Genomic DNA, 57,218 nt, shown 5'->3' on the forward strand with positions numbered 1-57,218 from the left:
TGAATATTTTTTTCTCGTAGCCATTTTTCTCTCCAGTTAAGTAATTATCTCTTAACTGGTGTGTCCAGATCCATTAGACCACGTCAGCATATTTCGCTGGCCTTCCTTGGCGAAAAACGCTGCCGCCTTTTTTAAGATTTCTCGCTCTTCTTCCAGCTCCGCTACACGCGCTTTCAATCGCTTTAATTCTAAGTCTTTTTCATTTAATTGAGATTGATTTGGGAATACTTTCTCTTGTTTGAGAAGGTATTGTTTGCGCCAGTTATATAGGTTATTTTCTGCTACAACAAGCTCTCTGGCTACTTGTCTTAAGGGCTTATTACTTGATTCCAGTAGTTCAATAGCTTTAATTTTGAACTCTTTTGTATAAACTTGTCTTACCATGATTACTCCTTGTTGATGAGATTATATCTCTTAAACAAGGTGTCCGGCTATTCGAGAGAAGATCACTTTCACTCTTAGTGATCATAACATTCACTCAGAAGTACAAGCATATTAAAAATAAATCAGGGGCTTCTAAAATATCAATATGATGTGGGAAGTTATTTAGAAGTCCTTAAAAATAAGTTCATAAAATAATTTAAATTTTTTAATATTATTTGTATATCGTATTAGATATCACATGGAAAATAAAAAGAACTTATTGGCCTTCGCATAATTAATTCTGCAACAGTTAATAAATAAAAATCTCTCAAATACATCAATAAATATAAGAAAAGTAAGGTAATTGAGTTTCTTGTTCTTTTCTGATGATGTTTTCTTTGAGATTTGTTGATTTCTAGATCAATAAGGAAGAAAGGATAATTTCTCTTTATAAGGAAATTCTTATGAGCAATACAAATCATGCAATCATTGAACGCATTGGCAATGAAAAAAAATAAATGTCAATTTTCTAAATAAAAACCAAGACGTCGATGAAAAAAGCAAATATATGTATACTGCACTGGAAGAAGAGGAGTATGATGTAATCCGCTCAAGGTGTTGCCCTGTTAGCTACAGGGCCAATAGACTACGCTTTTTCTACTTTGATATCACGAGTACTTTTTTTAGCCTCTTCTTTTTTCGGCAACTCAATGCAAAGTGTTCCTTTTTTAAAAGTTGCCTTAGCCTTATCAACATCTATTGTTGAAGGCAATGAAATAGAACGCTCATACTTCCCATAGCTAATTTCTCGAGAAAGATATTTTTTGTCTTCATTCTTTTTAGAAGTCGACTTTTCACCAGAAATGGTCAATATATTATCCGCTAAAGAAACCTTGATATCTTTTTCATCCATACCGGGCATCTCAAGCTCAATACTGTAATGATCTTTATCTTCCACAACATCCATTGATGGGGCAAGATTTAGATTATCAAATTCCCAATTGAATCGAGAGGGCGAAAAAAAATCATTAAAATCATGAAATACACGATCTATTTCATTTTGAAGTCTTAAGAACGGATTATGTGTATGCTCAATGGCAATCGGGGTTTCTTTTTTCCATTTTATTAATTTACTCATCGTTTCACTCCTTAAATTGATACGTTTGTCATTTCTGACTGATTATAAAGTTGGACTCACAACCTCATTTTGTCAAGTCAATTACATTACAAAACAATCATCTGCAAAATCGATATGTGGCGTTACAACGCTTAAAATCTCAATCCCTTAGAGTATTGAAGATGTCGAAAGTGATTTTTTAAATGTCACAATTAAATTTGAATCTTTCACTTTTGAGCTCATAGAATTGGGATCATAGCCCTGTGGTAATTGGAATGTTTGACTGTAATTACTCTGAGAATAGCTTACACTTTTACTATTATCCTGTTCACGAGTGATTTTTTGCGTTATATTTGAACTAACCACTAATTGTCCCTCTTTAACAGAAACATCAACTTTACTATCCCCACCTTTAGGTAATTTTATTTTATAAACAAGCTCATTTTTACTTTCTTTAATTTCAACATTATTTGTATTACCAAAGAGCATTTGATTGGGTTGTTTTAGAAGGTTAGTGTGCATTTGTGAGAATTGACTCTTCATAAACTGGTCCATAGCCTGTTGCATTTTTTCCATTTGCTTCAAAACATCATAAGGTGATTGAAAAAAGGGATCGTTATCAAATGGATCTAAGGCTAATAAATCTTTACTCTTTTGTACTTGATTATTTTGTTTCGCTTCAAGTGCTATGGCTCCTGCTGACATCATAGTGATAAGAGGAACAGAGATTAAAATAGGAAGTAGTTTCTTTTTCATCTAAATCTCCTTTCAAGATTGGCTTATCAAAAACTCTAGTCACCGTTTTACACAAAGTTTCATAGCTCTAATTTTATTACTTAATAGCCAATATCGGGGCAAATTACGCAGTTTTCAAGGCGCTTCGCTCAGAGCCAAATGCGTTGGCAGGGGTAAAGAAGCATTGGAGTTCTAATCATCATAAGACCGTAAATTATTATTCATCTCTCAGCGCAATAAAATCCTTCTTTAGAATTCATTACAAAATGACATTATAAAACTGTTCATACAAAGGATGCTTTTTAATTGCTTCATTGAACTCATCAGGATCAATAAACCCACATAATCCGATGTTTACGAGCCGTCTTATTTTTTCATGACAACATTAGCTTGTGACTTGCAAACGCCCTATAGAATCATAACCAGTCCAGGTATAAGATGCAAAGTCATCACCAAAGTCTATTTTACATATGGAGCAGCGCCCTTGATTTTTTGCATGGAGTTTATCGATTTGCTTTTGTGGTTTCTTTTGAGTCTTCATTATAGAGCGATTAAGGATAGATAGATGAATGATTATATCAGGATAATTTATTAAGAGGTTGGCCTTTGTAAATGCTTTATGCTGTAAGTAAAAAAGAGTTGGACTGCGAACAAAAGAGAAGCCTGAAGGACTTGTTGCTCAAAGATAACTCCTGGTATCACTATTTCCAGAAGTATAAAGACACGCTACGCCATGAGGTTTTGGAAACAATCTCGAACATTTTAAGTTGCGGGAGCACCTTGCGAGGATTTTCCTGTTATGACTGCCCCAACCCTAAATGCACTCATAGCAAAAAAGTTGCGTTTACCTGCCATAATCGGTTTTGCTCGAAGTGTGGGAAGAAAGCCACCGAGAATTGGATAAGCAAACAAATTCATCTGTTACCCAGTTGTGACTGGCAGCATATTACGTTTACGATGCCACGGGAATTATGGAGGTTTTTCAAAGAAAACTGGATTTTGTTAGGTTGGCTGCTGCCAGTAGCAGCTTCTATTTTGCTGCGGTTAGCGAGTCATAAAGGAGTCTTACCCGGAATGTTTGCAGCGCTTCATAGCTTTGGCTGAGATTTAAAGTTCAATCCGCACGTGCATATCTCGACTACCCAAGGAGGGATAAATGATAAAGAGACACGTTTTGTCACGTTCTACTTCAAAAAGAAAGTGATTATGGAGATGTGGCGTTATCGTGTGATACAGATGTTGAAAAAAGCCTATAGAGAAGGAGTTCTTGTTCTTCCTGAAGTATTAAATGCCCTATGCCCGACACAGGGTCATTTTAGCGCTTGGCTCAATCGTAGACTCAACAAACCGTGGATAGTTCATGTGGCCAAACCACAAAAAAACCCACAGGCGTCAATTAATTATCTTGGGCGTTATATTCGTAGGCCACCGATTGGCCACAGCAGGTTACGGCATTACAATGGCCAAAATGTAACCTTTAACTTCCTGAATCATAAGACGAATCAACACGAAGATTTTCACTGCTCTACGGAGGAGTTTATCCGTAGACTGGTACAACATATCCCTAAAAAGCATTTCAGGATGTTGCGCTATTATGGATTTCTTGTAAATAGAGTACGGAGAGAGAAATTACCATTAGTTCGTGCTTTATTGGGGTAAGAACCTGAGCCCAAAACCTACAATCTCAAATACCCATAGTTGATGCAAAAGACCTTTGGGATTAATCCTAAGGAATGCATTCTATGTCATAGCGAAATGGAACTTGCTTATCGCAAAATTGGTGCTAACGCTGCGTTTTTTATGAAAATCACGAGAAACTGGCACAAAGAAAAAGGCTGGTTGCATAGGCGTTCCCAGGATAGATCTATCTAAAATTTGGAATTATTTTATAACTTTAAGCGTATTGACTTAATTTAATCCGACATAGTGTGTCTCGAAATAGCATCCAGTGTCACCTTAGCACCTTGGTTGTTTATATTTTACCAACACTCCTGTCCCGATTTAACATTGAGATTCCTAAGTATGAACAACAATTTGATTTTGTCTTATTCAATACAGTATTGTGTTTTTTGAATTTACCTTTAGTAGCACTTCTTGAAGCAAAACGGGTTTTAAAGCCCAATGGTAAGCTTATTATTGGTATGATTGATAAACATTCGATGATTGGACAGCAATATGAGGCCACCAAGCAAGATAATCTGTTTTATCGATACGCTCATTTTTATTCGGTACAGGAGGTCTTTGAATTGCTTCATGAAATTAATTTTAAAGAAGAAGCAATTTATCAAACTTTATTCTCTCCTGTTGATACTATATTAACGCCAGAGGAGAGTAAACCAGGCTATGGGGAAGGAGGGTTTGTTGTTCTTTCTGCTTATGTTAAACCCAATCGATTTTCCTATTTAGATTTTATTTGATAGACGTTCTAGTTAAATCAAGTAAGCCGATAATTGAGCAAACTATTTAAAATTTAATTACTCTGTATATTAAGATTGATTTTCTTAACAGTTACACTAGGAAAACTCTAATTTGCAGTGGCGTTGAGATAAATTACCTATTTTTTAAATTGCCTGATTGCTTGATGAGTTCTCCCGACTTGCTATCAATTTTTCTTGGATTCAAGATGTGCTTTATGAGTTTCACCCAGAATTTCAAATGTTTCTTTTATTACATACAGAGCACCTTTCTATCTGCTCCGATAGCAGCTTGATAGCATTCGCAACCCATGTCATTTCCTTTTAAGTGGTTGCTTAGAATCCTTATCAGTCTCTCTGGTATTGGTGCAAGGTTATTTTATGAGTTCATGACAGAATAACGGCGTAACATTAAAGGTTTGGAGTAGATTAAGTTTTAATCAAAGGCATAAAACTTGTCGTAACCCATCATCCAAGGCATTTAAATCTTTATCTGAAAGGTTTCCTGCCACTTTTTTTAAACGACTTTTATCAATCGTTCTTATTTGATCACAAACTGCGGTAACTTGTTTGCCAAGACAAGAAACAGTGATGGTAATTGGTGGTCTGGCTGTAGCAGAGCTTGAAAGAGGAACGACGACAACAGTGCGTCTTGCTTGATTAATCGGTGTTGCTCCAACTAAAACGCAAGGTCTGAGTTTGTTGATTTCAGAGCCTGTAGTAGGGTCGAGGTTTACCCAATATACATCACCACGATTCATCAGTTAATCCATCTTGAACCGTTATATCCCAATCGTTCATTTCATTTTGTAAACCATGATCATTTTCAACAGCTAAAGCGCATTCATAGAGCGCTTTTTCACGTCGTTCAATTTCTTTTTCAATAAGATGAGCAATCACCTTGCTGCGTTGTCGCTGAGGTATTGCTGCTCTCATTCTAGAAGCGATTTGATCGGGTATTGATATTAAAACTTTATTCATCATTATCTCCATCTATATATAATATAATATATCCTATATCTAAAGACAAATTATTCTGATTGTGGAAAATAATTATTCTCTTTTTTTATAATTGGAAGGTGGTACTCGTTAAAAAATAAGCAGCATTTGCTGAGAGTCCTGAGATTGGGATTGAATGGTTGAGTTTTGATTCAGCAATGATCGAACTTGCTTTTTCCGAGGTCTCTTTTTCATAGGTGCTGGATCCTCCATAAAGCAGGCCCATGGTAGTATTTGTTGGTATAGAACATCATGGGTTTGATAAGAGATCAGATAATAACCGCGTTGGTTTCGTTCTTTCACCATGACGCAAAAGTGCTTCAAGGCATCAGAAAAACTTGCAAAGGCAATAATATGGCTTTGCCCAAATCTGGACTTGATACGTCCATTGGATGCGCAGAGTGTCCAGTCACCCAATAAATCCTGTTCCAGGCGAATGACGTAATAGCGCGTTGCCTTTTCAAAACGGACGGCATGATAACATTCCTTGGGTTTAAAATTAAGGTAATGAACCCATGGCAGGGTGGTGAACCAGGGGAATCATCACCAAGATTTACCGGTTGCAGGTTCCGTGATACTCATTTCTGTAAATCCATTGCGACAGCCGGCAATCGATTCGGCTTCATGCATTAAGTCATAGATAGTTTCATCCAGATCCTTATCACTGGTATAGGGAATTTTAAGACTGTATTCCCATCCATCCTTGTCTTTTTTCACCATATCAAAGGCTGAAAAGCAGTATTGCTCGATTTGCCGCCTGGATTCATTTTTTCCACGCACAAACTTATTGTTGTTTTCTACGCGCAGCCAAACTTCAACCACGGCAATTTTTTGAGTTCCCTGGCTGCCTGGAATTGATTTTTCTGGATTATCCTGTCGTTGGGTTTTAAGAATACGATAAACACTGGCAATACCCATATTAAGTTTTTTAGCAATAGCGGTGCGTGTGTATCCCTGATTGATTAACTCCATGACCTCATTAGTTTTTGAGCGTGCTGTGGGTTTTCTCCCTTTGTATTTGCCTTCGCGTTTTGCGCGCTCAATACCTTCCAGTTGCCGCTCACGGCGAAGGTTGGTTTCAAACTCAGCAAAGACACCCAGCATATCCAAAAAGAATTTACCTGAGGCATTAGAGGTATCCACAGGTTGCTCCAATGCTTTTAGGTGGATCTCTTTCTCTTTTAAATAATGCAGTAAAGTCTGTAAATCCAGAATACTGCGGGTTAAGCGGTCAATTCGTGTAACTACCAAGGTATCGCCTTCACGAATATACTCCATGCATTCATCCAGTGCGGTTCGGTTTTTTTTTGAAGTACCACTTTTTTTCTCGGAAAAGATCTTTTTACATCCAGCGCATTTTAAAGCATCAAGTTGAATGTCCAAATTTTGGTCAATTGTAGATACGCGGGCATAACCAACAAGCGCCATGAATTTTCCTATCAATAATATTTAAAATTAGTGATAGTACATTATCATAAATAAAAATCAGATTCTATTGATATGAAAAACAAGGGATTTAAAGGCAAGGCAAAATTTATCACAAGGGTGTACTTTATTGATAGCCCATATAAAATAGAAAAATTGAAAATGTAATGCATTTGTTATACAATTAAAATATCAGTATTTTGGGAGTTACTAAGATGAATAAGGCGGCAACAATTAATGCTCGTATTGAGCCTGCTCTTAAAATGCAGGCAGAAGCGATTTTGCATAAGGTAGGCTTATCTACAGCCGAGGCGATTCGACTGTTCTATAGCCAGGTCTGTCTCCAAAATGGCCTGCCTTTTGAGGTAAAAATACCGAACAAAGAGACAAGAGAGGCCATGGCAGAGCTGGAATCAGGAAAAGGCGAGCGATTTAAAACAATGAAGGATGTATGGGATTCTGTAGATAATGCTTGAATTAGAGTTGGCGACACAGTTTAAGCGTGATTTGAAAAAGATTACGAAGCAAGGGAAAAGAAGGACGCTCTTAGACTCTATTGTAGAGCAATTGCAAAAGGAAGAACCCCTGGATCCAAAGCATAAGGATCACAGTCTTTCCGTAAATTGGGATGGTTATCGTGAATGTCACATTACCCCCGATTGGTTATTAATTTATAAGACCATTAAAGATGATCGCATACAATTGCTGCGATTATCACGAACAGGATCACATAGTGATTTGTTTGGGTGAGTTCTAAAGGTGTTACTCTCTGTCGCAATACCGATCTCTATGGAATACGAATTAATCGAGATGATCTTTATTTTGAGATAAGCCGATACTTGTTCAACCAATTCAAAGGTTAGTAAAATAATCCCAACAAGTATTCTATCGAAATGCTGATTTTTATCTTTTTACCTAGTATGTAGTGCTCAGGTTTTTTTTGTTTTAAAAGCAGTTGTATAGTTGGCGATAATATCATTAGCCTCTAACTTGTATTGTGCCAGATGTTGTTTGACAGCTTGACTGTCTTCAAACTTATTTTCAGTGGCTATAGATCGTATAAATTTACGGGCGTTATTAACTAGCTTTTCTAATAAGCTCTTATTTATTATTTTTATATTGTTACTTGGAGGACACGCATACTCAAAACAAGTAGATAAATGAATCATAATAGGTACACATTTAGCACCATTGCCATAATTATTATTAAACCAAATTTCAGAACCATTCAGCTGATTACAATCGTGTTTGCAAATAAAATCGGTGGTTGCACCATTTTTACATTCAATAACTAAAAATTTTAAATCATCCAACAGCCAGAGATTATCTGGTCCTTTTCCATAATCATTTTCGGGGCGTTGGCCTATAAAGCCAAGAAGGTATGCTAACTCGTTAAAAGCATCCTCAAATATATTTGCAGTACCTTCACTAAATATAAGTTTTGAAAATACTCCCTCTGTATAGATAATAAGTTTGTTTCCATCTTTAAATTTGTCTTTTAAATAGGTAGAACATCGTATTGCTTGTGATCCTGTATGGGTTTTTAATGGTTTATAACTGATGCCTTCGATTGGTTTAAGAACTCTCAAATTATCAGAAATAGCGGATAGTTGGGTTTTTTGCGATTCCACCTTATCGTACTTGTTTATATACTCCGACATGTATTGTTTTAATACGCCTTTTAATAAAAGATCATCGGTTGAGTTATTGATTTCATGTAAAATTCTGTTTGCTGCTTCTTGTGGTTTCCCTGAGCGATCTAAATCGTAAGCTTCTCTTAAAGCGATTTTTATTGAGTCAGATGTATTTTTATTGGAGTAATTTAGGTTAGCCATAATACCTCTACTTAACTCAACCCATTGCGGGTCTCTTTTTAGACAGTAGTTTATTACGGATCTAATTTCCTCAACTCCTTTATCTTTTATTTGATCTGCTACCCTTTCTGACAATTCTAGTTGAGCCTTTGTCGCCGGTGAAAATAGTTCTAAAGTTTCGCCCGTATAAAGCTGAGAAGTAAGATCTTTTCCCATAAGAAAAATGACGCAATAATCATCATTAGATCTAACACCTCTCCCCATCCCCTGTTCTACTTTATGAACGATTTGATTTACTTTGTTCGAACTACCCGCAAGCTCGCTCTGGCGAATTTTATCAATATTATTTCGAGCGGCTGGTAATCCATCTATAACTAACAATCGACAAGCATTTTCGGGCAAATCAATCCCATCATATTTGTTAACTAAAATTGTTAAGCCAATATGAGTTGTTTTAAGTTGTTCAACTCCTTGAAGGATAGTGTCTTTTTTTAAAATGAGATCAGCTGCATCCTCCCAAAACTCCAATCGTTTGTTAGATGGGACAATAACTACCACGTTATATTCTTTGGATAATTTCAAACATAATTCTTTAACATCACTATCAAACATATTTGTGTTGAGAGCTTGTGGTAATAGGATTAATCGATCACCTACATCTCCCGCTGAATCTGGAGTGATAGGGTTATTAAGATATTGAGAGCTAACACCAAAATGGGTCGTTAAGACGCTATCGTCTGATAATGTCGCGGTCATAAATATTTTTCTTGATGCATTACTAATAGAAGGAATCACATCAATTGGAATACAATTACTAGTAATTTCAATGGAATGCTTACTAATAACGCAACTGCATCGCTCTAAATTTTCTTTTATTAATGGCCATTTAAATTTTATGTCTTCATGATTTTTGTTTTCAATTAAAACCTGCATTACCTTACTTAGATTTTCTTGCCAGTTCCAATATGGGATCAGAATGTAAGCAAAGGGGTCTCCCGCTTCAATCTCCAAATATTTTGCTTCCGACTGCCTTTTCATTGCTTCTTCAAAAAGACTAAATAATTTTTTATATGCTGGGTTAGATGATGACACGTTCAAAGTGAATTGTTCTTCGACTGTGTTTACGCACGCATGAGCATCATCAATAAGGAGTGTCTTAATGGGTATTTTTGCTCCCTCATCGCCAACACCAAATACTGATTTCCCGTTAATTAATTTATATATATTAGTTACTAGAATTGCTTTTCCTTTTAAAAAACTCTCATTTTCAGGGTTATCAACGGCATTTAATCCAAGATCTTTGGCTTCGGATAACACTTGTTCTACTAAAAAATTATCTGGAACTATATAAACTACAGGCCCTTTCTTCTCATTCAAGCAACTTTTTAAAATTAAAAGGCCAACCACTGTTTTACCGCCACCAGTATTCATTTTTATAACCAGGTTGCGTTCTTCTTTGCGGTCAAACCATTTGCTCCATACTTGAGATTGCACATCGCGGGGGTAATGGAATTTGTTTGGTTTTTTATTTGGTAAGGCGCTAAAAATTTCTCTTGGCTTTAAGACTGTATCAACAGTTTGTCCTGTACTCAGTTTGGAAAAATCTAATGCCATTTTATATCCTTTAAAAAGTACTGTTATTTGATGTTGGCCAAATGTTTATTAGGCTTGTAATTGCAATTTTAAGTGCATGTTGAGCGCATCAGCGACCTTTACCAACGTTTCTAATGAGGGAATAAAGGAGCTATTGCCGCTTTCAAGACGAGAAATAACCGATTGCTTGGTTCCAATTTTATTGGCCAACTCGGATTGAGTCATATGCCGCTTTTTACGGGCATTCACAATCATGACGGCAATGTTATTAATGATTTGCTCACGCTCATAGTGCTTGGCAAATTCTTCGTCCTTATTGATTTTGTCGTCAATAAACTCATTTAAGGTAAGTGCTTTCATGGTCGTATACCTCCATCATTCGTTTTTCAGCCAGTTCAATTTCTTGCTTTGGCGCTTTTTGTGACTGCTTTTTGTAAGCATGTAAAAGAACAATGATTTCCTTTTGAATACACACATAAAAAAAACGATAACCACTGCGTGATGTTTTAATCTTAATTTCCCAAAGCGAGCCTTTTATTTGCCTGAATTGTACCCTTGGGCTATCAAAACCAAGCTCTTCAACATTCTTTAAACAACCGGCAAGTCGCGCGATTTCATCGGATGGCAAATCATTTAGGAATTCCGCCACAGGGTTTTTGCCTGATTGTTTTTGGTAAAATTTTATTCTCATAGTAATTTATAGCATAAATGTGATATTTTGGAAAGTCTTTAACTAAAGTCTGTCATGGAATTTAGTTTGCTGCTTAACATTTCGGAGTTATTCAAAGACCCTAATTTATCGAGTAATTCCTTGATTGGCCTATTATTTTTTAGTGAAGGAGTCGCCCACAAAAACAAGATATCGTTATCAGATAATATTTTTTGCACAATATCTGGTTTTTCTTCCAGTAAAATCTCTATGGCACAAGATACTAACCATTTGGAGGTTGATAAATCACCTTTTGCGATTTCTTCAATGGTTTTCGGAGAAATACTTTTATCTTTATTAAAAAGGACTATGGATTTTTGGTGCAGTTTTTCTGATTTATTATGAATGGACAATAATTCAGAGAATACCGCTTGTATTTTTAAGGAAACATCCGATTTTACATTTTCAGATAGTCCGAGTTGATTAAGGAGCATCAGGGCTTGCTGCTTTTTGTCATCAGGAAGGCTTGCTGTCTTGATTTTAAGCTGCCCAATGGCTGCACTAATCATGGCATCATAAACATTTAAGTTGATGTCTTCCTCAGAGCATAGCTTGCTTATTTCATCTATAGTACCTATAAAACTGTTGGGTAATTTGATTCTAAAATCTTTTTGTTCGGACAGAGCCTTTGTAGAAAAGTAATGCTCAATAGCCGACATATTGTTCATATAATGCTTTAATTCAATGGTTTCTTCTGGGCTTAATTTATTCCAGGCATCAAATTCATCACAGTTATTGGCTTGAAATGAACCATAGGTTGTTTTTTTATCTGCTGATTGCACATGAACTCTAGGGGGTTTATTCATGTTTGCCTTAACGGCAAATGATAATTTTTTCATTAAATCACCTCAAATGATTTCTAGCCCCCAGCGATTGGAGGCTGGATAAGGTTTAATATTTATAGTTTGGTATTCTTTCGATTATATTATCAATGAACTCAACGAGTTGATCGCAATAAACCCCTTCTATCGCCTCATATGCAGAAACAGGATGCTTAAGCATCTCTGGAACTGTTTTATTTGAATAAAAAGTAATGTTATACAAATCATGTGCCTCATCCAATGTGATGCATACAAACCCATTGAGGCGGTGTGCATGAACTCGTATTGCAAGCATTGTATTGGATACTTTATACCATTTGGACACACCCCACGACCAGACGATCGCTTTATTTGTGTGCAGTAATTGGCGTTGGATAATTTCTGGAATAGTCATGCTGTTCTCCTATGTTTTTACTATTGGTCACTAAGACAAGAACAGTATAACAAGTGCATCTTAAAATATCAACATTTGTAATAAATAAAGTTTATAAAGAAAATTTATAAATAATTTTGACCTTGGGTCGGTTTTTTGCGATACTGTATTTGTTCCTTGAGAACAATAGTAAAAACATAGGAGAACAACATGTTACCAGTATTATCAAAAGATAAATTATTCAAATTAGCGCCATCCATATTCACACAAGCCAGCTCTTATAAAACGAGTACCAAGTACTCGCCCATTTCAACCGAGCAAATCATTGATAAATTAATGTCAGAAGGTTTTTTCCCCACTTGGGCAACCCAGACCAAAAGCCAGAACCAAGAAGCGAAAGTATTTGCAAAACACATGCTCCGTTTTCAACGCCATGATGTCCTGCAAAATAATCAGGGGCTTTATCCCGAATTGGTTCTTATTAACTCTCATGATGGTTTGTCTTCTTATCGCTTAATGGCGGGTCTTTTTCGGGTTGTGTGCAGTAATGGAATGATCGCTGGACAAGCGTATAACGAAATTAGAATTAAACATCAGGGGGATGTTCTTGGGAATGTCATTGAAGGCACCTACAAAGTGATTGAGACAGCAAATAACATGCTTGATGTATCCGATGATATGGCTTCCATTCACTTGAATGACGATGAAAAAATGATTTTTGCAGAAGCTGCTCACTCACTAAAATTCTCTGATACAGAGGGGGGTATTATCGTTAATCCTAAGAGTTTATTGCAACCAAGGCGTTATGTAGATCAAAAAGATAATGATTTGTTTACCGTGTTTAATGTCCTGCAAGAAAACTTAATTAAAGGTGGGATCCGTGGCCATCGTTTAAATAAATACGGTTACACCACTCGAACCAAAACCAGAGAAGTAAAAGCCATTGATCAAAATGTGAAATTAAATCGTGCGTTATGGACTCTTACTGAAAAAATGATGGAAATAAAAAGATAAGCAGGCATTGATGAGCAAAGGAGTATTCCTTTGTTCATCATTCTACGGATGACAAGCAAATCAATCAATTTTAAAGGACAATTATGAAATTAAGATTATATCATGGACGCAATACCCCAGAACAAGAAATGGATGATTGGGGATTTGAAGGCGCAACCCTTAATGATGTTGATGTGATTATATGGACTTATGGAGTACCAAGGATCTTTTTTGTTACTGAGAGCGCATTGAAGGAGGCCATGGATTTAACGGGGTGGGATGAATTAGGGAATGGTTTAGAAATGTGCGTTTATGAGGATTTAATCAAAACCAAAGAGGGATACTTTGGAGATTGGGAATTACTTTGAATTGCAAGAGGTGTTTTTTGCTAGTCTTTATGCCTCATCTTGTTAGTTTTATACCTTGAATATGCTTTGATAATTAATAGAATGTTGATTGATAAGATCACCAAATAATAAAAAATTTGGTGATCTAAAATAAGAACATCCAATTTGTTAATGATTACAGTTAAAGAGCTCTTTATGTAAGAAAAAATAGCTTTACTATTTATCAGAAAAACAATGAATAAAAGAAACGCCAACTTCCGTTTAATTAAAGAAAAACATAAGACTATAGAATGTGCTTTTATTTGAAGAGATCGAATATTCATTTTTAGGATAATACCCTACCTGACACAAGTGCGACTGCTTCTAAAGGTATGATTTTCGACTCATCATCAGCACACTTTATCTCGCTAATTTTTGCGACTATTTTCCCTGATTTATAATCAGTTTTTAAAATGGAATCAGAGATTGCGGTGCACGAAATGGGGTTGATATTTATTTTAAACTGTAATTGATTAGGACTATCAGAATCATGAAAGGGAGCGATGACAAATGCACTAAAAATTTTGCCCATAGGTATGGATTTTGATTCCTTAATCTCCGGTGTTGAAAATTTAAATTTTTTGATGACTACAACTTCCCCCATCTTGCTTGATGGCACATAAATTTTTTTTGATTCTGAGGTAATTTCTTTTTTATGTTCAGACAGTAATTTGAGATATTCATTCTTATTAATAAAAGCGACAGGGATGAGCCAATCCATAATAGCAATTACTGCCTTATCCAGAAAAGTTGGCTCAACACCTCGATTTTTCGCGGCAAGTTCGGATAACTCTTTTATAGTAATATAGGTTTGTTTTTCTTTCTGCTCTAGTTTTGATTGGACTGAATAAGAGTGAAAAACAAATATGCTAATAATAGCTATGGGTACTATGTATTTACACGTTTTTTTAATACTGTTTTTCACTTGAATATCCTTTTTTAAATTGATTATGCTAAAGTTAATTTTTTCTCTTTTCTGTATTGCTTCCATTCTTTGTCTTTAGAGAAAATCATCGTAGATGATTCTTCAAAAAAATGGCTAATGTTATCAATACCAGCCCATAAGCAGTATTCTTTTATTTCTGAGTAAATATCTTTACTGATTTCGATCTTAATTTTTTCAGTTTCAGGTGCTTTTCTTGCGCTGATTAAAGCCATAATAAATCCTCAATTTAATATAAAAATTAGTGTCTTTTAATAACGATTGTTAAATGGATCATAATTGCTGCTATTGTACGTTGAATAATGATGATAATCATTATTCCAATAATTGTCTCTATCGGATGCACTGGAACCAAAAGAATTTCCCATGCTGTCTAAAGCTCCAATCATTGGTAATCCTGTAGCAGGATTAATTTCTGTATTATTTGATTTGGAGCAAGAACGAAAAGAATTCTGTTTAGCATACTTTGCTTTTTCATTTTCAGTCCATTCGCTATATGGTCGAAAATGAATGATTTTAGCAATTTTTTTCAGAATTTTTTTTAATATGCCCATGATATAAATATCCCTGTTCAGTGACACGATTATAGATAAGAGAATCCGTGAATCACAAGTACGCAATTATTATGCGCTTCCCAAAATATTAATTTAAATAAACTATACTAAAATGGCCAGTGAAACACACACAAAAAAAGCAAAACCAAATAAAAAAGAACACACCCCTCGCAATGTTTATTGCTTAAAACATTTTATTATTATTCAGTAGCTTACGTGCGGATTGGCATTTTAAGATCTGCTAACACCCCTATTTTATATAGGTGTGCATCCACTCTTTAATAATAATCAATAAGTTATAAAATATCAACACCTAATCCACACCTATTGAATGAGTAAAAAATATCTATTGAACGAATATACACACCTATTCGACACCCATTATTAAATGATACAATTATTCTAAACCAGGTAAAAACAATGCACAGAACCTGCATTATAAATTTAAAAGAGGATTGTATGCCCAAGGCTTATTGTTATCTAAATCAAAGAATCATTGATCAGCTCGAAACAATTAAAAAAGATGAAGGACATGATTCATCATCCCAAACCATGAAAGAAATGATCGAATTAGGAATTAAGGTATACCTACACAATAAAGATAATCCAGTAATCAGCGAAGATGAAAAAAGACGCTTAGAAAAAGAGGAGGAATTGAATCGTCAACACACGACTCATCTTTTAAGATTACTGGGAATAAGTGCTGATATTTTTCGCTGTGTTTATGATAAAAATAAACTTTCAGGTGAATCAAATAATGCCGAAGAACATATCGCAGAACTTAAGAAGAAAGTAGATAATTTCATTGAAGGATATATCAATAATTAAGTTAGTATTAATGGTATTTACCAGTTAAATTTAAAAATAATATGGCTTATTTTAAGCTTCAAATTTTACTCTGAATAAGTCATTAATTGTTTCATCTGGAAATATGTTGTCAATCCAATTAAAGCAAATGCCACTAATGAAATAGCCAAACTACCATAATAAAATAGTTCATTCCCTTTAGGAAAATGAACTATTCGATCAATGTATATGATAAACATAAAATACAAGAACCAGATTAAAAATAAACATAAAGTCAATCCATTTTTTACATTAAAATAATAGCAATGAATACGACTTAATATTGCTAAAACCATAAAAATTGGAAACGATATAAAGTAAAAAATCATTTGCATTCCAGATGGCTCATAAGCAACCTGAAGCAGGTTATTCACTTTGGTGGAGCACGCTATTGAAACATAGAGATAAATGAGGTAGACCGATGATCCATTTATCAATAAAAGAGAAATTACTCCAAACATTTTTTTCATATAAAATTCCTAGATGCACTGCGTTCAAGTAATTAATATATTTCCATTTCTCCTCGCTGCAGGGTTTTCAGTTTCTCAATTGGATTATTTTTATTTTCAGGAAGTTCGAGATTCATTTGTCGAGAAATGCTCTCAAGACACTTCTTAATTTGATCTTGATTCATATCTATTTTATTAGGGCAGCCAATAAATTTATCGACATTCGTTGCTTTATTTAATATATCTACCACTCCTTGAACCCCACTGCTTTTATTCACATCATTAAAGTCTTTTTGATGTAACGGAATGGCAATTTCTACAGTTTTTCCATGCTGTTTTAATCGTTCAATGGTTTGAATGATTACCTTATCTTCTTTAATTGATTTGCCATCATTATCCATACAAATGACTATTTTATCTGTAAGTAATGCCATATCGATATTTACAAAATTTTCTTTCCCAAGAGTCGCTATAACCCGTTCATTTTGAACTGCATCTCTAACGCTTAATCCGGTTTCCACCCCTTCTGTAATGTAGGTGACACTTTCATGTCCTTTACCCTCGCTTAAAACGACGCCAACGCCTGCTTTTGAGCCATAAGATTTCTTGGGTTTTATCTTCATTATTGCTTTATTTGCTGTTTCATTATCCAGGTATACCACTTCAACGCAGGCCACTTTATTGTCTTTGTCTCGTGCAATATTTAACAGTGCTGGCCTGTAGCGTACTTCCTCAGTATCTTTGGTATAGACATTAGGATGAAATCGAATATTTTCCCCAGATACATTATGTATCTTTCTAATTTCTTTTAAATACCTTTCTGCTATAGTGCCTGATATAGGTTTGGATTCTCGCACCAATTGCAAACCATAATCTGATGTTTTTCTTTTCTTATCAGTGTCTTTCACTTGAAAATTATTGGGGTTTTTGTTTGCTATTTTAATACGTTCCTTTAGGTCATCACCTGTTAATTTGGCGGCATATTCAAGGCTTTCTTTAAAATTTAGATTCAATGTTTTTTGGATCAAATGAAGCATGTTTCCTTTTTCTTGTGTTTCAAAGTTATGCCAAACTCCTCTTTTTTCTCCGCTTAAACAGAGGCTTAAGCTGCCGTGAGTACCATATCGATATTCTGTTTTGGAAGAAAGCGCTTGATTAGGCTGCCCTAGCAATGATTCTATTACCAGCTCTGCCTGCTCGGATAAGTGTTGTGACAGCATATTCGCATCATAACGAGGCTCCTGGTTCTTCATTATGGGCATTCTTTGCGCTGCTTTGAGTGATGTTGATGGTGCATTGGGTATTGGGGGCTTTGTTTGGACATTCAGATGGTTAAGTGATTCCAATGCAGAAGTTTTCTCAGGAGTAACGCGAAGTTGTTTTTGCAGCTTTTTATGATCGTCTGTATAAATCATTGCCTGCAAGGAGCCTCGCGTTACCATAATATAAAACGACCGCAGGTGATTTACTTGCGCATTTTTAGTCTCAGCAACCCCAATAACAAATGGGGATGAAGCTCCTTGAATTGAATAGCTGGTAGCCGTATAACTATAATCCCAATGGGAGTCGCTCATCAATTTTTTTTGCAGCACGTGTTCCACACCACTACTGTCTTTTACGGTAAATGACTCATTATTTACCGCCGTCACCTGTACCCTTTCATTAGCGAATCGACCTAGAGTCTTATCGGATTTTTTAAAATGAATTTTTTCACCAACTGAAACCCTTCCTGGCATCGATTGAAACAATTCAATTTTCCAGTCTTTATTTTCTTTTTCAGGAACAAAGAGGCATTTATTTCCTTTCGCATCGTTTAATACTACCACTTTCGCTGATTCATCTACTGAAACCACTTTGAAATAGTGCTCCGCTTTCTTTAAAAAATACTCCTCTTGCTTTTTTAAGCAATCCCGATATGTTTCGCAATAATAAAGCTCTGCAGTAGTGTAATTAGTGCTTAACAGTCTCGGAAATTCTTTGTTTTCGGAGCCTAAAGTAGATTCTTTCATAAGGGCATCTCTTATCAAACCATTTGCAACTTCCCGTTTTTTATTTTCATGAATGATAACAATCGTGTTATCACGGCATGATGGTGTACGAGATAAATAATCTCCTACAGCCATTTCGATGGGGTTCTTTTGCTTTAATTCTTCCTGGAATGGATCTATTGATTGCTGTTGTGTGTTTTCCAGTTGCAGGTAGTCTTTGGTCGAATCGCCTGTTTCAATAATTGAAGAGGTAATGCTATGGTAAGGACTATCCGCTTTAGTGCGGGTGATTGAGTCTAAGGGTTGATTGGCTAACTGAGCTAAGGCCTTGTCAATATCACCGGCGATTAATGTTTCGATTGCTTTTTTGTATTCGATAACTTGTTGTCTTACCAAATCATCCATACAGGCCACCCTGATGCTTCCCTCTTGAATTAATATCTTACTTGGCTTACCGCTTTCAATACTTTGATGTTGGCTAATATCGCCAAGCATTGCACAACGAGCGCCAGAATGATGAATTTTTTGCATGAGGTTTGCGCAATCTCGATTAGAGACCATGGATGATTCATCGATAAGAACAAGTGTTTTTTTGCTTAATGTCGATTCCTGTTCTTGTTCAATAAGGAAACTCTTTAATGTTTGGGCTTCAATTCCCAGAGCCCTCATTTCTTTTACAGCCTGGTGAGTGGGCGCAACCGCAATTAGTTCAACCTCTTCATGAGTCATTGATTGGGCATGCTTGATGGTATCAATAGCACTGCGAGTCATGGTTGTTTTTCCAGTTCCTGCATACCCCTGAATCATAATAAACTGATCGGATGTAGTCGTGATTAACTCACAAGCTTCTTTTTGGCCTTTGGTAAGATCTGTCAGTTCTAGTTGTTTTTGCGCTTCATCACTGCTCATCAATGGCTTAAGAATGTTAATACCCGCTTTAACATTCTTTATAATCGATTCTTCAAATGCCACCGCTTCTTTGGTGGTCAAAAACTCGTTCCCTCCAGATATTAAGTCGCCACTGTTTATGGCATTACCCAGGACGTTATCTATTTCATTAAGACCTGCTTTTCCAATAGCCTGATGAACGGCCACTTCAAGTAAATCTGATCGAGTAAAGGCTGCCTCTCGTTCTGAAAGGTGAGCAATTGCAAAGTGCAGCGCTTTTTCCGCATCACTTTTTTGGGGTTTTTTAGCGGTTAATAGGGTTAAGGCCTGCTCTAGTGAACTGAGTAGATCACTCGTGGTTCTATGGTCAATAATCTGTGCACCATGATTTGTTTTGGCGGCATCCAAAGTCAGCGATATCGCGGAGGATTTTGTCGCACTTTTCATGGCAAATCGATTTGCCTTGTCCACATTATCCGTAATAATCATTACGTTTTCTTTACTGGATTCGCATAAAAGCGACATGGTATTTTGTTTGAGCGCATAGGCTGGCAGTGTCATAATGGTTTGTTTCACGGGTTTAAGATCATCGGAATACATGGTTTTGGCATAGGCATGGCTCAATGGGAAATGCTTTTCGTTACTCGTGATAAGATGAATGCTTCTTTTCCCATCTCTTATTTTTATTCCATGTCGGGTAAATGCAGTAACCTCATATTGGTTTCCTATTTTTAATCCTTCAAAGGATAAACTGGCAGTGGCCACTAATTGATCCCCGATTCCTACCGATAAAGGTGTTTGTTCATAAATCTGCATGGAATCTGTAATATTTTTAGCAGCAAGTAGTGATCTTGCCCCATTGGAATTACGAACAATCAATTGATTGTCTTTTTCATTAATACCGAGTACCGTGAATTTTTTTGATTCCGTACGGGTGTTATGGATTAATATCCAATTGGACTGATAACTTTTAGCCAGTTTTTTTTCACTGAGGGTCAAGGGAATACGGGTTAATGTATTTATAGTCTTTTCATCTGATGAAATCTCTCCCTGCTCTTTTAACTGAGTACGGATTGCTTCATTGACTTCTTTAGCTTCGAGCTTTGAGACAGTAAAGACTTTTGTATTTTGCCTCTGGATTACTGGCAAGTTACAGTACATTTGCGCTGTTTTAAGAATACGTCCCTCAACGGTTTGGGCTTCTATAAGATTGATGCTGGTGGCCGGCACCTTTCTGTCATCAACCTCAAATGATTTTATACAGGCTTTATCAAGCAAGTCGGGAATATCGGATTTAAAGCCAGACAGAGATTGTGATTTTTCCAGAAAAATGACCTTGGCACATCGCTTATCGGCAATAGATAATAAAGTATTCATCTCGTCAGGAGCCAGGCGCTGTGCTTCATCCACAATCAGTACTTCGCGCTCCTTTTTACTATGAAAAAAGGGCAATTTATGTTCTGAACCATGACGATAATTAAAGCCTGCTACTGTTTCACACAAATCCTGTTTCCCAATAGATAAAATCCATTGCCACAGTGTAGGCGCTGATTTGGCCATATCCTTATTGATTGTATTGGCAGAAAAAGCAGAGGGACAAAGGATACGAATTATTTTGGAATCCTGTGAATAATCAATTAAAGTACTTAAAAGCTCACGCGAGGTAGCGCTTTGCTGCTTGATGCGTACAACTCCATCTTTATTAAATAAGGCTTGAGTTACTGCCTTTTGAATGGACTCATTATCGGTGAGTTTGCACACTTTATCCATATTTCGTTCGATGCCTTTTTTTTGGTGTGTGAAGTTCACGATTTTTTTTATGAGCTCTTGTTCTTTGTTAATGAGCTTACTCGTTGTAAAAGAGGAGTTTTCTGCATTAAGAGCAATCAGATTTTGTGCATCAATTTCTTGATCAATCCGTGACATCAGCGCTTCAAAGCCCTGTTCACCTAAGGAAAAATAGAGACTTGTCTGTAACACTTCCTGATAGGTAAATGTAAGTTTTTTCTCTTCTAAATGCGCAATTGCATCAAGAACACTTCTATCGAGTTCTTGATTATTGGACATGGCTTCTTTAGGCGTATGCGATTCTTTGGTTTTATCCTTTAAAGTGGCCAGATAGGTGGCAGGATTTACTCCCAGCGCTTCACTTTCTGCTTTCCATCGCATGCGTAATTCCTCTGGGGAAACCACTTCCTTTGACTTTCTTGAATCCAGAGTTGCTCTGTCATATGCTTTTAACGAATTTGAGTGCATCCCTTTAATGTGTTCTTCAACCTGGGTACGGCGTTTAGACATTCGTTCCAGCAATGTCTTATCAAAATGTTTGATTTCAAATAAACCATGGGCATCGCCTGTATGTTCTATTTCGAGCCCCATTTCTTTTAAACCAAGAGCAATTTCAGACCGGTACACAAGCCCTAAAAAGATTTGGTTGTCCATAATCCATTCCATAGTGCCGTGATTACGACTGATATCAGAGGCTAAAGCACGCCACTTGCCATCAAGACGTTCAGTAAAATTCATCAAAAGTGCATGCACATGGAGCTGAGGATCAAGCTCTCGGGAGGTGTCATGGAGGATGGTCGCAAAACACAGATTGCCAGTCTTTTCATACTCCATACCCTCTTTTCCTGATTTGCGTGCTTCGGCAGCTTCCTTCTCAATGAGTTTTAATACCGTTTTTACGGCATTTAAATGCAAATCAATAAACTCTTTATGGCCACAAACCAAACCAAGATAGGACACCGATTTAGGCGCGGAGAAGGTCAGATCATATCCGCCACGATGCTTGATTTCGCCGGATTGGGTTTTGAGGCCAATGACATCGCCGCTCGGTAATGCACCACGAACAACGGCCTCAAGGGATAGTACGTTAACCTCTCCAGAAAGGTTTTGTCGCTCAGCACTTAACCCCACCCATTCGGTGGTCAATTGATTTGAAAAGTAATAATTTTCCTTATCAAAATAATAACCTGGCATTTTAATCGGTTTAACTCGCAGACTTAACATAATTTATTCCTCTATCAAAAAATAGATTCAATCTCGTATTCACCTTGGAAACGCTTGGAATTAGTCGACTCTTGCGCATTAAAGCGACTGTCTGAGGACTCATTAACAACAGGCACATGTTTAATGCTGGTATTAGAAACAGGAAGAGACGGTATGGCACGAGGTAGAAAACCTGAAGCCTTCGCGCTTCTTTTTTGATAATGAAGCTCCAATTTTGTTATAGGATATTGACCTGGCAATCGCAGATAACAAGTAAGCGGATCAAGCCCCATAATTTCAGGATAAGTCACCAAGGGTCGTGTAATACGGTTTTTTCCTAAGGAAATCCCATCACGAATGGAGTTAGCTCCATAAGAATAATTTTCTCGGGTATCATCAATTTCCTCATCCCCAAGTTCCTTACTGACAAGTTGCGCCATTTCATGACTTGGACTTGCAAAAAAGGCTCGGGTATTCAGCAAGTCAAAAATTTCAGCCGCCCCACTACGCCCATATACCTTCTCCAATTGACTAAAGCTCTGCATTCCCAGCAGAAAACAGCCGCCAAATTTCCTGACTTCAGCAATGGTTTCACCCAATAAGGGTAATTTGTGCAGGCTTGGTAATTCATCACAAATAAACCAAATTCGCCTGTTCGCATCTTCTGGCAAGCTCAAAAGTGTCAGGGATGCCATGGCAATCCACATCGAAATCAATGGTTTTAAAGATTTATGCTGTTCCCCATTGCTTGATATAAAAAGCCAGCCCTCCAAATCTTTATTTAACAGATAATCACGAATGGAAAAGGAAGGCTTACCAGATTCATCAAGCCCACTTAACGACTGCATTGATTTAAGGTAGGTTGTGATGACGGAGCGAATGGAGATGGCTGTTTTTTCTATTTTATTACTGACCAAAGTCGCTGCAGCCGTGCCGTTGAGATAAGGTTCCAACTCACTAAACTCGCCCGTTACCAGTAACCCTAACAGCTTGGATAGGGAACGTTCCTTATCCTCACGCATTTGACTTGCAAGACAGGCAAACACGGTGCGTGCTGCATTAACCCAAAATGGATCGTTTTCTCCATGCATGGGGATGAGGCTTTCTGCCATGTTTTCCAGTAATTCATCTTTTGGGGCTTCCAGCCATAAATCCCAATTAGCACAGCGTGCATCAAAAGGATTAAGTAAAACATCATGATCTTCCTGAAAATAAGCCTGAGTAAACGTGCATCCCTTGTCATAGACAATGACTCGGTCGCCTCGTGCACGTAAACAATCCATCAATTTCATAATGAACTGACTTTTCCCCATCCCAACCGTGCCATGAACCAATAAATGCTGCACCTCTGCACCTTGCAACAGGGGAAATCCATCAAGATGTAAATCAGATGCTTTTCTTTGCTTTATGATCTGTTTTTTAAGTGTTTCTGATGGGACTAAACTAGCCCCTCGTATAAATTGGTTTTGTGTTTGTACCTTTCCTCGATAAATGAAATATCGGCTCACCAAAAGTGCCACAATCAACGATAGGGGAAAACTCCATAGAGTTGACTGTAACAGGAGTGTCAGTAAACGATCGGAGGTAGCAGAAAAATAGTGATTGTGGAGAAGCTGTTCGACAGTTTGTGATGCATACCCCCCTTTAACAGGGATAGAAAATACATGTGGCACCCCTGCCAGGTGATAAAAATGAGCCGCATGATAGGACACAGTCTGTCTTATCATTCCATGTGGCGCAAAGATACAGGTCATTACAATGCTTAACCCTGCCCAAATGAATAAGTAAACATGAAAGAGCGCTTTGTTAATCTGAAACCACATCCGCAGATTATGGAATGAGATCTGGCCGCCCCGTGTATAATGTTTGTAATTGGATTCATGGCGCATTATATCTTCCTCCAGCTTGTTTTGGGCAAAGCAGCGGCTTCCACTGCTTGTATTTGTGGTTAAAAATTATTCTTTTTGATGTGTTTTGTTTATTTTAAGGGTATTGCCGCACTGGCATTTTTGTCCTTATCAAAATAATTCTTTATGAGAGTAAACAGCACGCTGATGCCTATCCTATTGAGCTCCATTTCAACAAGGATGCTCGTTAAAATCCCGCTGATGAAAAACGCGCCAAAGGATATGAAGAAGGCAGCACTGGGAAACAAGAACAGTGAAGGAATCAAAACAATCCCCGCAAATATTCGATAGGCTATAGTTCCAGCCCTTCTTATTTGTTTTACAATCAATGAGCCTGTTCTTAGTTTGTGTTTCAATTGATAGTCAATCAAAATGTATTGATTTAATGTGCTGTAAATGAATAGAAAAACAAAAAGGCATAGTCCTAGAGCCATTAATGGCAGCCAGAAAAACATGTAGATGAGCTCGTGCGTTGAAATCTCCACCATCAATACGTTCCAATAAAAAGGGAGTGGAAGTAAAAATCCTAGAAGTATTGTTCCATATAGTTTAAAAAAAACATGCAAAAACAAACGCCTGTTCGCCTGGTAATACTCCTTGGCCGGCATAATATCCACGTCCAATGTTTTTAATGTTTCTATATCCAAGGCGATGGCCTCTTTTAATTCTTGTGAATTCATTTCTTCATTATTCATGGATAAGCTCCTTCTTTGGGGCTGATTTATCATGATGATCAACCCATTTAGTAAAATAGGCGAGGTATAACTGCGTTGACGTTACTTTGCCCCAGTTTTTTCCCCTCGCCTACATCGTTGTTCGTTGTTTCAACCGCTTGCTGGTATTGACTCTTTAAACGCCCTCCTCCACTGCTTGTTTTATTTACCGCCGCATCGACCTGATTATTAATTTTTTGCTGCATGCTTTCGGCTCTTGATGCATCCATGCCAACTCCCAGAGTCCTTCCAGAATCCTCCAATGCATTACTGTTTTTGTGGTAGTCCGCTCTCATTTGTGACTCTTTGGTACTTAATGGATTTGCTGCATCCTGATAAAAGGAGTCAATCCGAGCATTTTTAGAAGCATTGCCGTATCGTGCGATTAAACCTTCTCGTTGTTCACTGATAAACTCATTAGCTAGCATTTGTAATTGTTTTAATGAAGCCAGATCTGAAGGATTAGAATACAATTCATCTCGTGCCTTTTCTCCAATGCGGTGTGCCACAAAGCCAGGAAATGCCTGATTAAGATCGGTTGTAATCTGATCGGAGTTTGATTCCACATAACTCCTGGCCGTGCTAATGCGAGCGGCTTTAGACATCGAGGCATCGTAGTTTTGACTTGCCGTTTGTGCTTCCCGCAAGTCAGTACCCATTTGATTCGAAAGGCTTGCCCCTTCCGAATGGCTGTTATCAAAATGATGGTTTTGTGCAAACTGGCTCACGTAATTAAGCGCCTGATTAAAGTCTTCTGCTTCCTTCGCTGACATGCTGCTGTCCGTACCCTCATGGTAACGATCACTACTCGTTGATGACCTATCGAACTTGGCATGACTATCAGCACCTCCTGTTGCTCCAAAAGCAAATCGCCCAATACTTCCCAGCATACTTTTTTCACTTGCGACTCCGACGTGGGCATTTAATCCAGCTGAGGTCATATGAGCCAGCGCATCCTCTTGGCTTATCCCTTCGCGCTTAGCTACATCCGAGGCAATATGCGTCATGGTCGATAAGGCCTGGCTGTATTGACCGGATTCGCTTTCAGATACTCCATCGCCTAAACGCATATCATGTCCCTGCATTTTCGATAATTGTACGGCACTGTGCGCAAAACTGGATAAGGACGTTTGATAATGCTGGCTTTCATTGGCTGCAGCCTGCCTGGATTCCTCAAAAGCCTGATTTAAAGAGCCACTTAAGGCCTTTGTATCTGAAATGTGTACGGGTCCTCGTGACATCCCAGGACTTACATCAAAAACAGCATCTCCATGGCCTGTGGTCGTCTTAAGCACTCCACTTCCCAATTGTTCCGTGTGCATCCCATGCATGTTCGTCCAATTGGTATCGTGCTTGTTAGCCGAAACATTATTGGCGCTGGTATTTTCATAGTTCATATTCCAACCGCTGTAACTTGCCATTGAGATGTTACCTGCAGCTGCAGATTGTGCTTCACTGACTGACAAAGATTGTGCCATACCACCAAAATGCTGGGAGGAGGTACTTAAAATCTGTCCCAATCCTTTCGTGATGTACAGGGCAATAACAGGAACACTTGCCGCCAATGCGCCTGCCGTATAGGCGAAATTACTGTGCATGCTCGCTAATGAATCGATATTAGAGAAGGTCACACCTCCGGTTTTTTGACCAAACAAAGTAATGGTAGTACTTGAGGCCATAGAAACAAACCAATGAAAAATAATAAACATCGGCGGCCATGACCAAAGGTAGATTTGAGATTGTACCCACAAGAAATAAGCGTTACTCAGGGTCGGGAAAAATGAAATTAAAACAACTAATGGAAAAATACACAGCGTTAGCATCCACATCACGGTCATATAGTAAGGCAGGCGAAATCCTGCAAGCCAAAAGCTATTGGCTTCGGCAATGTGCATTTTTTGAGTGCTGTCCGTATTGGTGTAATTCATGAGTGCCGCATCAGCTCCTGAAAAAGCAAAAGCATCGGCAGCAGCATCTCGGGTCGCATTAATTAAGATATTCTGCGTAAGTGTTTCAGCCGCATCTTCGGTAATGTTCATGTAATATTTGTGAGCAGCTTGCAGCCGGTCACCAAAAGTCTTTTCGCCTGGTAAAGAACTGCTGTCCGTGTTGCGTGATCCTAAAGCACCTGTGGTTACCAGATGATTAAGACGCTCCAACTCTAATTTGGCTGCAACGGGCAATCGAGTTTTTAAATTGGCTGCTGCATCAGCACAACTTAAATTGTCTCCATTGTGCAGAATCACCCGATAAATAGGCGATGGGCTCTCAAAATAGGTTTTAGATAGATGAGCACTTTGGGTAAGCTCCTGAGGGCTTAATTGGTGACTTGCCAAAAGTTTTGCCGTAAACACGCATTGACGGATATAGGACGATAGGTCTTGTGCCAAATCAGGCGACATGGAGAGCCTTGTCTGGGTTGCCGCAAGCCAGGTTCTTGCACCAAAAATCATTCCGGTTTTGTTGTACTCCAGGCTATCTGGCATGTGAAATACATCACTAAAAGCAGTTGTTATTCCGTACCCCATGCCACTAATGACTGCTGCAGGTAATGCAACACCTAAAGGCACATGATCAACTGTTAAGGCCTCTCCTGCTCCTTCGGCTGTCTGCATGTCAATTATAGCCACAGGCACTTTAATGCCTAGCACGCAATACATGACTAAAAAGGTGGTCAGCACAAAGCGAGTTAATGATTCGAGCTTTTTCCCCATCACGTACTGATAACCGACCATACCAACGGATAGAATCATGATAATGTCACACGCCGTACTAAAGGTAGATTCAGTAAGCAAAGCGGCCATACCATCAAGCAACTCTTTTAAATAAATCCCATTTTGTGGGGTGTAGATTAATAATGGGCTCATTGTGCCCCTCCGGTATATGATTTTCTTAAGATGGGATTAAGGGCATTAAGCGCCTGCTTCACGTTGTTTTGAACCAATTGATTGGTGGTCAGTGCGGCATTAAAACGTGCTCGTGATTCGCTATTAAAATTATCTACAAATTGTTGGGCTACCTGCAGGTTTTTAAATAATTTCTCTTCATGATCACTACCTAAATCACGCCCTGCAAGGGATGCTCGAATCACTTCAAGTGAATTTGCAAGATACTGGGCAAGCAAATCCGTTGCTACACTCTGAGCAAGTTCATAACTGCTTTGTATGCCGATATTCTGTTGTGCACTGGCTGAAATGAGCTGAAATACAGACGGCTGGGTTAGTTCAATTAACCCTTTTTGTTGTGGCGTTAAGGCCGTCCCTGATTTGATATTCTCATAAACTCCCTGCAGGATGGCTTGTACCTGAGAAACCAGAGCATCTTTGCTGCTGATCTCCTGGCTTCCTTTCACATTGATGGCAACACATTTTATGGGTTTGTTTGAATCAGTGCACTTATAGCTGGGTAATTTGCCTCCATAGAGCAAGGCTTTTACAAAATCCTGATTAGTCGCTAAAGAGGGATACGTTTGCATCCCTCCTTTGGCATCAAATACCAGTGTTCCTGAAATCGACATATAGACTTCTGAAATTTCTGTATCTGATTTGATGAATTCATTCAGTTGTAATGCATCCCAAACTACGTTGGTATTCAAAAGAGCCCTGTCTTTATATTCTGAATCGTTTTTTGCCTGTTCCAATCGCTTTTCAATCTCCCCTCCTGTCGAACATTTATGTCGGGCTTCTGCCCAATCGGTGTATACATTACGATTACGCCCGATGTCCTCACACAAACGCTGATGTGCCGCTCTATTTTTGGGATAAAGCGCTGCAGTCAGGTTTTCTCCCATCTCACACGAATTAAAATTTGTCCCATTAATGTCATTTGCCAGCTTTTGCATGTATTGCATGGCATGAGCAATTTCAGGCAGCTCGGTCTCCAGTGCAAGGTTCATTGCATAGCCTGCCCCGTTACTTAAAATATTCTGCATGAAGGAAACAATCTGCTCTGATTTAATAAAGGAAAAACCACCTGCAAAAATATCAATTCCGCCACATCCTGAGCGAAACCCAGGTACATCAACGTGAGCTATCTGAATGGAACGCACCTGATTTCTGGCATAGACAGAGCCTAATGATGCAAATCCTGCTGCCTGTGATTCATAGGAATGGCTACCCGTGACATTCGCAGAATAACCAAGATTATTAAAAAAATGATTTAAATCGGCACTGGCTGATGCATGAACACCATTTCCTGTCACGCAAGTAAAAGACGCAACAACGGTTAGCACAAGAGCTCTAATCATTAAATTTCTCCTCAATGTGTTGCTTTAATTCATGTACTCTTTGTGCCAGCTGATAAGGAGTTGCTTCTCCAAACAAGACAGCGTAGGCCTCCAGGGTATGTCGATTGACTAAAAACAAGGCGGGAACCGTAGGCTTATACCCTCCTGATACATAGAATGTTTGAAAAAGCTCAGGTGTTAATGGTGTGGTATCGAGTCCATCCAGGGACTCTCCATCCAGGCTAAAAGCACGAACCTTAATATGGAATGTTTCTGAAAAATCCTTTAAAACAGGGGAGAATTTTTTACAATGTGGGCAGGTGCTTCGATAAATAAATGCAAAATAATAATTTTGGGATAAATCTTTAGCTTCAGCTGATTCCTTCTGTGCAAAAGCTTTAGGGGCTTGCTTTTTCAATAACAGTGCATTGAGTTCTTCAACTGCCACATTGGCGTGCAATGGATTAATTACAGAACAAAGCAGTAAAAAAATGATGCGGACAATCATGCTTCAAACCCCTCATAGCTGTATCGTTTGTAATGAGTCGCCACATCCAGCAGGCGTTCTTTTAACTCGGTTGTGGAGACGAAACCATAAGATAAAGGCGACATTTTTTGTGTTTTTAAATCAACAAGAAACAGTGCGGGCATGTAGCGTGACTGTAAATTCATTGTTTTTTGTATTTCATGAAGAGGTATGTTTTTAGGATTAGGCAAACCTTCAATGGGTTGTCCATCTGTTGTGACCGAAATCATTGAAAAGTGGGTCTGATTGACGAATGGCACAAGATGAGTGATGAATTTTTGCGAAATGGAACTGTTCCCTTTGTAAAAAAGGATTAATCCATAACGTTTAGCCCCTTCTCGGACTACCCTCTCCATTAAAAGATTCATTGAATCATTGCGAATGGCCACAGCCGTATTGTCAGTTGGAAAATTTAAGGAATGATCCAGCTCAGGATGAGACAACAGCACCTGTTGCCAGTACTGGACAAATTTCTGATTGTTTTTGGCATACACCTGCTGGGCTTTCATGTACTCATAGGTTGCATCAAATGATGGGGCAATTAATGCCGTTGCGAGCTTATTCATGGTGGCTTTGCGGACTTCCATGAGCTCTTCATATGGAGTCAGCGCAGGCTTTGACACCTTTGGAATTTGAACAGGTTTCATCTGAGGTTCTTTGTTTTCTGTACTGTACCAATGAAACCCATGAGCAGGTGGACTTACTAAATCAGCCATGGCCGGCATGGAAAGTAACATTAAAATAATAGTAAATAATCTCATTTTTGTTCTGCCTTTTTCTGGACTCGCCGTTTGATTTCATCCATTGCTTTTGAAGCGTCGGGGCTATTTAAAACGACATCGCCTACAATTCCTGCTTCTTTTGTTGGTTGTCCTTGGGGAAATGGATAGACAGGGTTTAAAAAATCGATGCGCCCCATGTCAAGGCTTTGTAATTCATTCACACTGAGCCCCGCGCAGCGTGTATGCTCCGCATCTCCTAAAGCATTGGGATTTAATTGTCTTAAACGTCCTTCGGCCTGGATAATGCGCGCCATTTTGCTGTCAAAGACACAATAGGTGCGTTTGTGCTCCAGACAGGTGCCAAAAATGGGATCTTTCTGACTGCAGAATTCGCCTACGTAATGAGCCAGATAATTGAGTTTGGCTTTGCCTAAAGCCTTATCTTCTTCACGACACAAATCGATATGGAGTTTGTCAGCCCAGCCTTCATTCGAACAACAATCAATAATGTCCCAAACCCAGATTTTGCACTGAACGGGATGGCCTGAAAATAAGGTGGCCTGCGTTTTACCAAACTCAGCGCCAGCAGCTCCTGCAACGGCCATGGGTGCCATGGCCTCTCCAAAACCATCATTCTGAGTCGCAGCATGTTCCGTGCAGTCTCCATCGGCACAAAAGAGATCACGCACACAAGCCACAGGCTGTGGGCAGACTGTCTCATCGCAACGATATACCTGCTCATAGAGTGAACAGGCATTATTGTTCATTAATGTACAGCGCGAGCTTGCCTGTAAGCATCCTTTTTCACGTTGCGTTTTACATTCATCAGCTGCAGCGGATGCGCATTGATATCGTGCATTAAGCTCCCAGCAATCGCGGGTGACGGGCAGGCCATTAATGACACGGGTTGGATTGGAATCAGTACACTGCTCTTGTGTTTTTTGACATAGGTTGTTTGTCTCAAGAGCAGCGCATTCATTATCCCAGTGCTCTTCTTCCACATAGGATTTAGAATGAGCATTAATCGTCAATGCCACTTGAATTGGGTAATAGCGACTGAACTTATCTGAAATATACAGGGTGATTACTCCTCCATTCTGGCAGGTTGGAAGTCCCACAACACGCACCCAATGAGCAGAACCACCATTATTTAGAATGGAGTGTACTGTGGCTTTCATCTCCTCGCAGGGATGATTTAATTTAACAGGATTGGTTAAATGTCCTCCTGCGCTATTGGTCATCGCACCCGTTATAAGATTAACCGCTATGAGTCCAGTCCATTTTTTATGAACCCATACCTCAAAGTCAGCTCTTTGACTCCATCGTTCTGTGTTCACGGTTACTTTGCGTTTTTTTAAACACTGTTGTTCTGGTAATTGCCTTGATGTATGACAGATTTCCTCATGCGACTTAATCTCACAAGCCTGTGGCTTTTCATCGCATTTAATCCGCTCATTAGATTGTCCATGGGTAATCGCATAACTTTCTTCTTCAATTAATTTGGCGTTTTTAATCGCTTCATTTTTAGTATTGATTTCAAACTGGCGCTGACCAAAATGCTCGGTCACAGTATGTCCACCGGCATCATTTTTTAAGGCATTCGCAGCCAAGGTACTTAAATCCGTTTTTTCAGTTTCAACCCCCTGATAATGAAGCGATTGCGAGGGATTTTCCGTATAGTCTTTGAAGGTATTCTGGGGCTTAAATTCATTCATGGCGCTCAGTGGCTGATTCCCCAAAGATTTTGCGTATTCTTTTAATTTCTGAAAGTCCTGCGCTGTTGTATTGGCAGCTGAGAACGTGCCAAATCCAAAAATACAGACGATGGCCAACATGCATCTAAACATGGCCTTTCTCCAATATGGTGGCCGCTAATGTGGCTCCTGCATCTCCTTTCTGGGCGATGAGCTCCAGTCCTTTTTTTATGCTTGCATTGCCATAGACTACATCAAAGGGTTGATTGGCACAGAACTGCCCTGAACCGCAAGACTTGGAGGGCTCTGTGACTACAAGCGCTGGAACCGTTGTAATGTGGAATTGACTAAACCAGACCGGATCAATAGAAATTCCCTTAAAGTTTAAATGCTGCTTTTGAGCTTCGCTATTAAGGCGTTTAAATGTTTCTATGGTTTGTTTAAAATCACCATCCACTAAGCCATTAATGACCACGGGAATATGAAACCGTGCTGCTTCATCGCTCAATGCAAATAGAAGTGAGTCGGGCATGGAAAAGGATACAAATAAAATGGCACCTTCTACTCTCTGCGGTTTTTGATTGCTTTGTAAACCGTCCGCGCTGCGTTGCATGAGTGTATCAATCAATGATTGGTGCTCTGATTGATTCCGTGAGGACGTACGATTTAGCATTTCGATTGTCTTACTCGAAATGGTTGATACTTGGTGAGCCCCCTCCTCTTGATACTGCCTTAATTCATCATTAGTGTTTGCAAAACATCCGCCAATCCCGGTCAGAAACAGGATAATGATTTTAATGTAGTGCGCCATTAAAGGCCTCCTTATAAAAAACAACAATTTCTCTTGCGCCAAATCATGAAGCCAAAATTATCCCCATCTCCAGGGTAGGTATGTCCGGCCTCCCAGGTAATGACTGAACGGCCAAAGGGCTGGCAGCGTTTCGCATCAGGTAATGTATTGACTAACTGGTAGCGATACCGGCTTTTAGGCAAAATGGAAGAGTGATAGGTGCGACAAAGTGCAGGCCAATCTTTACCGACCGAATCTTTAATTGCTCCAAGGCGATGAAGCTTAAAGTCGGTGCGTTCTGCCAGGAGCGTTGCGGCACTGATGGGACTTGCCTGATTTGCCACAAAACCATTGAGCGGATAGGTAGATCCTTGAGCGCCCTGGCACCAGAATAGAGAATCCATGGCCGTTCCTGCCAATGCTTTGGTTGCATCTGCTGCACAAGACGCCCGTACTGGCGATGTGGTAAATAAGGTGGCCTCTGGATTAAGAACAAAAGCAAACTCAGAGTCATTCCATGTTGGATCAAGTTCACTCAAATACATCACATCAAAATCTTCTGTCTCCATACAGCCGATGGATGTAAGTACCTGCAGCCAATACATCAGAGGGTATTTGTACCAATGCACGTAATAAAATGCGCCTCGCCCATCCGTATCGGGCATTTGTGAACCACCAAGACCCTGGTCTTTAATATGTAGTTGCACCCCAAGATTCACCATGCAATATGGCTTTCGTGTCACATCGACTAACGCAAAGGGTTCCCAATAACCTATAGTAACTCCTAAAAGTTGTAATTTGTTTGGGCAGGAACAGATAGGGTTCCCAGGATTTTTAGTATCAGGATACTGGCTTTTTACTACTTCGGAGGAACCAATGGTTAAAGGGAACAAACAATCCCAGCAAATGTCGGTAATAGGATTGACAAAATGCCCTTTACACTGCGATGCGTGCAATGAACAGATGAAGAATAAGCCTGCAGCAATTGAACAGAAAAGTCGTTTATTCATCATTCACTCCAATTTCTTTAATTTGCCAATCAAGACCTACCTGACTGACTATGCTTGGAACGTGTTGAAGCTGCAGCCGAGATGAAATGATGCCGTTCACATCAAAATAAATTCGACCAAAAAGCTCTGCAGCAACTCGAACATCACCACCGGTTAAAATGAACTTAACGTGCTTAAAATCGGTGTAATGGTTCTTAACCCAGGCAACCTGTCTTGCATCATCCGCATTAAAGAAAATCAGGGTTTTGAGGAAGTGAACGCGCTCAAATGGGTTTATCCGCGTTCCTGCTTTTGCAATTAAATACCCATCAGGAGTCCAGATATCATGAGATACAGTCACTGCCGGTGAGATGCGAAACGTCTTAGGCGTGCGAGTCGTGCTCAATGCCAAAGGGTGTGGTCTCATCGCCTGACGCGCTGCTTTCTGCTCTAAATCACGCTGAACATGCTCTAAATCACCACTTTGCTGTAATGCATTGAGTTTGTTCATAATGACTTTTCTTATATCCTCTTCTCTAACAGGGAATGTCTGGCCATACTGACCAATATTTTTTGCATGACTTACAGGCTCTAATAAGAAGGCCAGACCAAGAATCAGGGCTAAAAACCGTTTGTTAGTGCGCTTCATGCTTTATCCTTGCTATGGTCAAAGCAATGAGCTCGTCTGTTACATCCACTTGGGAGGGTTTGTAACCAGTCAATACAGGTGCACTGACTAAGGTTACCCGGTGAGACCTTCCATAGTCCTTGATGACTTCTGGAAGGGCTCGTGAAAAGCGATCCATAATGTTTAATTGTTCTTCATGAGTCAGTTTAGAACGGGCAAGCAGCACCGAAGGTGCCTCTATGGCACGATTCATATCAACCACCAAAAGAGGTAACGGCTTAGGCCACATCATAAACATACCCGCCAGGACTCCAATGAACCCACAAACTCCTGCAATGACCCAATATGTGGTGTTTAAGCGATTAAATGGCATAACCCCTCCCATAATGCAGTTCTGCGACATGCGATACCGCATCAAGAAATGCAATCCCTTGTGCCACATAATTAATGACCGCCTGATAATCATCTCCATCAGAAGATAAAAGCACGCGAGTAAATGGATCAACGAACAAGCGATGAAAGGAGGAAATACCGTTGGCGCGCAACAAAACTTGCGAAAAACCAGCTTCTTTCGCTATTGGGAATGATTTCAGAATAGTCATCTCGTAGTCCGAAAAAGTCTCATGCTTTTTTTGATGCTCTAAAAGCGGTGATTCTTCTTGTAAAAAAACAAGCTTTAAAGCGGAGTTCTCCCATGCGGCACGAGCTTCTGAAAATTCAAAATAATCCTCAATCCCCTGAGTAATCGTGACAAATGATGCTTTATGCCGCCGACCAGTACGAAAGCCTTTGGTAATAAAGTTCACTGCAATTAAATCCCCTGTAAAAAAAGACCAGGCTTCATCAATGATGCACATCTTTTGTTTGTTCCTGTCCGAGTTGAACATACGTCTTTGAAACTGAGAAATAACGGACAGGAGAACCGGTGCGCGAATGCTTTGATTGTCTTCAATTTCCTTCAAATCAACTACAATTATGCGGGCATCAGGCGATAACTGGGATGGTTCATTAAACGCCTTTCCATGCTCTGAGGCAGAACAGTAACGCTGAAGGTTTTTAGACAAAATGCGCGCTGTAGGATAGGTTTCGCGGTCGTGCTCGTACAATGACAATAAGACTCCTGCAACCTCATCAATGCGCGTTTGATTCTGAGTTGTTCCAAAAGCGGTTAAAATGGCTTCTCTTAAAGTGCCTCTGTCGTCATCTGTAGCACCGCTGGTCGGGCAAGTTAATAATTCAAACAAGGCAATAATGTCATCAATCTCTCGTAAAATGTCCGTAACATGGGTAAAGGGATTCATCGCCAAATTGCTGTATTCAAGATAAGTCCCACCAAGCGCCTCACACAGTTTTCTGTAGCTTCCACCTACATCAATAATAAAAATATCCCCGCCATTAAATAAAATATTGAGCATCAGCATCTGAATGAAAAAACTTTTACCACCGCCCGATGTTCCGGTTACAGCCATATTGTAATTGCTGCCAAATGCACCCGAGAAAGGATCGATGCAGGCAAACTGATCGCGCATGGTGGGCAACAAAATACCCTTGCCCACCCCGCGCCAGTCAGAAAGAATTGGCATGTATTGGGTTGCATTCCATGAAGAAATTGGCCACATCATGGTTGGAAGAGAAAAATCCTTAGCCAGATTTCCTGTGAAAAAAAACGGCATCGAGACTAAAAAATACGGACATTGCATACGTTTACACAATGCCAATTTAATGTCATTGAACGCAAATACCGTGCGAGCAGCCTCCACATCACGCTCTTTTTCATGAGGTCTTGAAAAAAGAACCACGTTATAAAGCATCTTTACAGAACGAGTCTTCTGTGAGGATAAATCATCTCGAAAAGTACGCCATACTCTTGCCTGCTCCTCAGTTCCCGCTACATTCAAGGCATAATCACTTTTAGATTTTTTATCCAAATCACGGGTCTTGCGGTTCGCTCTACCCTGAGCACGTCCCTGCTCTTCAACCAGATAGATGACCGAGATGATGTGATTACAGGATATTCTTTTATCAGGATGAAAAATGTTGCTGGTATTATTGATGTTCTCCCATAAACAATACTGACGAGGGAGGCGATCAATGGTCAGAACAGATACAGCTGTTTCATAAGCATGTCCAGTTTCATTAGCCCCTTGAATTACTACTTCATTGTTTTTAATTTCAATATCAAAGTCATGAGACAGTGCCTGCTCTTTAAGTAATTTGGTTTTGTCGTATATAACAGGGCGTGGGGTAATTGCATCAGGGCAATTATCCAGATAAAACTGAAGCAAATGCAAAAAATCAGTCGCATCTGCTTGCTTAAATCCAATTTTTGCAGCACTTAAGGATGCTTCAAATGAAACGCGAAACTGGCCAAAACAGGCTTTTAAATCGTTCTCAGATTCTTTTTTGATTTTATCAATGACGATATAGCAATCCGTATGCGTTAATCGAGGTGCAAGCATCGTGTTGGTTTTAAAACCGTGTATGGCGGCTTTTTGATAAAATGCCTTAAGGTTCTCTCCTAACAGGCTTAAATTTTCAAATTCGCTTTTTGTGAACTGCGAAGTAAATGCCTCAATATCTTTCCCTACCTGATTGTGTTTGACGCAAATCAACTGCAAGGTGAACTCATGAGACACTTTAGATTGAAGCAGCGCATCCAGCTGCTCTGCTATGTGTTCATTCGCACCCGTTAAAGGGACAATGCGATAAATTAAACCCGCATTGTGTTCATTAAAAAACAGCTTCGATTCCTCATCAAAATATTGATAAGGTAATAGCTCCTCAGTAAAAGAAGGATATTGATGCGCCTTGAGGTCAAAAGCGGCTCCGTTATCGGCTAGCCCTTTGTCATTCCAGGTCTCCTTTAGCAACTGATAAGTATCTTGAACCCATTCTATAGCGTTTGTAAGCATTGCTTCTCTCCTGTATTCGTGCCAGCGCCTATTTATAATCTGAATACAGATCTTGAATTCTTGCCTGCTGCACGAATTGACCATCGGGTGTATAGCGTTTTTCCTGCACCATACGATTCACCATTTCCATACTTTGACAACCACCCCTGTCAGAAAAAGGACATCTTGCATCCTGATTGTCGAGGATGGATTTCGAGCAGGCACATAACTGCGACACTAAGAAAAGGGTACTCAATAAAAATAGAGGTTTAGTCATGAAGTGGCTCCTCATTTTGTACGGTTGAAAATAATGGGGTAGAGGGTTGTCCTGGTTGATTTAAGAGGGGATTCTCAACAGGATTAACGGTTTGAACCATGGGCTCTTGATTATTGGACTGCATCAATGAAGCGCCATTCACAGGGTGTGTATTTAATTCATAGGCACGGCTTACAGTGGTTGTAACCCCAGACTCGTTTTGGGCATGTCCTTCATTGATAGCGCGTCCTGACTCGTACACCTGATGTTCTTTGTCTATCCAAAAGCCTTTAGTAAATAAAACGGACACACGACGACCAGCACGTGCCACAACCAGTGGATGATAAATATCAGCAATGCGCATTACATAGTCTGAAATACGATTGGCAGGATTACTAAGCGCACCACCAGCAGCCGATTGAGCAAGGGTTGATGCCTGCCCGTAGGTCGTAATGGTGCCAGCCCCCGGATTGATTGTTTGAGCGGTATTTAAATTCTTTAAGCCATCACCAAATCCTGCCAGCATGCCTGCCGCTGCCGAATAGGTTAAGAGCGGCTTTGTTTTTAGAATGGATGTTCCGCGTAAATCCTGCATGGCATCCAAATCAAATACAGAGCCGTAGGCCTTTTGTTCAAAATTGATGTTGTTTCCTGCGCAAGACAGTGTTTCTAAATGCATCACCACGGAACTTCCTGATAAATCACCATAAGTGGATACCAGGGCGACACAGTCTTCCAGATGAGAACGCTGATTGTTGGGCATGATTCCTCCGCTGGTAAGGCGGATTAAAGCAGTTCCCATGTTTTTTGAGCCGTTTATTCCTGCATCACCTAAAACCCCAGTCAGCAACACCCCTTCAACAAAGGTTCCCGCCCAAACATAATTTTTAGAGGTTCGCACTTCCTTGTTTTTTTTCTTCCGGTTGTTAAATTGCACTGTTTCCAGTCCTGATTTTGCGAGCAGTTCGCGCTCTGCCTGATGCTTTTTCTTTTGCTGTGCTTCCATTTCTTCACGAGTTGGCGGCCTAACGGTGACCAGGCTTGCCTGACGGGTAGAAACCAGTGCAACCTGTAATTGTTCGTTCATTTTTTTATTTTCTTCTTCAAGGTGTGAAAGCTGTTCTTTCATGGCCTGGATCAAAGCTTTTGTTTCCGAATTTTCTGTTTTCACAGGTGCTGCTTCCTGCTGTTTTTTATGATGTTCTGCCACTAACTCTTTTAAAGAATCAATTTGTTGCTGCTGTTGCAGAAGGAGTGCTTCGTCACTGCCCTGATTAAAAGTACTTTCAAAAATACTCTCGAACGGAGCTTCTTCCTGGTGGACTGGTTTTTTTTTCTCAGCTGATGAGTAACAATAAAATCCATAGGATGCCCCACCCACCAGTAATAAAATGGCTGCGTGCTTCAATTGTTCCTTTTTGGCCAGTTTATTGGCGTTTTGAGGTTTTAGCGTCAACCATTGTTTTATTTTTTTAAACATTACCTACTCTCCTTCCAACTCATTTTAAGCAGCTTCTGGTTTATCCCTGATTGCTGTATAACCCATATAAATAAGCGATTTTTTTAGGTGGGAGCGCCTCATCACTTAATGACAGGGATTCTGCGTCCTTATGGGCAAATAAGGCGGTTGTAAGCGCCAGCTCATGATTTGATGTATTTTCTAACCGATAGATAAAGCCGGTGAAACGCTTCCCCTGATATTGTTTTTCAAGAGTTACCTTAATGTTTTTTTTAATGTAAAAAGAACGTGGAGTAATTCGTTTCTCATTAAATTCTTTGGGGGTCTCCCCTGCTTTCATGGCAGCGATTGCCTCATCTACTTCACTGGCATCAGGGGTATCCAGTTTCACAAATTTCAATTTTGTTTGAGCGCGCGGCACAAGCCTTAAGGTTTTTCCAACCGATTCATCAGGTGTCAGGGTAAGTGATACGTGATGTCCTTTATCTGTAGTTAGGAACAGGGTAATGGGAACTTGAAAATTGGGCTTTATATACACCGAAGAATCCGTGCTTTCAGGGTTATCCATCTCACTTTTATCTACTGTAATAGCATGCTCTGGGTAACTTAATTTAGTGATCGATTCCCCTTCAACAAACACACGATTAAAGTTAATACTCGATAAGGTCAGATTAAACTGCTCTCCTTCTTCAAAAGCGATGACCGAAGGAGCTGTGCTTGCACAAACAATTCCTGAGCACAAACAACTTATAAGAAGAATGTTTTTTTTAACTTGATCATAAATTGAGTTAGTCATGGTGTATCTCCTGAATGGACACAAGATTTAAAAGGCCTGATTGATGTGAAAACTGCACTCGATACATTTTGTGTTGTGGCTTTAATTGAAGCCCATGGCTTGTGCGATACAATTGCCCTTCGATTTGACCTTGATTTTTAGAGACATCCACGGATACTTTTTCAACATAAAAAACTGAGCTTACATTTTTTTCATGTACTGTTTTTCGCTCGGCATCCAATAGTTTGGAAAACGATTCCTGGTATTTCGCTGGAATCAGATGAGACAGCATGGTGTAGCGTGCATCAATGGTCTCAGGATTGTAGGTCAGGCGTAAGTCAGCAGCTTTCTGCGTCATTTCTTTCAGGTATTCGGGTGAATAGCCTTTATCACCAATGCTAAACTCTAGACCAGTACACACTGGAAGCCAGTGAACCTGCTTATGCAGTAAGGTATAAAAATTTAAGGCGCAAAGGACAATAATTGCAAACGTACTCGATAGCGCCCAAATCAGTGTCAGCTTGAATAACAGTCTGTTTTTTGCAATCGCATTATCACGAAATGAAGTATCCATTAAATCACCTGATATAAATTCGGTTGGCAGAATCGGGAAAAGCTCGAAATACAAGGGACGTTAACCTGTGAGGCAGCGACCAGTATACGATGGCAAACAGACTCCGCAGAGGCAGTCCTCCATACTTGATATGCATCGCAACGCTTAGGGCTGCGCCTATCATAAAAAGCTGATAGGCAAGTCCTGTTAAAAGCCCAATTCCCGTGAGTAAAAAAATGGGCAGGCCTGTGGTAACAGGAATACCCGCAATTTTAGGCTCATCAGAGAGCATAAAGGTTTGGTAGTTGCGAGCCATTATTTCAATGCCCAGTGAGTAAACACCATCAATACAGGAACACCCGCAAGGACTGCGATATTTTTGGTTTTGATGTAGGCATAAGCCCCTGCAAGCCCTTCTGCTAACAAAAGAAAATAAGGGAGATCTGAATCCGCTCCAAAGGTTGCCTTTACTTCCTCTTTTAATCCAGAAAGCCGATTCTCAGCAGCAAAACAGGAGTCTGGCATCAAACACAACAGTGCCAAACCAATCATTAAAAAAGGGAGCAGCTGCCTGGCATACAGATATCCTTTAATGCTCAAATCGTTCATTGCTGTTCTATAGTTCATCACATTCTCCTTTTTTGGTTAAAAAAATCCCCCTGAGCCCCAATTTGTGCTCATTTTTTATTCTTTTTATTTAATGAATCGTGTTTTTGTGGTTTTATAAAGAGCGCTTATCCATCCATGGTTACTCCTTTATCAAGCATGCTTTGACTTAATAGGTGGTTGTTCTTTTTAAGTTCAACTAAAATTTGCGTCAGTAGGTGATTTGCAGAATCCAGTTTTTTGAACAAAGCCACATACTCAACTGCTTTTGCTATGTCAGGAACCTCCTTATCCATTGCTAGCAAAAGCGTAAAAAGCGCTCCACTGGAAAGAATGTGTTTAAAATATTCGACATCCTGTTCATCATTTTCAGTTGAAACGGCAGTCAGATTCTGATTAATCTTAAAATTGTTTTCAGGCAGTGTTGTGGGCTCTGCATGAATAACTCCACTCACAACGATGAGGGTCATCGACAGCATGAGTGTTTTAATTGGGTTCATTGAGCGCTCCTTTTATTTTTGTTATGAACTTAAGCTTTTAAAATTAGTCCGATGTTTGGTCTGTTTCTGGTATGTTGATGTTCTCAAGTTCACTTTTCATCACAATAACTCGTGCAAGATAGGGTTTTACCTTCGGTGATAAATGTGTACAGTAGCTTCTTACATTGCTGATTGCTTTTAATTCATTGTATCCATAAGCCATAGAAACAACTGCACTGTCTTTTTTATGATGCTGCAATTGGGCTCCTGCTGATTCCAGGTAGGCTGCAGCAATTGCGACATCTCCAGAACATAAATCGGAATTGTTTTCTTTGGCAATCTGGTTGAGTTGATAAGACGTATCAAAAATTGGTCTTTCTAAATCGTAGTGATTCGAACTGGTTGCAACAGCACAGGGTGAACCCAGTGCGGTGATGATAAGTCCTGCTATTACATTGATTCTCATTACTATTCCCTCTTTAACTCATTATTGTTTTTTAAATCCTATGCACTTTTTTCATGAAGCTCTAATCAGGCTGCATCAAAAAATGCCCGCTAATGTTTTTACCAGACCTTGTTCCAATGCGGGTCGTGCTTCTGCAAAACTCAGATTGACTTTATCGGCATTGGATACCACCCGCGTTCTATAGCGTTGGTAATCACTGTGTTTGCTCAATGTCTGTGTGGTTCCAGATGCAGTGCCATTTTGAAGGTTGGAATTAAACTGCTCATGAACAGTACCTTTTCCAACGCGCTCAGAAATTTGTACATCGGTAATCATCGTGTAATTCACTGCCTTGACTAGAGAATCTGCAGCCAAACCAATAATTCCCCCACCAATACCTGCACCAATCATGGTGCTTGAATGACCGCTTAATGCACCCAGTGCAGTTCCTGTTGCTGCCCCTGCCAATGCACTGCCATACCCGCCACCTAGCGCGGATTGGCTTGCAGACGCGCTCATTTTTCCCACCTTAAGAATATTGGCCTGCAGCAGGTAATGGGCTTTGGATGGATTTCCAACCACTTTATAGCCATGTTCTTCTAATGCCTGCTTTAGTGACTTATCAATGGATAATGACTCTTGAGAAGTATTCTTAATTGTGATGTAAATCGTTTTTTGACTTTGAGCCACAGGATCAAGAAAAATCGTTTGGCTGAGTTTTGTATCTGTTTCTAAGTTACGATGTTCGATCACTGTTGATGTTGCAGCACAGCTCACCAACAGGGCAAAAGATCCAGTTAAAGCTAAAGTGGTAATTGCCTTTTGTATCTGGTTAATGCATGGTTTCATATTATTCCCTTAACTCGTTAGTATGGTGATTTGAATGGTTAATGAGTCTGTACGCCCCGTGCTTCCTTCCACTGACCAGGCTTATTTAAAAACAGAGATTGTTCTTTTTTAATTTTTTGATGTATTTCCTGACGATGAATAATTACATCTTGTGGTGCATCGAACCCTAAGCGGACTTGATTACCCTTAACACCGAGCACGGTGATATAAATGTCATCATTGATTAGTACGGTTTCGCCTATTCTACGTGTAAGTATTAACATGCTGTGTTCCTTTTATTGGTTAGTGAATTGAATATTCTTTTTTTTGTGAATCAATCTCGAATCGAAGCGCTTCGCATGCCAATCGTGCCTCCATTGCAATGTGCCAGAAATCGCATTCAGGGATTTCCTGATAGGCCAGAGCTAATGACTCAGAGCAGGCGTTTAAAAGACAGTACAGCTCTTCCTTTGTAAACAGTTTTAAACATGGAATTTGTTTCATCATGCAACTCCCAATAACTGGCGAATTTTCGCAAGGTGTGTTGTTGCAATGTCTTTTGATTGAGGCAAAGTGCACAGCACCTTCTCTTTAATTTCCGGGATCTGGTGTCCTTGTCTCATTAAATGACATACCCGTTCATATGCCTCTTTAAATACTGCAAAAGAATGGCCTTCATTATCAATTTCCAGAAATTTAAGCCCCAGTCTTTTGGCAGTAAATTTAACCACTGCATGACTCCAGTTTGGGTTCGTTGAATAAGCGCTGTTTAAAACCTCCCTATGCGCCTCGGCAGCAGAAGGCAGGCGCAAATCACTATAAAAGCCAAGACACAAAGCTCGAAACTGCAGGCAATTGGGTGGAAATTCACAAAACTTGTCGCCTTTACTCAATGTCATTAATCGCTCCACACCACTGTCTAATGCTTTTGGAGTTAAATCTTTAAGTGCAGCAAACCAAACTCCTGTATCATTCACTCCATGCTTACTGATAAAAAGTTGCCCGTATATTGCAGTCAGCTTCATCCAGAGGCTGGACAAGTGTTCCTTCGATAAATGAACCGGAGTTGAGTTCATTGCCTGAGGTGTCCCAGAGTGAGTCGATTGAAATGCCATGATGTTCGCTGACTCGCTCAAGTGCTGTTTGGTTAAGAGTGCTTTGATTTGTACCACGCTCATTGTGATGACTCCTTAATTGTCCTTGTGCCTTTTGTAGTTGTTTTTGCATGTATTGGGCATCTCGCTCAAGCCAGTTAATGAATACTGGATTAAAGTCAGCCCATAGAGTGTTTTGTTTTTTGTTGTGCTTGATAAACGCCTGAATTTCTTCTTTGTCAGTTACTTTGGTTAGTCCCATGGAAAATGCCATTTCGATGGTTTTTGTGTTTGGGTAAAAGTCATCGCAAATTGGTTTTTTGCTGCAACAAAAATCATTGCTCGCAATTTCAGTTTGTTTGTTTGAGTTAGTTATATTAAATATATTAATATTCTTTGCAGAGCTCTTTAGTGTGTTAGCTTCTCTGTTAACTTCTATGTTAGATTTTCCCTCTGAATCTCCTTCTCTATCAGAATCTATAAGGGATTTAGGTGAATTAAGATCTGTGTTAACTTCTTTCTTTATAATCAATTGATTATAGATCTTAGGGACCTCTGGGAATATAAATTTTAAATTTTGCCCTTCAGTTATAACTTGAAAGTATTCGCTACACTCATGTTCTATAGACTTTATGAAATTTCTGATGGTTTGCTTAGATGGAACACCACTGTTGATTCGACCTGGAGCGGTTTTAATCTCTAAGGATCTTGATAGATCACGATAACTAATGTCAGATACAATTCCCGTAAGAGGATTTGCAAGATTTAATAGTTCATAAATAATTAATCTAGGACCATAGGGTAATAATTGAAACTTTTTTTCTATTTGTTTCCTAGCATTAATGTATAACTCAACATCAAACTTCATCAACAAATCCTTTTATTTATCTAATTTATTAGATAAGACTATCAGCCAATGGTAAAAATTACAATAATTTTTTTACCATTAAGGTAAATTTATAATGATTTGTCATACCTAATATGCTATAACGCATTGTATTTTGATGTTTTTTATACTATTTTTTTGGTAAATTCTTACGAAGATTTATTAACCATTTTGGTATATCATAGAATAAACATGCACCTGACTGAATTATTTAAATATGAGCAATCCTGTAATAGACAATGTTTCATCCCCCGAGTCTCGGGGCAAGAGAATAAGATTCATACGCGAGCATCTCCTGTCTTTTACACGAGAAGATTTTTGTCGCGATTCTAATTTTACTGCTCAATCATTAAAAGGATGGGAATTAGCATGGGGAGGAGGTTTATCCCAGCAGGGGGCTGTAAAAATCGTTAAACGAGCTAAAGAGTTAAATATTTATTGCACAGAATCATGGTTAATGCATGGCATTGGTAAAAATGCCACAAAAATCACAAAAGATTTAGATATCCAAGAGGGTGACGAAAGCCACATAGCTAAAGAATTACTACTATTCAGAGAACTACAACACTCTATTGACACCGTTATAAAAGATGATGGCATGATCCCTCTCTTATACCCTGGGAATTATGTTGGCGGTATAATAGTCAACAACATTGAGAGTGCCATTGGCAAAGATTGTATTATTATTGCGGACAATGATGAAGTATTTGTCAGGATCTTAAGGCATGGACAAGAACCAGCTCGCTATGACTTAGTTTGTTTAAATGAAAAAACTACATTAGTGAAAAAAGAAATAAAAAATACCGCCATTAAATTTGCAGCCCCAATTGTATGGATCCGCAGAATATTTCGAGAAAATAATTACTAATGAAAGCTTACAAAAAAGATATTTTGCCACATCAAGAATTTTATATAATCAGATTTACTAAAAGCTCGAGTCTACCTTATGCTCTTTTCATTCATGGTGGCCCTGGTCTCAATTGTGGAACCATAGAGTATCTTATTGATCATCATAATTTATTTAATTCTCTCCAGTGCAATATTATTCTGTATGATCAACGAAATTGCGGTAAATCTAATAAAATTAAAAAGTTAGTATTACAGCAAGATAATATAAATGATTTGCAAAAAATAATTCTATACCTTGATGACCATTTTAATCTTAACATCCATGCTTTGATTGGACATAGTTATGGTGCAAAACTTCTTTTTGATTACTACAAAAATTATGAGTCGACCATCCCTGGTGTTTTTGTTTCTACCGCTCAATCAATACTAACACCTCGTTTGAATAATTTAATGCTAGACCTATCCTATCTGAAAAAAAGTAATTTAGAGTTATATAACAAAATATTAAATGAAATTAATAATCTTGACCTTAATAAAATCTGGGAACTATCAGAACAATTAACTCCAGTTTTCCAAGAAAATAAAGACAGACCTTATTTATATTGGGCCAATTTAGAATATTATAATTTGGTTCAAAATGCACAGAAAAAGATCAATCTACCATTGGATATGAACACGTTTATCAGTGTAAGAAAAGATCTTTATTCAAAAGAAGCCAATTTTTCTGTTAATATTAATGAGCTTAAAATACGTAAATTATGGATAAATGGTTTTCACGATTTTGTCATGAACGGACACCAAATAGCATTGTCGAACATTCATGAAATTATAACTTTCAATAAATCGTCTCACTACCCACATCTAGAAGAGAATGATCGTTTTAGTGAGCTTTTAAATGAATTTATTAAATAGCTCTAAGGCAATCATCTTATTGTTTTCTATACTAATATCCCCTGTTGTTCACGCACAATCTAAAATTAAAATATGTTTGACCGGTAGGATTGTAGAAAATTTAAAATCATATGGTCAGTCTTTTTTAAATGCAGCATATCTTGCCAAAGAAGAAAATGATCTCTCTAACAAAGTTGTGATTAAGAGTTATTTTTATAATAACAGACCATTGGAGCCAATGCATATTTATAATCAAATGGTAAATGACTCTTGCTCTGCAATTATTGGGTTTGAATATCTATCAGACTTGTTATTAGCTGTAAAAGAACAGAAAAATGACACCATTCCTATTTTTACTTCCTACGCTAGCACCACCAACTCTGATCAATTACCTAAGAATATTTTTATCTTTATGCCAAGCTATAATTACCAAGCTGAAAAAATGATGAGCTACTTACATGAGCGCTATAAAAATATAAACAACGTGTTGCTTATAACGGAAATTAACCGTGATGAGATGCTAAAGTATAAGGAAGTGTATTCCAGCATTCTAAAAAAGGAACACGTACAATATTCTACATTTGATTTTCTAGAAAATGACAGCGATATAGAGGGAAAATTGAGCATTTTTTTGAATGAACGAAAATATCAATATGTTTTTTTATTGTCAGGTGCAATAGCATCAGCAAAAATTGCCAATATTATGAATAACCATAGCACTGTTTTTATTGGCACAGAAAACTTTGGTTCTTCAGTTAGTCAAACATTTTTTATGCGACTAAATGATAAAGTAATTCACTCTCATTTTATCCGCAATTTAGATTTTATACAGCCCTATGATGCTTTAACTAAATTTGAAAATATTTATATTCAAAAATTCCATGAAAAACCCACTGTATTGGCAGCATACACTTATGATTCGATGAAGATTATTTTGAAAGCATTGAATAGAACCGGTATCGTCAATACAAACAGCATATTAAGTACTGATTATATTGGCATTACCGGGGCTTATTTAAATAATGGTCAATTTTATCGATCGACCAATTACGTTATTTTATCAGTTAATAGCAATGGATATGCTTATGAAAAATAAAAGCTCTTCAATCAAAGCAATTTTTATCAAGAAAATGGCATATTCTGCTCTAATCCAATTTATTATTTTTGGATTTATACTCATGCTTGCAAAAGATTATTTTCATAATCAGATGAGTGTCTTTTCCAGAAATTTAATTATTAATGACTCATTTACCACTGATGAAATTGGTAGATATCAGCTTCTTAATAATAAGGATGCTCTTGATTTAGTCCTATACAATTTAGGTAATGAACGCAAACTAGACTCAATAAAATTTGTTCCTTTAAAAAATAAAATTGAAGATGTAGGTACTTGCGAAGAAAACAGCAAAAATAATTACCTTCTATGCAAAAAAGATAATGGGCAAATTTCCGGTATAACATTAATTAAAAATGATGAAAAGATATTGGGCTCGGTGGTTGCAAGTAAGCAATATAATTCTATCTATACTTTGCCAGTGTCCTATGGGCTTTTGTTAATTTTATTGATCGTACTTGGAATATTTCTTTTTAATTTCTTATTTCTATTCCTTTCTATGAGAAAAAAAATAGCAAACAATACCGAATACTTGCTTGATTTTATTTCATCACATCAAAGTAATAATGCTGTTGATTTTGCAAAAGTTGAAATTAATGAATATAGACAAATTGCTAATAAATTTATTGATGAACATCGAGAAATAATCAATTTACAGAAAGAAAAAGCCTATTACGAGGTAAGAAAAAATATTGCTGAGCTTGTTGCTCACGATATCCGATCACCATTAGCGGCAATAAACACCGCACTATCAGATGTAACATCGATTCCTGAAAATAAACGCATTATGATCAGAAATGCAGCTAAAAGAATCAATGATATTGCTAATAACCTACTCTTACAATCTAAAAATAATTTGCTTGACTGTAAAAGTAGTGAAATATATATGAATAATTCTCCAGAATTAATATTTGTAGTTTTAGATAATATCGTTGCAGAAAAAAGATATGAATATTACGCAACCAAAATCCAAATCAACTTACTTGGGTCCGACCACTCATATAATTGTTTTTCTAAGATACACCCTGATTCTTTTAAGCGCGTTCTATCTAATCTCATTAATAATGGTATTGAGGCAGTTAATTCTAATGGCTCTATTATTATCTCTCTAACATGCAATACTACGCATGTCGAAATTATTATTGAAGATAATGGCTGCGGCATTCCTCCCGATATCTTGCCAAAGGTTACAGAGCAAGGATTTAGCTTTAATAAGAAAACTGGTGCTGGTTTTGGTTTATCTTATGCTAAACAATATTTAGAGCAGATCAATGGTTCAATGCATATTCACTCTGAAGAAAAAGTTGGGACAAAAATTCATATCACTCTAATTAGGTCTAACCCCCCTAGTTGGTTCTGTGACTCAATGAATATTAGGTATGGTACTAATATTGTCGTATTAGATGACGATATATCCATCCATGACGCATGGAATGAACGGTTTTCAAATATTTCACACGTTAAAATGTTTCATTTTTATAACGCGATCGACTTAGTTCAGTATAAAGTTGATCCAAAAACTCCAATATTATATTTAGTGGATTATGAGTTGCTCGCTGATATTAAAAATGGTTTAGATGTGATTGAAGAGCTTAATTTAAATGGTAAAGCTATTTTAGTTACCAGTTGCTTTGAAGATATTGCTATACGAAATCGATGTGAAAATATTGGCGTTAAAATCATACCAAAATCTTATGTACCTTATATTAAAATTATTGAGACTCCAGAGAAAGAACTTATAAATACGGTGGTTTTTATTGATGATGATGAAATGATGCGAATGACTTGGATCTTTGCGGCTGAAGAGGCTGGACAAAGTATTTCAACCTATTCGTCATTTGATGAGTTCGTAAATGAAATAAATAATTATTGTAAGAATACTCTTATTTATATTGACTCAGATCTAGGAAACAATGTTAGAGGCGAGGATTGCGCAAAACTCCTTTTTGATAAGGGGTTTATTGACGTTCATCTTGCCACTGGCCATTCGCGAGATCGATTTCGCCAAGTGCCATGGATTAAAACAATTGTTGGTAAAGAGCCACCTTTTCAATTTGCACACGGGAATTCAACATGAACTCTACGGATAAAGATAAATTAAAACACGATTTTTTAAACTCAATTGTTATCATCAACAGCATGACAAAATCTGCTTCGAGTTTCATGAATACAATTTCACAGTCAATGGATACCGTCGATATTAACCAAAAGCAGATGGAAAAATTTTTATATTCTATGAGCGCTATACGTGAGCAAACTTCAAAGATTGAAAATTATTTTTTATCTCTTTTTAATGAATAATTGTGACAAATTATCTCTCTGCTAGATATGAGGAATATGAAACCACCCTTCCCCAATCTATAGAATCAGTTAAATGATCTTTGGTAATACTGTAGTAGTAATTGTTATCTAGCTTTTGCGCATCAAATAAATAGTTAATCCACTCAGCTATTGGTTTTTTATATTCTTTTTCTGATAACAAGAATAATATTTTCTCTTTTTTTGTAACAGCGGCCATGGTCTGTTCGGGTAGCTCATATCCCCGCATTAAATCTAATTGATCTGACAGCTCTTTTACGTGTCTAAGGATAAGCCATGTAGGTTTGGCGTCTTTGTCAAGAAATAAAAAACTACCTGAGTTATCAACTAGATAATACTCAACAGCCTGTGCTTGTATTAGAACACTAGCAAATAATTTTTGATATAATTCATTATCAAATAAATTATTAATGGAGTTTTCATACGCATTAACTATATTTTTTGTTAACTCTCTGAAATAGCGCTGAGTTAGGTCATCCACAGCTAATGTAATTTCTGGATATAGATTTTCACTTGTCTTGAGTATAAATTTATCAATTAAACCGTGATTGAAAGCTTTTATCGCAGTATCTTTATCTGCTTCAGCCGTTAGCATAATTTTAAAGATTTTTTTCTCTTTAATTTTTTTGCAAAATTCAATTCCGTTAATACCGGGCATTTGATAGTCCACAACTAACAATGGTGCATTCTCAAACCTTGCTTTATGATAAAGCTGATTTAACATGTTACTAACATCAAAGCCAATAACTCGATCATTAGTAGTATCTAAATTCACATCATTCATTAATTTGAAAATTGATTGGGTGATATCTTGACAATCGTTATCAATAAGATGAAAAGCCATATCTGAGCTTGTAAGTGTTAGTATATTAAACTTTTGGCCAAATTCTAAATCTAACGCATCCAAAAATGCTCTGTTATCATCTAAAAAAATGACTTTTATCGGATGATAAAAACAGGTAGGTCTTGCATCAATAATAGTCATATAGTAATTCCTCTACGTTACAGCCACAATTGCATCACCCATGATAAGTTGCCAATATTTCAGACCTTTAATTATAATGTATTGCTGTTAAGAAAAAATAATTAACATGGATGTCGCCCTGTATAATAAATGATTCTTCAAGTTTTTTCCTCCCAAATTTTATATTTAATCACTTAAGTTATTGAGATTTATGTTTTTCCGATTAAGTTAGAATCCTTTCTTGTTAATCTTCTTCAATTTACTCTAGAATTTTCTTTCTCATAAATCTACACCATTCCACAACCGTTAATTAAAGAATTAATTATATTTTTATTATTTATAATCAATGAGTTAACGATATTATCCCCCGGGGACAATTTATTAAATCGATAATCCATAACAGTGGTCCCGTGAAATTTAAAGTGCCATTAAAACAGATCCAGGATTAAATTTAATAAAATTCAAACGGCCCAAAACAAAAAAATATCAAAGACAATTAAGAGCATCACAAACCCTTTAAAATTTAGCACACTAAAGCCTCACGTTACGATTGAACTGCTTTTTCTAGGATTAATGTAATAGCCATTGCTTCAACATTAAAAAGCCTGATTAAATTAGGAGAATAAATTTAGTAGAGAAATCCATCTATTCCATCAAAATAAAAGATTTAATATAATGCCCTGAGAGATATAGGACTATTGTTAAATAGGTTATTGAAAAATAACAAACGACACAACCATTTATCTTGATAATAAGCGCATAGCTATAAAAAAGATTTGTCCACTTAATCAAAAACACAAATCTCAGCCAAACAATATATTCTTCGCCATGGGTAAAGATAGATAAAACAGATAACTCTATACGAAGACTAATATTACCAACATATATTGCTTAACAATCAATATTCTAAATATGAATTAATCATATACACTGGCGCAGATGGGAAAACAGTTCTTTTATTTTTGACATTTAGCTTACTAAAGGAGCCGTCATTCATCAGATAATGAGATGCTCTATTTATAGAAAGTAATTTATTACAATTAAAAATGATATCTAAAACATGAAAATAACATTATCTTATATCCATTCTCGAATTTAGGATATTATCAAAATAAGTCAATAACTTACTCGTAAAAATGCAAAAAGTATAATTTAATGTAACTTTTGCATTTTTACTCTGTCTTCAAGATAAACACATCTATTTGATAGTTGGGCGGTTAGTATAAACGCGCACAAAACGCTGGAATAATTATTTTACAAAAATTCACAATGCGAGATACTAATCAAAATTTTAAAGGTACTAGAGTAAAAATCCAGTATCTGTCAGAAGTTTCCGACATTAGAAAATGTGGATAAAAGCTAAAAACACCCCATAAAGCTACACCATTACCATATACCTACACCATGACCTCCCATAAAGCCACACATGAAATTTTAAGTCCCATTAATCCCCATATTACTACACACAAAAACTCATAAACCTACACTATCAATCCCAAATAAATACACAATAGCTCTTATATAAATCATTTAAAATCATATGGTTATGATGTTTTTATTTGATGAACTTATGAATAGAAGAAAAAAGATATATATTTTCCTTTTTTTAGAATTAAGATGAATAGTACAAATTACCGCTTGCAAATTTGTTTCAATAAAGTTAGTCTAAAAAAATAGTACAAAGCACCTTATTGCAAAGGGGGATGGATGAAAGTAATTACAACAGCCGGAAACAAAGGAGGGATTGGCAAATCAACTATTGCTCTCACTCTTGCACAATATCTAGCTAAATGTAAAAACATGAAAGGGGCCTTTATCGATTTAGACCCACAAGGCAACTCTTCATCTAGCTTAATTCCGACTACAAGAGATCCAGCTCACCCAACTGGTTACATGCCTAAAGCACATCCAGAGTGGGATCCAAACAACTTACCAGAAGATGATCCTCATTGGGATGGAGTTAGTAGTATTGCAGATATATTCATAGGTAAATCTATTTATCCATATCCAACATGGGTTGACAATTTACATTGTTTTCCTTCTTTTGCTTCATTATTGGAAGATGCACAACGTGTTCTAAAAGTTGATGTAAAAGAAAAGGTTATAAATCGTCTTAAAGAATTTACCGAAATGCTATCAACCCACAGTGATTACCAATTTGTTATTATTGATACGAATCCACAGTTTGGCCCACTAACAATGGCAGGGTTGCGAGCAGCAACTCATGGACTATTGCCAACTGAACTTGAACAATATGGTATTAATGGAACCATAGGCATGATCCAAGCAATTTCACAAGAGCAACTTAGAAGAGTGAAAGACGATACTATTAAAATAGCGGGAATTTTACCTAACCAAGTTCGTAAAACAGCAGTACATACTAAGTTCCTTAATGATTTGCGTTCAATAGAAAAATCAGAAGAATGGTTATTACCTCCTATAGCCCAAAGAACCATTTATTCAGAATTGGTAGTAGAGGATGCAAAACCTAATTGTGTATTTAACTTACCACAAACACATCTCGCTAGAATTGAAAGTGAGAAATGGTGCTCTTATGTATATGACAGGGTATTTCATAATGTATACAACAAAATAGAAGAAAAGGAGGCTTCCTATGGTTAGTAAATTCAAACTGAATTCAGTTAAAACTGGAGAGACAAAGGATGCCATATCAAGAACACTGGCAATTGCCAATGATTATGCTGGGGAACTGTCAATAGAAGTATTGTCCTTAGATAAAATAGAACTTGATCCGGAAAACAATCGTGAACTAGCACTAACACTTCATGATGCAATAAATGGAATAGATCCCTCTGATCCTGAATATACAAAAAAGAAAAATGATTGGAAATCGCTTGAGTCATTAGCAAAAACTATACTAGATGATCAGTTAATTAACCCCATATTTGTATACAGATTTGGGAACAAATGTCGTTTAATCGCTGGTGAACGTAGAACCTTGGCCTCAGCGATTGCCGGTAAAAAGGAAATTATAGCAAGAATTGCAAGTCAACGACCTGTTGGTTCAAAGTTAAGAGTTCTACAGTGGATTGAGAATAATGAGCGTGTAGACTTATCTCTGGCTGAAAGAGTTGCGAGTATTGAGGCTATTGTTAAAGAGTATTTAAACGAAAATAAAGAAAAAAGTGATAGCGAGAAAATAACATCAAAAGTATTAAGTGATTTAACGGGAATGTCTATAACACAATCTCGAAGATATATTCTGATTTTGCAAGCTAGTCCAGAGATAAAGCAGGCGATTGCTGAAGGAAAAATAGAGAATGTAAAATTAATTGAATTAATTATTTCAGTTGAAAACGCAGAACATCAACAAGTTCTCTTAAAGGCAGCCATAGAAAATCTATCCTTTGATGCAATTGTAAAGCTAAAAAAAGAACTTGAATTTTCGTTAGTTACAAAAAAAGAAATAAGAGGACGTAAACAATTAAATGTTAGTTTAGGTAAGGTAAAACCCAATATTGCCAAAATTATCTTTGATGCCTTAGTTTCAAGCAACATTCTACACGAGAGCATCGTCGAGCAAATGAATATGTTAAGCAATAATGTCCAATGGAATAATGGTAAGTCAGTTGAGGAGTGCTTTAAAAAAATAATTCCTCTAATTGCTCAGGAAGTGTGATTAAAATGAATAAGCTGAAACTCAATAATAATGAAGACGATAAGAAAATTATTACATTTACTATTAATAAAGAAATTAAAGAGTCACTCAGAGAAATTCTGTTAAATTCTGAAAAATATAATTTAAAAAAGAAAACTGATTGGGTAAACGAAGCCATCATAATGTTAAAGGAAAATCCTGATTACAAAGAAATGGTACTCAATGCAGAAGGGAATAGTGAAAATTTCGTATTTGATAAAATTTATATGACATTTAAGCAACGATGTTTTTTTTCTGATATGAGAAATGAAGTTGTAAAGGAATATCCTGATATAAGAGGCCCTCAAACTGCCATAATACGCGCTGCTATTTTGAGTAGAATGATGAGGAAAAAATAAGAAAAAAGGCCAAACGGAATGGGTAATGTTCGCTGAAAAAACAATACGTAAACATGTAACAATTATTCATGCATACTCTTTAATGAGTGTATTGCAACGGAAAATTGTCAATGTGCTTTTGTATGAAGCAATAAAAGGAGATGGTCGCATAAATAACCATCAAAATTCGGTCGCTGTCGAATGTAATATGCCTTTTTCTAAGCTGTTAAAAGCAGTCAAGTTTAATAGTAATAATACCCAATATCTAAAAGAGTCCATTGATGGGTTGGCATCATTAAAAATAGAATGGAATTTATTGAAAGATAAGGTACCTACAGATATCTCGTTTTTAAATTTACGAGTTTTACATGGTGCGCCTACGTTCTATCAAGATAATACCATCAATTTTTCTTTTCATAAAATCATGCTTGATTTACTAGTTAATCCATCTATATACGGTACAATCGACGTTGATCTGCAATCTGAATTTGAATCGAAATATGGTCATGCTCTTTATGAAAATAGTACACGGTTTATTAACTTACAAAAAAATAAAATTATTTCATTAGATACATTTAGAAAAATTTTAGGAGTTCCTGAAGATAAATATCCAAGTATGCGGGAACTTACAAGAAATGTCATTTCGCCCTCATTAGAAGAGGTTAATGATCGAGCTAATTTTGCTGTTAGCTTGGATCCAATAAGAGTTGGTAGAAAAATTACTGGATTTGAGGTTCTAGTTAAGAACAAAAAAAATACAATAATATCAGAAGTCAGCTGTATTGATCGTGAAAATGAGCAGATACATAAAGAAATAAAATCAACTTTTGGCATATTAAATGAGTCAATATTAGAAAATATTATAAATAACTACTCAGAAGAGTATATTCAAGAGAAGATTAACTATACCAAGAAATATGCAAAAAAAGAGCGGACAGGTTTTTATCCTATCCCATATTTTATTAGCGCCTTAAAACACGATTATAAATTTAAGGAAGAACCTAAGCCAGAAGTTTCTCAAGAAAAAGCATCTAATGATGAAGCTGAGTGGGAAAAGAAATTATTCGCTTTACAGGCAGAACTCAATCATTGGGAAAAACTATCAGGATATACTAAAGCTGGAGATAACCAAGAGCATGTTAAAAACATGCAGAAATTTGTTCTAGAAGCCCAAGAAAAATTAAAGCAACATTATTTAGAGAAGCCAATTAAAATGGAGGCGGTTTAATATGAAATTTCCGGCCTTTGAACCAATCAATCTAAAGAATGAGCTCCAGTCCTTGGAAGCAATTGATCTGTGTTTATCAAAAATTTATCCAGATCAAAATCAGGCTAGAAAGTTTTTTAGCGATGCTTCACTAGAAGAATTGGCTTCATCAATTCGGCAGCATGGGATTATACAGCCTATTCTTGTCAAAGAAATAGATCATAATAGGAATGAATATCAAATTATTGCAGGTGAACGGCGTTGGCGCGCAGCTAAAATAGTTGGATTAGAAAAAATCCCTGCAATCATTAGAAAATACAATAAAGCAAATGGGATGGCAGTATCTTTAATTGAAAATATTCAAAGAGAAGATTTAAACCCATTGGAAGAAGCGCAAGCTATACAGCGATTAATAGAAGAGTGTTACATGACGCATGGTGAAGTTGCTGAAACTTTAGGTAGATCTCGAACAACGGTTACTAATCTTCTTAGATTGCTTACTCTCACAGATGAAGTAAAAGAAATGTTAAAAACGGGATTATTAGAAATGGGACATGCTAGAGCTTTATTAAGTTTGTCGAATGTACAACAAGTAGAAACAGCAAAAATAATTACTAGTAAGTCTTTATCTGTTAGGGAAACTGAAAAATTGGTTCAGCGCTTAAATAGGCCAGAAGATAAACAGGAGTTTTTTCTAAATCATCAATTTGAACAAAAAACGAAAGATTGGATGGCACAATTGTCGAAAAAACTTTCATCAAAAGTTAACATGCATTTTAATGATGGAGGAAAAGGTAGGGTGGTGATAAGTTTTGACTCTTTAGAGGAAGCAGATTGGTTAATGGCCCATCTTAAGGTGGAAGGGTAGGGCTATTTTTTATTCACAAAATTAGTGGATAACTATGTGGAAAAATTGGAAGTTGTTTGCCTTGAGCCTGTAGTTATAATTTTACTGGTATACCGGAAAAAAACGACCTCCAAATTTTACTTTCAAGAGACGATTGGACTACG

General features: G+C 37.6%; 61 protein-coding genes and 1 pseudogene. 18 read left to right on the forward strand and 44 right to left on the reverse strand.

The annotated features are described in order from the left end of the window. Positions 1-51: 51 nt before the first annotated feature. From Lpar_RS00070 to Lpar_RS18685, 4 genes are all read right to left on the reverse strand, one after another. Positions 52-384, reverse strand: a complete 333-nt coding sequence (locus tag Lpar_RS00070) for a transposase (RefSeq protein ID WP_058516118.1) — start codon at positions 382-384, stop codon at positions 52-54. Positions 385-1,009: 625 nt separating this feature from the next. Beyond that, a complete protein-coding gene (locus Lpar_RS00075) occupies positions 1,010-1,501 on the reverse strand; it encodes an Hsp20/alpha crystallin family protein (protein WP_014845113.1) in 492 nt (163 codons plus the stop codon). A 147-nt stretch (positions 1,502-1,648) separates the two neighbouring features. Next, positions 1,649-2,236 (reverse strand): Hsp20/alpha crystallin family protein, encoded by a 588-nt coding sequence (locus Lpar_RS00080; protein WP_014845114.1) that lies wholly within the window; start codon positions 2,234-2,236, stop codon positions 1,649-1,651. A gap of 364 nt (positions 2,237-2,600) precedes the next feature. Beyond that, the gene (locus Lpar_RS18685; RefSeq protein WP_154080667.1) at positions 2,601-2,756 is read right to left on the reverse strand and encodes a hypothetical protein; all 156 of its coding nucleotides are present in this window, start codon (positions 2,754-2,756) and stop codon (positions 2,601-2,603) included. Between the two features lie 71 nt (positions 2,757-2,827). Here Lpar_RS18685 and Lpar_RS18330 point away from each other — a divergent pair, with 71 nt between their 5' ends. The 3 genes and pseudogenes from Lpar_RS18330 to Lpar_RS00090 all read left to right on the forward strand — a co-directional run bounded on the left by Lpar_RS18330 (position 2,828) and on the right by Lpar_RS00090 (position 4,632). After that, the gene (locus Lpar_RS18330) at positions 2,828-3,319 is read left to right on the forward strand and encodes an IS91 family transposase (RefSeq protein WP_051009158.1); all 492 of its coding nucleotides are present in this window, start codon (positions 2,828-2,830) and stop codon (positions 3,317-3,319) included. 12 nt (positions 3,320-3,331) lie between these two features. Further along, positions 3,332-3,874 (forward strand): annotated as a pseudogene (locus tag Lpar_RS00085) (IS91 family transposase); the annotation flags it as partial. 269 nt (positions 3,875-4,143) lie between these two features. After that, a complete protein-coding gene (locus tag Lpar_RS00090; RefSeq protein WP_014845116.1) occupies positions 4,144-4,632 on the forward strand; it encodes a class I SAM-dependent methyltransferase in 489 nt (162 codons plus the stop codon). Between the two features lie 437 nt (positions 4,633-5,069). Here the strand turns inward: Lpar_RS00090 and Lpar_RS00095 are convergent, their stop codons facing one another. The 4 genes from Lpar_RS00095 to Lpar_RS00110 all read right to left on the reverse strand — a co-directional run bounded on the left by Lpar_RS00095 (position 5,070) and on the right by Lpar_RS00110 (position 7,056). Continuing rightward, on the reverse strand, positions 5,070-5,390 hold the full coding sequence (locus Lpar_RS00095; RefSeq protein WP_014845117.1) for a type II toxin-antitoxin system PemK/MazF family toxin: 321 nt from the start codon (positions 5,388-5,390) through the stop codon (positions 5,070-5,072). Then, positions 5,377-5,613, reverse strand: a complete 237-nt coding sequence (locus tag Lpar_RS00100) for a hypothetical protein (protein WP_223499713.1) — start codon at positions 5,611-5,613, stop codon at positions 5,377-5,379. Before Lpar_RS00100 ends, Lpar_RS00095 begins: the two co-directional genes overlap by 14 nt. A gap of 105 nt (positions 5,614-5,718) precedes the next feature. Further along, entirely contained in the window at positions 5,719-6,150 is a 432-nt protein-coding gene (locus Lpar_RS00105; RefSeq protein ID WP_223499742.1) for a WGR domain-containing protein, read from the reverse strand. Positions 6,151-6,171: 21 nt separating this feature from the next. Next, positions 6,172-7,056 (reverse strand): recombinase family protein, encoded by an 885-nt coding sequence (locus Lpar_RS00110; RefSeq protein ID WP_014845120.1) that lies wholly within the window; start codon positions 7,054-7,056, stop codon positions 6,172-6,174. Between the two features lie 212 nt (positions 7,057-7,268). Here Lpar_RS00110 and Lpar_RS00115 point away from each other — a divergent pair, with 212 nt between their 5' ends. Together Lpar_RS00115 and Lpar_RS00120 are read left to right on the forward strand one after the other, a co-directional pair. After that, positions 7,269-7,529, forward strand: coding sequence for a type II toxin-antitoxin system RelB/DinJ family antitoxin (locus Lpar_RS00115; protein WP_014845121.1), 261 nt, complete (start codon positions 7,269-7,271; stop codon positions 7,527-7,529). Next, on the forward strand, positions 7,522-7,803 hold the full coding sequence (locus Lpar_RS00120) for a type II toxin-antitoxin system RelE/ParE family toxin (protein WP_014845122.1): 282 nt from the start codon (positions 7,522-7,524) through the stop codon (positions 7,801-7,803). The genes Lpar_RS00115 and Lpar_RS00120 overlap by 8 nt, the downstream gene beginning before the upstream one ends. A 179-nt stretch (positions 7,804-7,982) precedes the next feature. Here Lpar_RS00120 and Lpar_RS00125 read toward each other — a convergent pair whose 3' ends face one another. From Lpar_RS00125 to Lpar_RS00145, 5 genes are read right to left on the reverse strand one after another with little or no spacing between them, the layout of a single operon-like run. Beyond that, positions 7,983-10,481: a DEAD/DEAH box helicase family protein gene (locus Lpar_RS00125; protein ID WP_014845123.1), complete on the reverse strand. Its 2,499-nt coding sequence runs from the start codon at positions 10,479-10,481 to the stop codon at positions 7,983-7,985. A 48-nt stretch (positions 10,482-10,529) separates the two neighbouring features. Then, positions 10,530-10,820, reverse strand: a complete 291-nt coding sequence (locus Lpar_RS00130) for a helix-turn-helix domain-containing protein (RefSeq protein WP_014845124.1) — start codon at positions 10,818-10,820, stop codon at positions 10,530-10,532. Further along, positions 10,798-11,151: a type II toxin-antitoxin system RelE/ParE family toxin gene (locus Lpar_RS00135; RefSeq protein WP_014845125.1), complete on the reverse strand. Its 354-nt coding sequence runs from the start codon at positions 11,149-11,151 to the stop codon at positions 10,798-10,800. The genes Lpar_RS00130 and Lpar_RS00135 overlap by 23 nt, the downstream gene beginning before the upstream one ends. 38 nt (positions 11,152-11,189) lie before the next feature. Continuing rightward, a complete protein-coding gene (locus tag Lpar_RS00140; RefSeq protein WP_014845126.1) occupies positions 11,190-12,008 on the reverse strand; it encodes a hypothetical protein in 819 nt (272 codons plus the stop codon). A 52-nt stretch (positions 12,009-12,060) separates the two neighbouring features. After that, complete coding sequence (locus Lpar_RS00145) at positions 12,061-12,384, reverse strand: hypothetical protein (protein WP_014845127.1); 324 nt, start codon at positions 12,382-12,384, stop codon at positions 12,061-12,063. A 189-nt stretch (positions 12,385-12,573) separates the two neighbouring features. Here Lpar_RS00145 and Lpar_RS00150 point away from each other — a divergent pair, with 189 nt between their 5' ends. Then, the gene (locus Lpar_RS00150; RefSeq protein ID WP_014845128.1) at positions 12,574-13,377 is read left to right on the forward strand and encodes a DUF932 domain-containing protein; all 804 of its coding nucleotides are present in this window, start codon (positions 12,574-12,576) and stop codon (positions 13,375-13,377) included. Between the two features lie 83 nt (positions 13,378-13,460). Then, positions 13,461-13,724, forward strand: a complete 264-nt coding sequence (locus tag Lpar_RS00155) for a hypothetical protein (protein ID WP_014845129.1) — start codon at positions 13,461-13,463, stop codon at positions 13,722-13,724. A gap of 304 nt (positions 13,725-14,028) precedes the next feature. On the opposite strand, the gene Lpar_RS00160 is transcribed toward Lpar_RS00155, so the two are convergent. From Lpar_RS00160 to Lpar_RS00170, 3 genes are read right to left on the reverse strand one after another with little or no spacing between them, the layout of a single operon-like run. Next, positions 14,029-14,667, reverse strand: a complete 639-nt coding sequence (locus Lpar_RS00160) for a hypothetical protein (protein WP_014845130.1) — start codon at positions 14,665-14,667, stop codon at positions 14,029-14,031. A gap of 23 nt (positions 14,668-14,690) precedes the next feature. After that, positions 14,691-14,900 carry a hypothetical protein gene (locus Lpar_RS00165; protein ID WP_014845131.1) on the reverse strand — a complete coding sequence of 70 codons (210 nt, stop codon included), beginning with the start codon at positions 14,898-14,900 and terminating at the stop codon, positions 14,691-14,693. 36 nt (positions 14,901-14,936) lie between these two features. Beyond that, positions 14,937-15,305: a hypothetical protein gene (locus Lpar_RS00170; RefSeq protein WP_255464430.1), complete on the reverse strand. Its 369-nt coding sequence runs from the start codon at positions 15,303-15,305 to the stop codon at positions 14,937-14,939. 393 nt (positions 15,306-15,698) lie between these two features. Here Lpar_RS00170 and Lpar_RS00175 point away from each other — a divergent pair, with 393 nt between their 5' ends. After that, positions 15,699-16,067 carry a hypothetical protein gene (locus Lpar_RS00175; protein WP_014845133.1) on the forward strand — a complete coding sequence of 123 codons (369 nt, stop codon included), beginning with the start codon at positions 15,699-15,701 and terminating at the stop codon, positions 16,065-16,067. Positions 16,068-16,132: 65 nt separating this feature from the next. Here the strand turns inward: Lpar_RS00175 and Lpar_RS00180 are convergent, their stop codons facing one another. From Lpar_RS00180 to Lpar_RS00310, 27 genes are all read right to left on the reverse strand, one after another. After that, positions 16,133-16,555 carry a hypothetical protein gene (locus Lpar_RS00180; RefSeq protein ID WP_019350439.1) on the reverse strand — a complete coding sequence of 141 codons (423 nt, stop codon included), beginning with the start codon at positions 16,553-16,555 and terminating at the stop codon, positions 16,133-16,135. A 32-nt stretch (positions 16,556-16,587) separates the two neighbouring features. Next, complete coding sequence (traI, locus tag Lpar_RS00185; protein WP_014845134.1) at positions 16,588-22,422, reverse strand: conjugative transfer relaxase/helicase TraI; 5,835 nt, start codon at positions 22,420-22,422, stop codon at positions 16,588-16,590. A gap of 14 nt (positions 22,423-22,436) precedes the next feature. Then, positions 22,437-24,290 (reverse strand): type IV conjugative transfer system coupling protein TraD, encoded by a 1,854-nt coding sequence (traD, locus tag Lpar_RS00190; protein ID WP_014845135.1) that lies wholly within the window; start codon positions 24,288-24,290, stop codon positions 22,437-22,439. 89 nt (positions 24,291-24,379) lie between these two features. Continuing rightward, complete coding sequence (locus tag Lpar_RS00195) at positions 24,380-25,003, reverse strand: hypothetical protein (RefSeq protein WP_014845136.1); 624 nt, start codon at positions 25,001-25,003, stop codon at positions 24,380-24,382. 47 nt (positions 25,004-25,050) lie between these two features. After that, the gene (locus tag Lpar_RS00200) at positions 25,051-27,888 is read right to left on the reverse strand and encodes a conjugal transfer protein TraG N-terminal domain-containing protein (protein WP_014845137.1); all 2,838 of its coding nucleotides are present in this window, start codon (positions 27,886-27,888) and stop codon (positions 25,051-25,053) included. Then, positions 27,885-29,267 carry a conjugal transfer protein TraH gene (locus tag Lpar_RS00205; RefSeq protein ID WP_014845138.1) on the reverse strand — a complete coding sequence of 461 codons (1,383 nt, stop codon included), beginning with the start codon at positions 29,265-29,267 and terminating at the stop codon, positions 27,885-27,887. Before Lpar_RS00205 ends, Lpar_RS00200 begins: the two co-directional genes overlap by 4 nt. After that, complete coding sequence (gene trbB / locus Lpar_RS00210) at positions 29,260-29,754, reverse strand: type-F conjugative transfer system pilin assembly thiol-disulfide isomerase TrbB (protein ID WP_014845139.1); 495 nt, start codon at positions 29,752-29,754, stop codon at positions 29,260-29,262. The genes Lpar_RS00205 and trbB overlap by 8 nt, the downstream gene beginning before the upstream one ends. Beyond that, positions 29,751-30,533: a type-F conjugative transfer system pilin assembly protein TraF gene (traF, locus tag Lpar_RS00215; protein WP_014845140.1), complete on the reverse strand. Its 783-nt coding sequence runs from the start codon at positions 30,531-30,533 to the stop codon at positions 29,751-29,753. The genes trbB and traF overlap by 4 nt, the downstream gene beginning before the upstream one ends. Continuing rightward, entirely contained in the window at positions 30,530-32,341 is a 1,812-nt protein-coding gene (traN, locus tag Lpar_RS00220; protein ID WP_014845141.1) for a type-F conjugative transfer system mating-pair stabilization protein TraN, read from the reverse strand. Before traN ends, traF begins: the two co-directional genes overlap by 4 nt. Next, positions 32,334-32,999 (reverse strand): type-F conjugative transfer system pilin assembly protein TrbC, encoded by a 666-nt coding sequence (gene trbC, locus Lpar_RS00225; protein ID WP_101901819.1) that lies wholly within the window; start codon positions 32,997-32,999, stop codon positions 32,334-32,336. Before trbC ends, traN begins: the two co-directional genes overlap by 8 nt. A gap of 11 nt (positions 33,000-33,010) precedes the next feature. Beyond that, entirely contained in the window at positions 33,011-33,988 is a 978-nt protein-coding gene (traU, locus tag Lpar_RS00230; RefSeq protein ID WP_014845143.1) for a conjugal transfer pilus assembly protein TraU, read from the reverse strand. Then, complete coding sequence (gene traW / locus Lpar_RS00235) at positions 33,981-34,616, reverse strand: type-F conjugative transfer system protein TraW (protein WP_014845144.1); 636 nt, start codon at positions 34,614-34,616, stop codon at positions 33,981-33,983. The genes traU and traW overlap by 8 nt, the downstream gene beginning before the upstream one ends. Continuing rightward, positions 34,603-34,968 (reverse strand): TrbI F-type domain-containing protein, encoded by a 366-nt coding sequence (locus tag Lpar_RS00240; protein ID WP_014845145.1) that lies wholly within the window; start codon positions 34,966-34,968, stop codon positions 34,603-34,605. The genes traW and Lpar_RS00240 overlap by 14 nt, the downstream gene beginning before the upstream one ends. Further along, on the reverse strand, positions 34,958-37,507 hold the full coding sequence (traC, locus tag Lpar_RS00245) for a type IV secretion system protein TraC (protein ID WP_014845146.1): 2,550 nt from the start codon (positions 37,505-37,507) through the stop codon (positions 34,958-34,960). The genes Lpar_RS00240 and traC overlap by 11 nt, the downstream gene beginning before the upstream one ends. Before the next feature lie 28 nt (positions 37,508-37,535). Next, on the reverse strand, positions 37,536-37,763 hold the full coding sequence (locus Lpar_RS00250; RefSeq protein ID WP_014845147.1) for a hypothetical protein: 228 nt from the start codon (positions 37,761-37,763) through the stop codon (positions 37,536-37,538). Beyond that, entirely contained in the window at positions 37,756-39,222 is a 1,467-nt protein-coding gene (locus Lpar_RS00255; RefSeq protein ID WP_014845148.1) for a TraB/VirB10 family protein, read from the reverse strand. Before Lpar_RS00255 ends, Lpar_RS00250 begins: the two co-directional genes overlap by 8 nt. A gap of 40 nt (positions 39,223-39,262) precedes the next feature. Next, the gene (gene traK, locus Lpar_RS00260) at positions 39,263-39,997 is read right to left on the reverse strand and encodes a type-F conjugative transfer system secretin TraK (RefSeq protein WP_014845149.1); all 735 of its coding nucleotides are present in this window, start codon (positions 39,995-39,997) and stop codon (positions 39,263-39,265) included. Further along, positions 39,990-40,550: a TraE/TraK family type IV conjugative transfer system protein gene (locus tag Lpar_RS00265; RefSeq protein ID WP_041174155.1), complete on the reverse strand. Its 561-nt coding sequence runs from the start codon at positions 40,548-40,550 to the stop codon at positions 39,990-39,992. Before Lpar_RS00265 ends, traK begins: the two co-directional genes overlap by 8 nt. Before the next feature lie 4 nt (positions 40,551-40,554). After that, positions 40,555-40,845: a type IV conjugative transfer system protein TraL gene (traL, locus tag Lpar_RS00270; protein ID WP_014845151.1), complete on the reverse strand. Its 291-nt coding sequence runs from the start codon at positions 40,843-40,845 to the stop codon at positions 40,555-40,557. Then, complete coding sequence (locus Lpar_RS00275) at positions 40,845-41,156, reverse strand: type IV conjugative transfer system pilin TraA (RefSeq protein WP_014845152.1); 312 nt, start codon at positions 41,154-41,156, stop codon at positions 40,845-40,847. The genes traL and Lpar_RS00275 overlap by 1 nt, the downstream gene beginning before the upstream one ends. A gap of 107 nt (positions 41,157-41,263) precedes the next feature. Next, positions 41,264-41,635, reverse strand: coding sequence for a hypothetical protein (locus Lpar_RS00280; protein ID WP_014845153.1), 372 nt, complete (start codon positions 41,633-41,635; stop codon positions 41,264-41,266). Between the two features lie 43 nt (positions 41,636-41,678). Next, a complete protein-coding gene (locus tag Lpar_RS00285) occupies positions 41,679-42,080 on the reverse strand; it encodes a hypothetical protein (protein WP_014845154.1) in 402 nt (133 codons plus the stop codon). A gap of 75 nt (positions 42,081-42,155) precedes the next feature. Then, the gene (locus Lpar_RS00290) at positions 42,156-42,908 is read right to left on the reverse strand and encodes a complement resistance protein TraT (RefSeq protein WP_014845155.1); all 753 of its coding nucleotides are present in this window, start codon (positions 42,906-42,908) and stop codon (positions 42,156-42,158) included. A 38-nt stretch (positions 42,909-42,946) separates the two neighbouring features. Beyond that, positions 42,947-43,171, reverse strand: coding sequence for a carbon storage regulator CsrA (gene csrA, locus Lpar_RS00295; protein ID WP_014845156.1), 225 nt, complete (start codon positions 43,169-43,171; stop codon positions 42,947-42,949). A gap of 19 nt (positions 43,172-43,190) precedes the next feature. Then, entirely contained in the window at positions 43,191-43,394 is a 204-nt protein-coding gene (locus Lpar_RS00300) for a hypothetical protein (protein WP_014845157.1), read from the reverse strand. Then, positions 43,391-43,864: a hypothetical protein gene (locus tag Lpar_RS00305; protein ID WP_223499707.1), complete on the reverse strand. Its 474-nt coding sequence runs from the start codon at positions 43,862-43,864 to the stop codon at positions 43,391-43,393. Before Lpar_RS00305 ends, Lpar_RS00300 begins: the two co-directional genes overlap by 4 nt. A gap of 7 nt (positions 43,865-43,871) precedes the next feature. Continuing rightward, complete coding sequence (locus Lpar_RS00310; protein WP_014845159.1) at positions 43,872-44,849, reverse strand: hypothetical protein; 978 nt, start codon at positions 44,847-44,849, stop codon at positions 43,872-43,874. Positions 44,850-45,084: 235 nt separating this feature from the next. On the opposite strand from Lpar_RS00310, the gene Lpar_RS00315 reads away from it, so the two are divergent. From Lpar_RS00315 to Lpar_RS00335, 5 genes are read left to right on the forward strand one after another with little or no spacing between them, the layout of a single operon-like run. Further along, positions 45,085-45,735: a helix-turn-helix domain-containing protein gene (locus Lpar_RS00315; RefSeq protein WP_014845160.1), complete on the forward strand. Its 651-nt coding sequence runs from the start codon at positions 45,085-45,087 to the stop codon at positions 45,733-45,735. Next, positions 45,735-46,628, forward strand: a complete 894-nt coding sequence (locus Lpar_RS00320) for an alpha/beta fold hydrolase (protein ID WP_014845161.1) — start codon at positions 45,735-45,737, stop codon at positions 46,626-46,628. Before Lpar_RS00315 ends, Lpar_RS00320 begins: the two co-directional genes overlap by 1 nt. Continuing rightward, a complete protein-coding gene (locus tag Lpar_RS00325) occupies positions 46,612-47,703 on the forward strand; it encodes an ABC transporter substrate-binding protein (protein WP_014845162.1) in 1,092 nt (363 codons plus the stop codon). Before Lpar_RS00320 ends, Lpar_RS00325 begins: the two co-directional genes overlap by 17 nt. Next, positions 47,693-49,798: a sensor histidine kinase gene (locus Lpar_RS00330; RefSeq protein WP_041174156.1), complete on the forward strand. Its 2,106-nt coding sequence runs from the start codon at positions 47,693-47,695 to the stop codon at positions 49,796-49,798. The genes Lpar_RS00325 and Lpar_RS00330 overlap by 11 nt, the downstream gene beginning before the upstream one ends. Then, positions 49,795-50,022 (forward strand): hypothetical protein, encoded by a 228-nt coding sequence (locus Lpar_RS00335; protein WP_019350432.1) that lies wholly within the window; start codon positions 49,795-49,797, stop codon positions 50,020-50,022. The genes Lpar_RS00330 and Lpar_RS00335 overlap by 4 nt, the downstream gene beginning before the upstream one ends. 10 nt (positions 50,023-50,032) lie before the next feature. Here Lpar_RS00335 and Lpar_RS00340 read toward each other — a convergent pair whose 3' ends face one another. Next, entirely contained in the window at positions 50,033-51,025 is a 993-nt protein-coding gene (locus Lpar_RS00340; RefSeq protein ID WP_014845164.1) for a response regulator, read from the reverse strand. Between the two features lie 1,686 nt (positions 51,026-52,711). Here Lpar_RS00340 and Lpar_RS00345 point away from each other — a divergent pair. The 5 genes from Lpar_RS00345 to Lpar_RS00365 are packed head-to-tail and all read left to right on the forward strand — an operon-like array spanning position 52,712 to position 57,075. Then, the gene (locus Lpar_RS00345) at positions 52,712-53,626 is read left to right on the forward strand and encodes a ParA family protein (protein WP_010655313.1); all 915 of its coding nucleotides are present in this window, start codon (positions 52,712-52,714) and stop codon (positions 53,624-53,626) included. Then, the gene (locus Lpar_RS00350; protein ID WP_014845018.1) at positions 53,619-54,644 is read left to right on the forward strand and encodes a ParB/RepB/Spo0J family partition protein; all 1,026 of its coding nucleotides are present in this window, start codon (positions 53,619-53,621) and stop codon (positions 54,642-54,644) included. Before Lpar_RS00345 ends, Lpar_RS00350 begins: the two co-directional genes overlap by 8 nt. 5 nt (positions 54,645-54,649) lie before the next feature. Further along, positions 54,650-55,021 (forward strand): hypothetical protein, encoded by a 372-nt coding sequence (locus tag Lpar_RS00355; protein WP_010655311.1) that lies wholly within the window; start codon positions 54,650-54,652, stop codon positions 55,019-55,021. A gap of 25 nt (positions 55,022-55,046) precedes the next feature. After that, entirely contained in the window at positions 55,047-56,228 is a 1,182-nt protein-coding gene (locus Lpar_RS00360) for a replication initiation protein (RefSeq protein WP_014845020.1), read from the forward strand. A 1-nt stretch (position 56,229) separates the two neighbouring features. Beyond that, on the forward strand, positions 56,230-57,075 hold the full coding sequence (locus Lpar_RS00365) for a ParB/RepB/Spo0J family partition protein (RefSeq protein WP_014845021.1): 846 nt from the start codon (positions 56,230-56,232) through the stop codon (positions 57,073-57,075). Positions 57,076-57,218 lie beyond the last annotated feature (143 nt).

Origin of the sequence: Legionella parisiensis (assembly GCF_001467945.1) — a bacterium.
Classification (GTDB): domain Bacteria; phylum Pseudomonadota; class Gammaproteobacteria; order Legionellales; family Legionellaceae; genus Legionella; species Legionella parisiensis.

Excerpts from the sequence above, each read along its gene's own strand:
- Lpar_RS00070 (WP_058516118.1), bottom strand. The coding sequence starts at position 384 with ATGGTAAGACAAGTTTATACAAAAGAGTTCAAAATTAAAGCTATTGAA.
- Lpar_RS00075 (WP_014845113.1), bottom strand. The coding sequence starts at position 1,501 with ATGAGTAAATTAATAAAATGGAAAAAAGAAACCCCGATTGCCATTGAG.
- Lpar_RS00080 (WP_014845114.1), bottom strand. The coding sequence starts at position 2,236 with ATGAAAAAGAAACTACTTCCTATTTTAATCTCTGTTCCTCTTATCACT.
- Lpar_RS18685 (WP_154080667.1), bottom strand. The coding sequence starts at position 2,756 with ATGAAGACTCAAAAGAAACCACAAAAGCAAATCGATAAACTCCATGCA.
- Lpar_RS18330 (WP_051009158.1), top strand. The coding sequence starts at position 2,828 with ATGCTTTATGCTGTAAGTAAAAAAGAGTTGGACTGCGAACAAAAGAGA.
- Lpar_RS00095 (WP_014845117.1), bottom strand. The coding sequence starts at position 5,390 with ATGAATCGTGGTGATGTATATTGGGTAAACCTCGACCCTACTACAGGC.
- Lpar_RS00100 (WP_223499713.1), bottom strand. The coding sequence starts at position 5,613 with ATGATGAATAAAGTTTTAATATCAATACCCGATCAAATCGCTTCTAGA.
- Lpar_RS00110 (WP_014845120.1), bottom strand. The coding sequence starts at position 7,056 with ATGGCGCTTGTTGGTTATGCCCGCGTATCTACAATTGACCAAAATTTG.
- Lpar_RS00115 (WP_014845121.1), top strand. The coding sequence starts at position 7,269 with ATGAATAAGGCGGCAACAATTAATGCTCGTATTGAGCCTGCTCTTAAA.
- Lpar_RS00120 (WP_014845122.1), top strand. The coding sequence starts at position 7,522 with ATGCTTGAATTAGAGTTGGCGACACAGTTTAAGCGTGATTTGAAAAAG.
- Lpar_RS00125 (WP_014845123.1), bottom strand. The coding sequence starts at position 10,481 with ATGGCATTAGATTTTTCCAAACTGAGTACAGGACAAACTGTTGATACA.
- Lpar_RS00130 (WP_014845124.1), bottom strand. The coding sequence starts at position 10,820 with ATGAAAGCACTTACCTTAAATGAGTTTATTGACGACAAAATCAATAAG.
- Lpar_RS00135 (WP_014845125.1), bottom strand. The coding sequence starts at position 11,151 with ATGAGAATAAAATTTTACCAAAAACAATCAGGCAAAAACCCTGTGGCG.
- Lpar_RS00140 (WP_014845126.1), bottom strand. The coding sequence starts at position 12,008 with ATGAAAAAATTATCATTTGCCGTTAAGGCAAACATGAATAAACCCCCT.
- Lpar_RS00145 (WP_014845127.1), bottom strand. The coding sequence starts at position 12,384 with ATGACTATTCCAGAAATTATCCAACGCCAATTACTGCACACAAATAAA.
- Lpar_RS00150 (WP_014845128.1), top strand. The coding sequence starts at position 12,574 with ATGTTACCAGTATTATCAAAAGATAAATTATTCAAATTAGCGCCATCC.
- Lpar_RS00155 (WP_014845129.1), top strand. The coding sequence starts at position 13,461 with ATGAAATTAAGATTATATCATGGACGCAATACCCCAGAACAAGAAATG.
- Lpar_RS00165 (WP_014845131.1), bottom strand. The coding sequence starts at position 14,900 with ATGGCTTTAATCAGCGCAAGAAAAGCACCTGAAACTGAAAAAATTAAG.
- Lpar_RS00175 (WP_014845133.1), top strand. The coding sequence starts at position 15,699 with ATGCCCAAGGCTTATTGTTATCTAAATCAAAGAATCATTGATCAGCTC.
- Lpar_RS00180 (WP_019350439.1), bottom strand. The coding sequence starts at position 16,555 with ATGAAAAAAATGTTTGGAGTAATTTCTCTTTTATTGATAAATGGATCA.
- traI (WP_014845134.1), bottom strand. The coding sequence starts at position 22,422 with ATGTTAAGTCTGCGAGTTAAACCGATTAAAATGCCAGGTTATTATTTT.
- traD (WP_014845135.1), bottom strand. The coding sequence starts at position 24,290 with ATGCGCCATGAATCCAATTACAAACATTATACACGGGGCGGCCAGATC.
- Lpar_RS00195 (WP_014845136.1), bottom strand. The coding sequence starts at position 25,003 with ATGAATAATGAAGAAATGAATTCACAAGAATTAAAAGAGGCCATCGCC.
- Lpar_RS00200 (WP_014845137.1), bottom strand. The coding sequence starts at position 27,888 with ATGAGCCCATTATTAATCTACACCCCACAAAATGGGATTTATTTAAAA.
- Lpar_RS00205 (WP_014845138.1), bottom strand. The coding sequence starts at position 29,267 with ATGATTAGAGCTCTTGTGCTAACCGTTGTTGCGTCTTTTACTTGCGTG.
- trbB (WP_014845139.1), bottom strand. The coding sequence starts at position 29,754 with ATGATTGTCCGCATCATTTTTTTACTGCTTTGTTCTGTAATTAATCCA.
- traF (WP_014845140.1), bottom strand. The coding sequence starts at position 30,533 with ATGAGATTATTTACTATTATTTTAATGTTACTTTCCATGCCGGCCATG.
- traN (WP_014845141.1), bottom strand. The coding sequence starts at position 32,341 with ATGTTTAGATGCATGTTGGCCATCGTCTGTATTTTTGGATTTGGCACG.
- trbC (WP_101901819.1), bottom strand. The coding sequence starts at position 32,999 with ATGGCGCACTACATTAAAATCATTATCCTGTTTCTGACCGGGATTGGC.
- traU (WP_014845143.1), bottom strand. The coding sequence starts at position 33,988 with ATGAATAAACGACTTTTCTGTTCAATTGCTGCAGGCTTATTCTTCATC.
- traW (WP_014845144.1), bottom strand. The coding sequence starts at position 34,616 with ATGAAGCGCACTAACAAACGGTTTTTAGCCCTGATTCTTGGTCTGGCC.
- Lpar_RS00240 (WP_014845145.1), bottom strand. The coding sequence starts at position 34,968 with ATGCCATTTAATCGCTTAAACACCACATATTGGGTCATTGCAGGAGTT.
- traC (WP_014845146.1), bottom strand. The coding sequence starts at position 37,507 with ATGCTTACAAACGCTATAGAATGGGTTCAAGATACTTATCAGTTGCTA.
- Lpar_RS00250 (WP_014845147.1), bottom strand. The coding sequence starts at position 37,763 with ATGACTAAACCTCTATTTTTATTGAGTACCCTTTTCTTAGTGTCGCAG.
- Lpar_RS00255 (WP_014845148.1), bottom strand. The coding sequence starts at position 39,222 with ATGTTTAAAAAAATAAAACAATGGTTGACGCTAAAACCTCAAAACGCC.
- traK (WP_014845149.1), bottom strand. The coding sequence starts at position 39,997 with ATGACTAACTCAATTTATGATCAAGTTAAAAAAAACATTCTTCTTATA.
- Lpar_RS00265 (WP_041174155.1), bottom strand. The coding sequence starts at position 40,550 with ATGGATACTTCATTTCGTGATAATGCGATTGCAAAAAACAGACTGTTA.
- traL (WP_014845151.1), bottom strand. The coding sequence starts at position 40,845 with ATGGCTCGCAACTACCAAACCTTTATGCTCTCTGATGAGCCTAAAATT.
- Lpar_RS00275 (WP_014845152.1), bottom strand. The coding sequence starts at position 41,156 with ATGAACTATAGAACAGCAATGAACGATTTGAGCATTAAAGGATATCTG.
- Lpar_RS00280 (WP_014845153.1), bottom strand. The coding sequence starts at position 41,635 with ATGAACCCAATTAAAACACTCATGCTGTCGATGACCCTCATCGTTGTG.
- Lpar_RS00285 (WP_014845154.1), bottom strand. The coding sequence starts at position 42,080 with ATGAGAATCAATGTAATAGCAGGACTTATCATCACCGCACTGGGTTCA.
- Lpar_RS00290 (WP_014845155.1), bottom strand. The coding sequence starts at position 42,908 with ATGAAACCATGCATTAACCAGATACAAAAGGCAATTACCACTTTAGCT.
- csrA (WP_014845156.1), bottom strand. The coding sequence starts at position 43,171 with ATGTTAATACTTACACGTAGAATAGGCGAAACCGTACTAATCAATGAT.
- Lpar_RS00300 (WP_014845157.1), bottom strand. The coding sequence starts at position 43,394 with ATGATGAAACAAATTCCATGTTTAAAACTGTTTACAAAGGAAGAGCTG.
- Lpar_RS00310 (WP_014845159.1), bottom strand. The coding sequence starts at position 44,849 with ATGAAGTTTGATGTTGAGTTATACATTAATGCTAGGAAACAAATAGAA.
- Lpar_RS00315 (WP_014845160.1), top strand. The coding sequence starts at position 45,085 with ATGAGCAATCCTGTAATAGACAATGTTTCATCCCCCGAGTCTCGGGGC.
- Lpar_RS00320 (WP_014845161.1), top strand. The coding sequence starts at position 45,735 with ATGAAAGCTTACAAAAAAGATATTTTGCCACATCAAGAATTTTATATA.
- Lpar_RS00325 (WP_014845162.1), top strand. The coding sequence starts at position 46,612 with ATGAATTTATTAAATAGCTCTAAGGCAATCATCTTATTGTTTTCTATA.
- Lpar_RS00330 (WP_041174156.1), top strand. The coding sequence starts at position 47,693 with ATGAAAAATAAAAGCTCTTCAATCAAAGCAATTTTTATCAAGAAAATG.
- Lpar_RS00335 (WP_019350432.1), top strand. The coding sequence starts at position 49,795 with ATGAACTCTACGGATAAAGATAAATTAAAACACGATTTTTTAAACTCA.
- Lpar_RS00340 (WP_014845164.1), bottom strand. The coding sequence starts at position 51,025 with ATGACTATTATTGATGCAAGACCTACCTGTTTTTATCATCCGATAAAA.
- Lpar_RS00345 (WP_010655313.1), top strand. The coding sequence starts at position 52,712 with ATGAAAGTAATTACAACAGCCGGAAACAAAGGAGGGATTGGCAAATCA.
- Lpar_RS00350 (WP_014845018.1), top strand. The coding sequence starts at position 53,619 with ATGGTTAGTAAATTCAAACTGAATTCAGTTAAAACTGGAGAGACAAAG.
- Lpar_RS00355 (WP_010655311.1), top strand. The coding sequence starts at position 54,650 with ATGAATAAGCTGAAACTCAATAATAATGAAGACGATAAGAAAATTATT.
- Lpar_RS00360 (WP_014845020.1), top strand. The coding sequence starts at position 55,047 with ATGTTCGCTGAAAAAACAATACGTAAACATGTAACAATTATTCATGCA.
- Lpar_RS00365 (WP_014845021.1), top strand. The coding sequence starts at position 56,230 with ATGAAATTTCCGGCCTTTGAACCAATCAATCTAAAGAATGAGCTCCAG.